Source organism: Acinetobacter sp. 22323 (assembly GCF_052044895.1).
In the GTDB taxonomy this organism is placed as follows: domain Bacteria; phylum Pseudomonadota; class Gammaproteobacteria; order Pseudomonadales; family Moraxellaceae; genus Acinetobacter; species Acinetobacter schindleri.
The window spans coordinates 1-41,526 of the sequence record NZ_JBQEOL010000022.1 but is presented as its reverse complement, the minus strand read 5'-3'; the positions used below and the strand labels follow the sequence as shown (position 1 = coordinate 41,526).

Sequence of the window (41,526 nt, the reverse complement as noted above, 5' to 3'; positions counted from 1 at the left end):
GTATTCTGATGTGACAAAACCTGAATCCTGGTCGTTAAAGTGTTTGTTTGCACTCATATTTTAACTGTTAGGACTCAGGTTTTTTTATTTAAAGCAAACTATGGGACAGCAGTGACATAAAGTGTCCTTTTTCTATATTCAGAATCTAATCAGAAATTAGAAACGGAATTTAGCATTCAAGCCCACAGTTTGGGTATCTGTTGCAACATCTTGATCCAGATTAGCATTTTTAGTTTCGTAGTTAGCATTAACGTAGCTAGCACCTACAGATACTGCTGGAGTAACGAAGTAGTTTACGTTCGCACCTAAAGCTTTATCTGGAGAACCTGCATAGCTAGATTCCATATAAGAAACGCCAACACTTAGTTTAGGGTTGAGGTAAAGCGTTGTACCTAGGTTATAAGCAGTGTCTTCACCGTAAACTAAACCAGATTCAAAACCGATCGACATAGTTGTACCATCGATTGCACCTACGTATTTAGTACGTGCAGTAATTGCATCTTGATCTTCATTGATAGTCATAGTCTCAAGAGCTGCTTTAGCAACACCATTAGAAACGATATTGAAAGCATCAAGAGAAGCTTGGTCAGCAACACTTGTATAACCTACAGTAACCAGGAAATTAGGAATAGGTAATACACCCACTTCTAATGCATAACGGTCACCATTGTCATCTTTTTCACCAGCTTTATTGTCAATAATAGTATGGTTATAAGAAGCGCTTGCATATGCTGGAACAAGTTTAGTTGGGATGTAGGCTTCACCTTTCACACCATAAGTATGGTAGACGGCACGGTCACCAAATTCTTGTCCATCTTCACCGTAGCTATAAGCCGCAGAAACATTAGAAGCTTGGTTTAGGAATGCTGCTTCAGCTAAAGGGCCTTTAGAAGCATCAACATCTTTCAGGTAGTAAGTACCTTGAACAGCACCAGCAAAATCTTTGTCATTGGCAGTATTGTCAATGTGTTCTGCTTGACCTTGAACTTCAAATTGATACGCTTGAGCACCGGTCATCGCTAATAATAAAGCAGTGGCTAAACCTAGTTTTTTCATGATTATTACCGTTTTTCAAAGGGGAGGTAAAACAGGGGGTAATTGTATTGTAACAATTTATTAAGTCAATAAACCTTTTAAAATCATATAAATATGAATTTTATAATTGTTATGTTTTTGTAAAGATTGTGAATTTATTATTCAACTGCTTAGTTCTAAAAAAAATACTGATAGAACAAATAATTACTTAAATAAAAAGAAATAATATAAAACACGTGAAAATTCACATTTATAATAGGTGGTTATTGTTTAATTTAATTCAAATGTATATAAGAATTGGAAAAACCAATTCTATAGAGTCAAACCTCTCCATATAAATGATTAAGAATGCCTAGATCACTTATTTAGTTGATTCAATAATTCTTTTCTAATTCATTAAATTTATTTTTTATTTAAATTAAATCTAATTTTGTGTAAAAAACAGACAAATATCAAATCCAACTAATTTAATATGCTTTACATTCTACATGAAAGTTACGATAATTAATTCATCAAGTTAGATGATGTATTTACTTAAATTCTTTATTTGACCTGATTCTCCACGAATTTTGTGTTTTATCGGCCCAGCTTTCCCCAAGGTTGGGCTTTTTTTTGCCTGAAACTTAAGTAGAGATGAGTGAGGGGATAAAGACCAATCAATAAGTATAAATATTAAACAAATCAAGATATATTTTAAAAGAAATTAAAGCACCATAATGGTGCACTACCTTTGGTAAGATATTATATAAAAAATGAAATAGATAAAAAAAACCCCAATTTTCATTGAAAATTGGGGTTTTTTAGCCAAAATTTGCGGGTAAATTAAAATATCTGCTGAGGAAAAATTTAATTCGCCCTAATGCGGTGCATTATGCACTTAATTGTTGCATGTGTAAACAGCAAACAATATGAATTTCAATTTTTTTTGAAACTATTTGATACATCCGCTGGTTATTTGCTGAAATTAAAAAATTTTATTTTAAATATAAGGACATAAATTAGGACCTATATGACTTTTGAGTTCAGTAAAGTTATATAAAAGCATTTAATATAAAGAATTTTTTCTTTCTGAAGAAATGGATTTTTTGTATAATAATTAAGATAAATCAAATACTTTATTAATTATTAGTCTGAGGGCGTACGCTAAGACAATGAATACTCTGCGCTCTGAACAAATCAGTAAACACCTTTATTGCGCAATGTCTGTCATTATTTTATGTCTGCTGTTCATTTGCATTCCTCTCATTGTGAATAGCACTCAAAGTTACCTTAAGGCTGTGCGTACTTCTGACGAATTACATGCCCTGCAAGAAGTTGCCATTCTGGCCAATAAGATTTCCAAGGAAAGAGCCCCTGCCAATAAAGTCCTTTCCAGTACGCCTGAAGAGATTCACCAACGACAACAAGAACTCGAAATTTACCGTAAAGAAGTAGATCAGCAGTTCGAACATACAGCAAAAGTATTACAGCAAGTGGGCTTCCCGCATTTAAGTCAACGTTTGGAAAGTGCGGTTCGACCAAGTCTGGAGCAGGGACGTTTACAGATCGATAGCTATGCAAAAATTCCTTGGGAACAGCGTAATGCTCAAGCACTTGATCAGGCGATTGCTGCAATGTTTAAGGCCTGGGACAGTTGTCGTATTATCCTAAAAGGAGTAGTAATTGCTTCTAATACTACCTCTACCTCACAAAATAATTTTATTTCTCAGATTTTATTTTTATCTGACTTGAGGGATCAGGCAGGGCGTGCCGCCTCTACAATCATGGCTTATGTGACTTTCGACCAACCGATTCCTGCTGCAAACCTAACCCGTGCTATGCAAGTCCAATATCGGATCCATTATCTTTGGGATTTAATCGGCACATTGCAGCCGGAAGAGGACAAGACTGAAGAATTCAACCGGTTGCATAATGCTGTCGATACGGTCTTTATCCAAAAAGGCTTACCGATCGTTTCAAGTCTGGTGGAAGAGAGCATTCAGCAGGTTCCTTATCATTTGACAGGAACAGAACTCACCAATGCGATGGTTGATAAATTTGCTACCGTTGTTGACCTGCAAAGCCATTTACTTGAGTACAGCAATCAGGTTGCAGAGCGGGAAAAATCTTCTCATTTGCAGCAATTGCTCTGGACAGTTTTACTTTCATTTGTGTCTTTAGGAGCAGCAATTGCAACGATGATTTTTGCACGTAAAAGTGTATTTCAGCCGCTGATAGAAGCGCGTCAAATTCTGTTTACGCTTTCGGAAAATGGTGATACCAAAGCTTTATCATCGAATGCCCATACTAAATCTGAATCCTTATTTACTGCCATTCAAAGGTTGCAACAGATGTTGCAGCAACGTGATGCCTTAGAATTCAGGCTTAAAAATATTGCTCATTCCGATCCTTTAACCGGACTGGCGAATCGGTTCGCCTTGGAGGAATACACTCGTTTTCTGGAATCACATCCTTCACAGTTTAGTCAGACGTGTTTGATGATTATTGATATTGATCACTTTAAGCAGGTGAACGATCAGTATGGACACATTATCGGAGATGAAGTCATTCAGTTTGTGGCGCAGTGCCTGAAGGACAATGTCCGTACTTCTGATTTACTGGTACGTTATGGCGGGGATGAATTTCTGGTTCTGATCGAAAATATTGACTTCGATAATGCCCGTAAGATTGCTGATAAGATTCGAAGCGAAGTAGAGGGTGCTTATATTTTAAGTGAAAATGGTGATCAGATTCAGGTCTCGGTCAGTGTGGGGGTGGCGATAGGTGCGCAGTCCTGGATCAGCCTGTTTACCAAAGCGGATAAAGCTTTGTTTGTGGCTAAAGGTCAAGGACGTAATGCAGTGGCTGAGGTTTAATTCATATATTTTTAACGTTTTTTACTTTATATATCCATGTTTTTAAAATGAAAAAAACGATGAATAAATCACTGTTTTAGCACAACATCTAATTCTTTAGAATCCGCCCTAACCCTCTTTTAAAAAGAGGGGCTAGGGGAGATTCCTTATTTCAATAACGGCTTTAAGAACCGCGCGGTATGCGAAGTCTTACTCTTTGCCACTTCTTCAGGTGTGCCTTCCGCGATAATCATACCGCCACCTGAACCCCCTTCAGGACCTAAGTCCACGATCCAGTCCGCAGTCTTAATCACATCCAGGTTATGCTCAATCACCACAATGGTATTGCCCTTGTCACGGAGCTGATGCAGGATATCTAGCAGCTTGGCAATATCATGGAAATGCAGGCCAGTCGTCGGTTCATCCAGAATATACAGGGTTTGGCCGGTATCACGTTTTGCCAGTTCACGTGCCAGTTTCACCCGCTGTGCTTCACCACCAGAAAGTGTTGTCGCAGACTGACCCAGACGGATATAACCTAAGCCAACCTGATGCAAGGTTTCCAATCGACGGTGAATCACTGGAATGGCATCGAAGAAATGCATGGCATCTTCAACAGTCATCTCCAGTACATCAGAAATGTTCTTGCCTTTGTAGTTTACTTCCAGCGTTTCACGGTTATAACGCTTGCCATGACATGCATCACACGGTACATACATATCCGGCAGGAAGTGCATTGCCACCTTGATCATACCGTCGCCTTCGCAGGCCTCACAGCGACCACCTTTCACGTTAAACGAGAAACGGCCGGCTGCATAACCACGTGCCTTGGCTTCCTGTGTTTGTGAAAACAGTTCACGAATCGGAGTAAACAGACCGGTATAAGTCGCTGGGTTGGAACGTGGTGTACGTCCAATCGGACTCTGATCAATATCTACAACTTTATCCAGGAATTGCAGACCATCGATCGAATCAAATTTCTCTGAGGTCTGAGTAGTCGCACCATTGAGCTGTGTTGCTGCTAGTGGCAACAAGGTGCGGTTAATTAACGTCGATTTACCTGAACCTGATACACCCGTGACACAGGTCATCACCCCTAATGGAATGGTCAGGTCGACATTTTTCAGATTATGGCCTGCTGCACCCATCAGCCTGATCTGTTCTTCCGGTTTTGGTGGTTGGGTCCGTTTTTTCGGTACTTCAATTTTCAGCTTGCCAGACAGATATTTACCAGTCAGGGAATCTTCATGTTCAGCAAGTTCTTGATAGGTTCCTTCGGCAATCACATGACCGCCATGTACGCCGGCACCTGGACCGATATCAATAATATGGTCGGCGGCACGAATCGCATCTTCATCATGTTCAACGACTAATACTGTATTACCAAGATCACGCAGACGTACCAAGGTTTGTAGCAGACGGTCGTTATCACGCTGGTGCAGGCCAATCGAGGGTTCATCCAGCACATACATGACACCCATCAGACCGGCGCCGATCTGAGAAGCCAGACGGATACGTTGTGCTTCACCACCAGATAAAGTTTCAGCTGAACGGGACAGACTCAGGTAATTTAAACCAACAGACACCAGGAAGTGCAGACGCTCACGGATTTCCTTAAAAATCTTATCGGCAATTTCACCGCGGGCACCTTCAAGATTCAGACCTTGATAGTAGCTTTCGGCGTCACCAATCGACATGCGGGTAATGTCAGCAATGGTCTTGTCCAGAATTTTGACATTACGTGAAATTTCATTCAGACGTGAACCATCGCAGGCATCACAGGCTGCATTGGACAAGTACTGTGCCAGATCATCACGGACATAATTACTTTCAGTTTCACGATAACGGCGTTCCAAATGCGGCAGTACACCTTCAAAAGCAATCACACGATTATGACGGCGACCGCGTTCGTCAATATAGCTCAGATCAATCTTTTCACGACCGGTACCATAGAGGAATTTCTTCTTAACATCGGCTTCGAGCTGATTCCACGGCGTATCCAGCGAATAGCCAAAGTGATTGGCGACCTTTTCGATCATGCTGTAATAATATGGACGCTGACGGTCCCAACCCCGGATTGCGCCTTGACTGATACTCAATTCAGGATTTGGAATCAGTTTATCTGCACTAAAATGGCTACGCGTACCGAGGCCATCACAAACCGGGCAGGCACCAAATGGATTATTGAACGAGAACAGACGTGGTTCCAGTTCTGCCACCGCACGATCACATTTCGGGCAGGAATGTTTGGCTGAGAAAACACGATCTGGTCGTTCGCCTTTCATCCGCGAGACAATGGCAATATCGCCACCCAGACGAAGTGCAGTTTCAAAGCTTTCGGCAATACGATTACCCAGATCATCACGCACTTTAAAGCGGTCAACCACCACTTCAATGGTATGCTTTTTCTTTTTATCCAGTTCTGGCGGAGGATCAATTTCCATGATCTCGCCATCCACGCGGGCGCGTACAAAACCCTGGCTCTGTAACTGTTCAAATAATGCGGAATATTCACCCTTACGTTCACGTACGACAGGCGCCAACAGCATCAGGCCAGTACCTTCTTCCAAGCCTTTTACCGCATCCACCATTTCACTCACGGTTTGCGCGACCATCGGCAGGTCATGTTCTGGACAATAAGGTGTACCGACGCGAGCATACAGCAGACGCAGATAGTCATAAATTTCAGTAATAGTCCCCACGGTTGAACGCGGGTTGTGGCTGGTCGACTTCTGCTCGATCGCAATGGCCGGACTTAAGCCTTCTATTGAATCGACTTCCGGTTTTTCCATCTGGGACAGGAACTGGCGTGCATAGGCAGACAATGACTCGACATAACGGCGCTGACCTTCGGCATACAGGGTATCGAATGCCAGTGAGGACTTACCTGAACCAGACAGTCCCGTAATCACCACAAACTTGTCGCGTGGTATATCAAGGTTCACATTTTTAAGGTTATGGGTACGTGCGCCTCGAATACGGATGTGGCTTTGGCTCATGCAATGATCCTAGAATATTCATCAAAAACCCTTATATGATACCGGATGAAAAATGTTCAAGTGCAAAAAAAAGTATTTTAAACGTCAAGTTATGTCGGTGATTGGTCAAAAGATCAGTACCAAAGCAATAAGTTAAAAATGTATGAGATATTTTTTCCGATTAAAATTTTGGTCCTGCTTTTAATCAAAGCATTTGAACATGGATTTAAACTCTGTAAAAAAACACAGAGTGCTTAGCATTGCGGAGCATCGATCCAAGATAAAAATTAGGATCATTGTGCCTATTTAGAATTTTGTAGAAAAAATAAAAAGCCCCGTATTGAACAGGGCTGAATTCAGCTTGTATCAATCCAGACCAGGCCACTGGCGTTGCTCAAATGCGCTGTCCCAGAACAACCATTCCAGACGCGCTGCATGGGTATAGGCTGTATGCATTTTTTCCAGGGTGTCGGCATCGACACGCGCTGCTACGCGATCCACAGTTGCAATCACATTGCGTACAGCAGTATGGAAATCTTCCCCGGCGTAAGTATCAATCCAGGCCTGATAAGGATTATTGGCTGCGGCCTTATCGACAATATCCTTGCCGACTTCTGCATAAATCCAGAAACATGGCAGCAGGGCTGCCAGCACCACCGGATAGCTTTCGGCCCAGGCAGTTGCCTGCAAATAGGAAGTATAGTGATGGCAGGCCAGCGTCAACGGCGTATTTTCGAACTGGGCTTTGCTGATACCGAAATCCTGCATAAAGCTATTATGCAGGCTGCGCTCGACCACAATCGCAATTTTAGCTGCTTCACTAAACTGGATCACATCATCAGCCTCAAAGGCTTTGGCGGCACAGACTGCCAGTGCACGGCCATAGGCCAGCAAATAATGCGCATCCTGAATCACATAATGACTGAAGGCATCACGGTTCAATGTGCCTTGTGCCAGCTGCTGGTTAAAAGGCAGTGCCAAGGTCTTTTGATAAAGTTCGAGGTTACGTTGCCATACGTCTTGAGAGAAACTCATACTGAAATCCTGAGCAGTTGAAGTCAAAGCATGCAGCACTATAGCAAAGATCGACCCGTTGAAAAGATCGACAGATTTGAAAAGCAGAAAATACGCAAAAATGGTTCAGGAAGTGCTTTGGTTTATGCGGCAAAAGTTTCATAATTGAGACAAGTTTTAGTCTTGGTATTTCCCTACAATTAAAGAAATACACTCAATGAAATTTATCTAAGGTCGATTTGTATGTTGAAACATTTTGGTTTCTCAATCGCATTTTCGATCGTGTGTCTTGGTTTGTCTGCTTATTGGGGTTATACCCATGGTCCGGAAGCGGGCCTGCAAACCATGTTCACAGCACTGACCATTACCGCCATTCTGGCGATTATGGAAGTGTCGTTGTCCTTCGATAACGCGGTTGTCAATGCCTCTGTTCTGCGTGGCTGGGATCATTTCTGGAAAATGCTTTTCCTGACTGTCGGGATTCTGGTTGCTGTTTTCGGGATGCGTTTAATCTTCCCGGTAGCCATCGTCGCGGTGACCGCAGACATGGGCTTTATGGAAGTGGTACGTCTGGCCCTGAATGATCCAAAAGAATATTCAGCGCGTTTGATGGCACATCATCCTGAAATTGCGGCATTTGGTGGTGCCTTCCTGTTGATGGTATTCCTGAATTTCTTTCTGGATGAAGAAAAGGATACGCACTGGTTCAGAAGAGTAGAACGCCGTTTATCCAACCTGGCTAGTGTTCCGGCAATGTCGGTCTTTATTGCGCTGGTGGCGCTGCTGATCATGGCGGCCAATGTGGTAGAGGCCAAACGTCTGGTCGTGACCATGGCGGGAATCTGGGGTATTGTGATTTACATCGGGGTGCAGGTACTCAGCCATCTGCTTGGTGGTGAACCGGAAGTCGATGAAAATGGCAATGCAGTTCGTCATGATGAAAATGGCGTACCGACCGGTGTAGTGAAAGCCGGTATTGGTGGTTTCCTCTATTTAGAAGTTCTGGATGCCTCGTTCAGTTTTGATGGCGTGATCGGTGCCTTTGCGATTACCTCAGACGTGGTGATCATCATGCTCGGTCTGGCAATTGGTGCGATCTTTGTCCGTTCAATGACGATTTATCTGGTGGAAAAAGGCACGCTGGATGCTTATATCTATCTGGAACATGGTGCGCATTACGCGATTGGCGCCTTGGCTTTCATCATGATTGCCAGCGGTACTGGTGTACATGTACCGGAAATAGTGACCGGCCTGATCGGGGTGGCCTTTATTGTCTGGGCCGTGATTGCCTCGATTCAGTACAAGAAACGTCAGGCTTTACATCACTAAGGCCTGTGATCCTGATGCAAAAGCGTAGCTCCGGCTGCGCTTTTTTATTTTTTAGATCAGCATCATCTTTATTTCAAATAAAATTCCTGCATCCATCCCGGCCGAATGTCCTATAATCTTCGCCTGAAGATCCATCAATTGAACTGCCATAATTTATGATGAATGCCCTAGAACGTCGCTCAACCTTTGCGCTTAGCAGCATTTTTGCACTGCGCATGCTGGGGTTGTTTATGATTATCCCTGTATTTTCGGTTGCAGGACAGTCATATGAATATGCTACGCCGGCACTGATTGGCCTGGCAGTAGGGGTTTATGGTCTGACTCAGGCCATTCTACAGATTCCGTTTAGCCTGATTGCAGACCGTTTCAGTCGCAAACCGCTGGTGGTCATCGGGTTATTGCTATTTGCATTGGGTGGTGCAATTGCCGCCATGTCGGACACAATCTATGGAGTGATTATTGGGCGTGCCATCGCGGGCGGCGGTGCGGTTTCGGCAGTGGTCATGGCATTGCTTGCCGATGTGACCCGTGAAGAAAACCGCATGAAAGCCATGGCAACCATGGGCATGAGTATCGGCTTATCTTTTGTGGTGGCATTTACCTTAGGTCCTTGGTTAACGGGTCTTGTGGGTATTTCAGGGCTGTTCTGGGTGACTACCATAATGGGGTTGGCGGCAATTGCGATGCTGCTGATGGTGCCAAAAGTGACCCGTCATCATCGTAATTTTCAGCAGGGGTATCTGATTCAGCTGAAACAAGTCCTAAAAATGGGTGACCTGAATCGCCTGCATGTTTCGGTGTTTAGCCTGCATCTGTTACTCACGGCAATGTTTATCTATGTGCCTTCGCAGCTGATTGAGTTCGCTAATATTCCTTTGGTCAGTCATGGCTGGGTGTATCTGCCCTTACTCGTGATTAGTCTGTTCTTTGCTTTTCCAAGCATTATTCTGGCGGAAAAATACCGCAAAATGCGTGGTATTTTCCTGACTGCAATTGCGGGAATTATCGTTGGCCTATTGGTACTGATTTTTGGCTTTGAATCGAAATATATCCTGCTCACTGGTTTAGGGATCTTCTTTATTGCCTTCAATGTAATGGAAGCCTTATTACCATCGTGGTTATCCAAGGTTGCGCCAATTCAGTCCAAGGCAACAGCGATGGGCGTGAATGCCAGCAGTCAGTTCCTCGGCGCCTTCTTTGGCGGTACGCTAGGCGGACAACTTTTGTTGCTGAATGATACTTCCATGGGTTGGAGTATTTTGACTGCGGTTGCTATAATTTGGCTGCTCATTAGTTTTGGTCTGGCTCAGCCGCGCTATCTTTCGTCCCTGGTGTTAAGCCTGCCTGAAAATCGACAAACAGATGAATGGACTTCACAGCTTTTATCTATTCATGGTATTGAAGAAGTCGTGGTGATGCCGGAACAGCAAGTGGCCTACGTCAAGGTTGATAAACAGCAGATTAATGATACTGCGCGACAACAATTAACGCACTTGTTGGGTAAAGAGGTAGCCATTTAAGCATAACTCTTATAAAGTAAAATATAGAAACAAATAGGAAGTATAGGTCTCATGCGTGGTGTAAATAAGGTTATTTTAGTAGGTACTTTAGGTCGAGATCCTGAAACAAAAACTTTCCCGAATGGGGGTTCTCTCACTCAATTCTCTATCGCGACCAGTGATTCGTGGACGGATAAGAACACTGGTGAGCGTAAAGAGCAAACAGAATGGCACCGCATTGTGCTGCATAACCGTTTAGGTGAAATTGCACAGCAGTATCTACGTAAAGGTTCTAAAGTCTATATCGAAGGTTCACTACGTACCCGTCAGTGGACAGACCAAAGTGGTCAAGAGCGTTACACTACAGAAATCCGTGGTGAGCAGATGCAAATGCTGGATTCTGGCCGTCCTCAAGGTGAACAGTCAGACAATGGCGGTTTTGCACAGCCACGTTTCAACAATAACCAGGGCGGCTATGGCAATAACAATGCTGGTCAACAAGGTTATAATGCACCACAGCAAGGTGGCTTCAATAATGCACCTGCGGGTGGTAATGGCTATGGCAATAATAACCCAAGCGGTTTTGCGCCAAAATCTGCACCAGCTCCAGTTGCAGCGCCTGCAGCAGACCTGGATGATGACTTACCATTTTGATTAAAATTTAAAGCAGAAAAGCATCCTTAAAAGCCCGTCATCCGACGGGTTTTTTTAAACACGTTTATTTGTTTTCTTCTTTTTAGGAGATACCCACATTGTGATGAGGGCACGGCATACGGTTTCTTGTGCCATATCCAGAACCTCAACATTAACCTAGTATTCAGCAATTTCATGCCATTCAACATTTAACTTTGCAGGTGTGGCAATGGCTCTTAAATCGGTCGTTGCTTTTTTAAGATATTCGACCTGCATACCTTTTAGAATCCAGGAATGGGTTTTGGGGACGCTGGCATCGGTCATGGTACCTGCTGCCAGTTCAGCCAGATTGCATATGGCAATCGCATGGATTGTATCTAGATGATTGAGTACAGCCGCATGTTTCTTCATGCTCACTTCGCAATAATACGGAGCAAGCGTTTCGAGCAATGGGGAAATACTGCTGAAATAAGGTATTTTGATGCAAAGTAATCTGGAAAATATGTATTTACCACCTGGTTTTTTGTGAAAGGTTTTCCATATTTTTAGAGCCTGGCTCATGATCGCGATCCTGCGTAAGAGGTGAATAATAATAAGATCCTCATACAGAATAATATTCTGTATTTGCAGGACTCACAAGAAAAGTGTTTAAAATAGATAAGTTAATGATTAACGGTGCCGAGCACATTAAGGAGAATGCAAGGTATGGATGTATTGGAAGGGAGTTATCCAGGCGGACGCTTGGCCTTAAAGCGTCAAATTCTGAATTGTGCGCTACAGGAATTTTTACAAAGTGGCATAGCTGCAACGACAATTGAAATGATTCGGGATCGGGCAGAAACCAGTGTTGGCGCAATTTATCATCATTTTCATCACAAGGATGGGATCGTAGCTGCGCTGTATCTAGCCGCTTTAAAGGATCAGTCCAGCCGACGTTTAGATGCCTTATCCCAAGCGAAAAGTGCTGAGCAGGGTATTCATGCCATTATCCGAAGTTATATTGATTGGGTCATCAGTTATCCAGATTTTGCCCGTTTTCTCTATGCAGCCCATCATGTGGTACATACCTCAGAGCTGCCTCAGGATCTGGAACAGCGCACCAGCCAGCGCAATCAGGATTTAAAGAAATGGCTGGCCCAGCAGTCAGATGCCGCTTGTCAGCAAGCTGTCCCACCTGCTTTACTGACCTCTTTAGTAATTGGCGCGACAGAAAGCTATTGCCGTGCCTGGCTGGCAGGTCGAGTCAAGGATTTTCCGCAAAAGCACGTATCTGCTTTGGCACAGTCAGTTTGGGATTCTTTACAGCATTTTTCTCGGTAGAGGTCAGGAGTTAAATTGGAATAAAAGATAATAAGTAAAAAATTAATAGAATTTATAAATCTAAAAAACCGATAGTTTTTATAAAAAGTTACGGTTTTATCTTTTATTAGTTTTTGCGTATTCTTAGTTCATCGAATGAATTCCCGCGAACTGATAGGAAAAATCACATGAGTTTAATCAATACTGAAGTTAAGCCATTTAACGCAACTGCTTATCACAATGGTCAATTTATTGAAGTATCTGAGCAGGACATGAAAGGCAAATGGTCTGTTGTATTCTTCTATCCTGCTGACTTCACTTTTGTTTGTCCAACAGAATTAGGCGATCTTGCTGATCAATATGCTGAATTCCAGAAATTAGGTGTAGAAATCTATGGTGTATCCACGGATACGCACTTCACCCATAAAGCTTGGCATGACACGTCTGACGTGATTGGTAAAATCCAGTATCCAATGATTGGCGATCCAACCTGGACTCTGGCGAAAAACTTTGAAGTGCTGATCGAAGCTGAAGGTCTGGCTGACCGCGGAACTTTTGTGATTGATCCGGATGGTAAAATCCAAATCATTGAAATCAACGCAGGTGGTATCGGTCGTGACGCGCAGGAACTGCTTCGTAAAGTAAAAGCAGCTCAGTATGTACATGCTCATCCAGGTGAAGTATGTCCTGCAAAATGGAAAGAAGGCGAAGCGACTCTTGCTCCTTCAATCGATCTGGTAGGTAAAATCTAATTCGACAAATCTTTATCAACCATAAGAAAATCCAGCCTTCAGCGCTGGATTTTTTTATGGTTATTCGAAAATGAAAGGACAATTAAATCATATAGCCTTGATGACTTTCGGCTGTGGCAAGCAAGCCTTCAACCAGATGCTCGATCAGTTTTTCATCACCCGACGCTGGCTTTTACATAAGGTATAAACCAGTTGTAGGGTACCAGTACTGACACCAGTATTGTCTTATATTTGGGATACTGCATTTCATTGGCCTAGTATCGATAGTTATCCGCAACGCATACAATGAATACATGTTTATCCTATTCAGATAGGAGTAAAAGATGAAAAAAGTCATAGGCGTTTACCGTAGTCAGCACATGCATTGGGTTGGTGATGGATTTCCGGTTAAAAACCTGTTTTCTTATGACCGTCTTGGTCAGGTCATCAGTCCGTTTCTGTTGCTGGATTATGCAGCGCCGTATCATTTTGATCCGACTACGGTGCAGCAGGGTGTCGGTTCACATCCACACCGTGGTTTTGAAACCGTGACGATCGCCTATCAGGGTGGAGTAACACATAAGGATTCTGGCGGTGGTGGCGGTACGATTCAGGCAGGTGATGTACAGTGGATGACTGCAGGTGCAGGCGTGGTGCATGAAGAATTCCATTCTCCAGACTTTGCCCGGAATGGTGGTCTGTTTGAAATGGTCCAGCTGTGGGTGAATTTACCTGCCAAAGACAAAATGACTACACCACGTTATCAGGCACTGACGGCAACTGATATTCCCCGGATTGAAATGGATGAAGGTGCAGGCCATATCCGGGTCATCGCTGGTGAACTTGATGGGCATCATGGTCCGGCGCATACCTTTAGTCCGGTCAATGTCTGGGATGGTGAACTCAAAGCAGATTATGAAACGATGCTGCAGATACCTGCCGGTCATAATGCTTTGCTGGTGCTATTGAGTGGAGAGCTGGTAGTGAATGCTGGCCAGAAAGTTCTGGACAGTTCTATTGTGATATTTGCTCAGGATAGCGATCCTATAATCCAGATTCAGGCTTATCAGGACAGCAAATTCGTAGTCTTGACTGGTGAACCCTTGAAGGAACCCACTCAAGGTTATGGTCCTTTTGTGATGAATACCAAGGAAGAAATTGTCCAAGCCTTCCAAGATTTTAATCAGGGTAAATTTGGAGAAATTCCGGTAGCTACTGAATAAAAATGTCAGTCCAGAAAGAAAGAAGCCTCTGCAGTGCAGAGGCTCTTAAATAGTTATGCGCTGTAAGTTCTTCTGATTATAAGATTTTTTAAATAACTTCAACACTGTGGAGGGCGATGGAGTTATCATTTTATTATGCAGAAAATTATAGCGCTTCTTGTATCTTTTGTAAAACGAAAGTTAAAAAATTGGTCAATTTAAATATATTGTTTTTAAAGGATAATTTTTTTAAAAATACAAAAAATATCAATAAAAGCATAAATTTAAACAGTGTTAACTTTTTATATTAAAAATGTAAAAAATTATGAATTTTCAAGCGCTTTAATCCATCTGAAAAAAATGCAATCTGGAAGATTTTAATAGCCTAATTACGGCAGGCTTGGTACATAATTTCTAAAAGTTTCTCAATGACGGATGATCAGTTTGGATATCGCAGTAATTGGTAGTGGCATGGCCGGACTGGCTACAGCCAGAATTCTTCAGGATGCAGGACATCACATCACTATTTTTGAAGCGCTGCAAGGGCGCGGCATGGACAGTCACAGCCTCGAGTTTGAAGGTGGACTAGTAGATGCTCCTTTGCGTGTGATGAACCCGTACTTGTGGAAAAATACGCTAAGTCTTGCGACTCATCTGGGGATCAAGACCTATCCGGTACGCACTTATATGGCATGCAGCTGGTTATTTGAGGACCGGACTGAAACCTGGCTGACGACTTCGCGTAGCCGGATTGGTAACTTTCCGATTATCAATAACCGTAAAGGCCTTCAGCAGTATGGCTGGCGTCTGGTTAAAGGTTTATTACAACTAAAAACAGCGTTGAACAAATTCTTTAAATCTAAAAATCAGGATATCAGCCTGGCAGAATTTATTAATCGCAATGATATTGAAGAAGTATTCTGGCATGGTGCGGTGATGCCAGTGCTGTATACCATCTGTACCTGTAACCCAAAAACCATTGGTGAATGGCCAGCCAAGCCCTTATTGATTTTCCTGCGTCAGCTGACAGATGGCGATGCATTATTGCGTATGCAGGGCGGTACACCAGCCTTGGTGGATAAACTGATTGAAGGCATCGACATTGTCAGTGGTGCAGCAACTACGCTGGTACAACAGCAGGGTGATCAGGTCCGTGTAGAAAATGCGGCGGGTTATTCCAAGTTATTTGACCGTGTCATCGTTGCTACACCCACCAACAAGATCGAGGAATTTCTTGATAAAGACCAGTTTGCAACAGATATTGAATTATTGAAAAAATTCCAGTTTGAGCAGGGGCAATTGGTGATTCATACCGATACCAGCGTGATGCCGCCGAAACGTAAAGACTGGGCAGTACTAAGCTATATGATGGACCGCAAGTTTACCCGTCAGCAGTTCACGGTATGGCTCAATGCGGTTGAACCAACATTGGTAGGTAAATCTCCGGTATTCCAGACCTGGCGCCCGGTGACTGATATCGATCCGAAGAAAATTATTTCTTCTGTGACACTGACTCGTGCAGTCGTTGATGCGCATACTGTAGCCTTGAACAAGGAATTACAGCAACGTCATCTGGATCAGGGCCGTAAAGTGTTTTACTGTGGTTCATGGTCATGTGATGGCTTGCCAATTCTAGAATCTGCAGTTACTTCAGCGATGAAGATTGCAGAAATCTTTGGTGCACCATTGCCATTCGAGGGATTAAAACCGAATATTGAGGTTGCACCACAACTCGGTTATTAAGCATGAAACTGTTCCAGGCCTTTCGGCAGCGTCTACCCGAGCATAAATATGCTATCAATACAGCATTGCTTGGAGATACTTCATTATTGCCCTGGAGCAATCTTGGTTACTGGCAGACAGGGCAGCAGGACTATGTTGCTGCTTGTCAGGCTTTGGCTGATCATCTGGCTGAAACCATTCATTTAAATTCAAAAGATAAATTACTGGATCTTGGCTGCGGTCAGGGTGCCAGTCTGCTGCATTGGCAGCAGCACTATCAGGTGCAATACCTGGCAGGTGTAGAGCTACAGAAAACTTGTGTTACCAGGATTCAGCAGCATTTACCTGAACTGAATGCAATTTATCATGCTTCTTTTCTTCGACTAAAAGATATCCATTTCCCACATAAATTTGACGCTGTGCTGTGTCTGGATGCGGCTTATCACAATAGCGTGCCAAGCTTGCTGGAACAGATAATCCCAGTTTTGAATTCAAAAGCGCGAATCGGTTTTCATCATCTGGTTTTGTCTGAGCGCTGGAAAACTTTAAATTCATTTCAAAAGCGTAAATACCAGCTTTTGCTGAAATCAGCAGATGTCAATTTAAGTGATTTAATGCCGCTGGGTGCGTTATATGAATGTCTGGATCAGTTTGAATTCATAGATGTTCAGGTTGAAGATCTGTCAGAATCAGTCTTTGCCGGTTTTGCCAGGTATGTACAGCAGGATTTAAATTCAAAAAAATTGGTTCAGTCTGTGAAGGCATCCAGACTAGATGAATTTAAAATTCAGATGACCGCAAAACTATGCCGAAAGCTTTTTGAAGAAGGTGTGGTGCGGTATGTGCAGATCAGCGCAAAAGCAAAGCACTAGAACAGTGCCTGAAAAGATCAAGCCCGAAGAAAATGCAGACTCCAGAAACATCAAAGCCTCACTAAAAAAGCGAGGCTAAGAAAATGGTGCCGGCACACGGATTCGAACTGTGGACCTACTGATTACAAGTCAGTTGCTCTACCAACTGAGCTATGCCGGCGTTGTGGTGTGCATTCTACAGATTTTTCGGGGTGATGCAAGCCAAAAAATAACCGTTTAAATGCTTTGGTGAAATTTTAAGTTTGATTGAATTCTGCATGATACGAAAAGCTGCAAAACTTGAAATACATCAGCTGGATTCATGAAAATCGCCCACATGCGAAAGTGTGGGCGAGGGTGGAAAATGTAAGCTGGTTTCAGAGATGAATAAAAACTAGGTTTATCGGCTTTTTAGGATACGATCCAGATCCTGAGCACATTCCTCCAAGGTAAAGGCCATGTCAAACTGCATTTGAGGTTTGAGTTCTTGAGCGAGGCTTCTCCACTGTTCGATGAGTCTGAGGGCTTTTTGAATCTTGTGTTTGTTGACGTCTTTGGCAATGGTCGGAGTGTAACCGCCACGTTTAGCATTTTTGATCTGTTTGGCATAGTTTGCGCTGTTATTCATGTTCGCTCCCGAATAGCAGTGTGTCTATCTTTTAGCTTTTAGTTTGAATCAAGATCAATGGCGTGGTTGGTTAGATCTACTGGTTTTTGTTCTCCTTTTATGTGCCCGCTAAGAGCAACATAACATAGCGATGATGACAATAAAATTAAGCTATTTTTATGCCAAGTTAGAATTCAGTAACTGAATTTTTTGTATAACTTTCATGAAGTATATATAGGAGAAAGAGGGCAATTCATTTGTTCATTAATTAAAAGACAAGTATTAGCAAACGACATTGTCCTTCTTCTTATAAAAATCCAGTGCCAGCTTCAGATCCTGTGCTAACTGTTCTTTTGTGTTTTCTGGCGCAATTTTTATAAAGGCAGGTACATATTCTTTGAAATACACCTCAGGATAATCTTCGCATATGATTTTCTTGCGAAGTTCCATAGGCGTAGCCGGGTTATCTAACTGGTCCAGAAAACCACTGATTTTCTGATCCGCCTGTTCAAACTGAATGACATCTACAGAGTTTTTATCTGTCGACATTGCGGCTTCTGCCTGCTCCGGCTGCTTTTGGCAACCAGCAATAACAAACATAACGAGCAGGGTAGTAAAGGTTAGTTTTTTCATCGTCTTTTCTAGTTGTTATCCGGGGCTGAATAATAAGAGTATAAGAGAATTCACCACTGTATAAGAACTGATTTTTTTTAAATAAAAAAATACCTCCATCATAAGGAAGGAGGTATTAAATTGGAAAAGAAACTACAGCGAGCTTCTGATTACACATTTTATATTAGATCACTTTTCAAACAATTGGCAGAATATTACAAGCTTGATAATGATTCATAAAATTAAAATTGCTGTAACTTCTAAAAATGGAATTTAGCCAACAACTTAATGAATTTTCCTTGATTAAGCCATAAAAATTAAAGAATCTGATTAAATATTTTTTCTTTTCTAAAAGCTAAAAAATGAAGGCATTGAGGAATAGTCAATAGTGAAATTGCAGCATGATATTTAATTACAGACAACAAAAAAGGTCTAAATCCTTCGGATTTAAACCTTTTGAGACATCATGTGGCTACATGATTATGAATCTTGGCGGTGAGAGAGGGATTCGAACCCTCGATACGCTATAAACGTATACACACTTTCCAGGCGTGCTCCTTCAGCCACTCGGACACCTCACCATGGCGGTGGATGATATAGAAAAAAAACCAGTCTGCCAAGCTTGAAACAATTGATTTGCAGAAAAAGTTTAAAGGCAGTGCTATGATTCGCAAAAATGCTTTCTAAAACGAAGACAATATATGCAAAGTACTGCACAAAAAGCAGCTTTACCAGTCATTACGCTGGCTGCGCTTGGGGTCGTTTTTGGTGATATTGGTACCAGTCCTCTCTACGCACTACGCCAATGTTTCCTGACCTCGCATCTTGCCATCAGCGAAGCCTCGGTACTGGGCATTCTCTCTCTGATCTTCTGGTGCATCATGCTGACGGTGAGTTTTAAATACGTCACCATCATCATGCGTGCTGACAACAATGGTGAGGGCGGCATCATGTCACTGCTGGCCCTCAACCTGCGAACTACACTAATCTCGGATAAGAAAAAGATTTACCTGATTGCTTTAGGCTTTATTGGTGCTTCATTGTTCTTTGGTGACGGGATTATCACACCTGCGATTTCTGTACTCTCTGCCATTGAAGGATTGAGTATTGCTACGCCGGTGTTTAATAAATGGCTGGAGCCCTTATCCATCGGAATCATTGCCGGCCTGTTTCTGGTACAGCGTCATGGCACCGGGACCATGGGTAAATTTTTTGGTCCACTGACTTTACTGTGGTTCCTGTCGATTGGTGGCTTTGGTCTATGGAGTATCATCCAGACGCCGACAGTCCTGCATATGATCAACCCTTATTGGGCTTATCATTTTGTGGTAGATCAACCTTATGTGGCTTTCCTGACCATGGGCGCAGTGATTCTGACCATGACCGGAGGCGAAGCGATTTATGCAGATATGGGACATTTTGGTCGCCTGCCAATTCGTCTGGCCTGGTTCATTATTGTCTTGCCATGTCTGTTACTCAATTATGCAGGGCAGGGTGCGCTTCTGCTACGCAGTCCAGAAGCTTTGGCTAATCCATTCTATATGCTGCTGCCAGAGTGGAGCCTGTATCCAATGATTGGTCTGGCAACGGCTGCTGCGGTCATTGCCTCACAAGCCGTGATTACCGGAGTATTCTCGATGGTCAATCAGGCAATTCAGCTACGTTATTTACCACGTTTGAGCGTGAAACACACTTCAGCTGAAGAACGTGGTCAGATTTATCTGCCATTTATTAACTGGATGCTGTTTATTTCAGTCGTGATTCTGATTTTGTTATTTGAGAACAGTGCGAGACTTGCCAGCGCCTATGGGGTGGCAGTAACCATGACTATGCTCTGTGGCACAATCTTGATCTCTATTTTGGCTTATGGTTTCTGGCGCTGGCCAATCTGGAAAGTGCTGCTGTTTGCCGCACCTTTTCTGGCGCTCGATCTGATTTTTGTCGCATCTACTTCACTGAAAATCTATTCCGGTGGCTGGGTGCCAATTATGCTGGGTGCCGTACTGTTTACGATACTCATGACCTGGAAAGATGGCCGCGAACTGTTACTCAAACGTATGCAGCAAAATACTTTGCCAATTGAGCTATTTATCAAGAGTGTGTCTACCGGTGGCGGGACCCAGTTTGTGCCGGGTGATGCCATTTTCCTGACCGGAACTCCGGATGTCGTGCCACATGCCATGCTGCATAACATCAAGCATAACAAAGTACTGCATCAACGTAATATTATGGTTACGGTGATTACCCGGGATATTCCCTTTGTGGGAGAGGAAGATCGGGTAGAAGTTGAAAAGCTGAATGAGCATTTTTACCGGATTTATGCCTACTTCGGCTTCAAGGATCAGCCTGATATTCCACGGGCGGTCAAACAAGCCTACACGGAATGGGGCTTTGATTATGATCTGATGCAGATCAGTTTCTTTATCTCTCGTGACCGGGTGATTCATGCAATCGGAGAAGGCATGTCACCATGGCGTGAAAAACTGTTTATCTCAATGCAACGGAATACCAGTCCGGTGAGTGATTTTTATCAGATTCCAACTAACCGGGTGGTGGAACTTGGTAGCCAGATCGAAATCTAGCAACAATATTCAAAATGAAAAAAACCAGAGTTCAGCTCTGGTTTTTTAATATCTGTTTCAGACCCGTTATGGAGTAGTTACACCTGGAGCAGTAGAGCCTGCTGGTGTCATCGGGGAATCTTGCTGCATCTCAGGCAGAGTACGGGGATCGTTGGGCTGCTGCATGTCTGGAGTTGCACCTTGTCGCATCATGGCAGGATCTTGAGAATGACGCATCATACCCGGAGCCTGAGACATGCCCGGCTGACCAGATTGCATGCCAGACGACGGATTACTTTGCATAGCAGGTGCCTGACTTGGCTGCACTAAACGAATCTGACCAGAATTGACCAGATTTTCCAGAGAAGCATTCTGACCGTTTACAGTGGTGCTAATTCGTGCCTTGGACAGGCTTTCTAATGTTTCGCCCGGCTGTACCCGTGGTTCAGCCAATGCACTAAGGCTCATTACACTGGTAAGTACACCTAGAGCCAGTAATTTTGAATAATGAGTTTTGCAAGTATGGGAGTTTTTCTTCAGCGATAACATCACAATGCTCCTTCGTATATTTCTTGGAAGAATTAGAAGTGCTTACAATTGCATAATTAAAGACTGGGCAGCAAGGAAAGCTACATAAATGGGTTGAAATCTAGTTCAAGTATTCGTAAAAAACCGACAGGCTGTTACATACTTAATGGATGTTTATTTACATATTGCTTATTTGTTAATCGATTAGAAAAGTCGTGATATACATGGCTTACAGGGCTTGTTAAGCTCGGCAACACCCGCTGTAAATGTTCTAAAGTAGCTGTAATCATGGCCAAGAAGCAACGTACCAAAAAAAATCCTGTCTTTCAGTTCCTTAACGAAAATACTGTAAAAATTATCCTGGGTGTGGTGGCATCGGGTAGTTTTGCGATTGCCTTTGGTCAAGAAAAAATCAGCCAGTGGGTATCGCTGTCTTCACCATCAAATTCTGCCTGTCTGGATCAGTTTTACCGGGATGTGCCACCTTACTTAATGAAGGACAGCTTAAAAAAGAACAGCTATGCACTGTGCTTTAACGGCTTTAATGTCATGTACTCTGGTGTCTCCAAAACACCATTATGGGTGGCAGAACTATTGACGCCATCTCGCCTGAGTCAAAAGATTCCGCGTGAAGACAGTTTCCATGAGGAAGAACGTGTCAGTTCGGCGCATCGCGCAACTCTGGCAGATTACCGCGGTACTGGCTATGACCGTGGACATATGGCACCAAATGCCGATATGCCAACCAAGCAGGCACAGTTTGACAGTTTCTCCTTAGCCAATATGGTACCGCAAGCCCCGAAGAACAATCAGCAGGCGTGGCGTGAACTGGAAGAAGCCACTCGTGCGGTGGTGACCAAACAGAAACAGGATGTCTACGTGGTTACGGGGCCGGTTTATAGCGCGAAAAAGCTGGAGACGATTGGCAAAGGTGTAATCGTACCGAATGCGACCTATAAAGCGGTATATATGCCGAAAACTGGTGCAGCCGGGGTGTATTATGTGGATAACAACCTGAAAAATCCGGCACCAAAAGTCCAGATCATCAGCGTCTGTGCCCTAGAGGAACTGGTTAATATCAACATCTTCCCGCAACTGACTGAAGAACAGAAACGTAATACTTATAAGCTGCCTTTGAAAGCCAGCGAGGTGAAGGCCAATAAGCCAATCACCTATGCAAACTGGGATGCAGAAAGCCAGTGCGCCGAAGATGTATCCAAAAGTGACCTGGAAGCATTACAAGAGGAATTCAAACGTTCTGGTGGCAGTCGTACGTCTGTGAGCGGGAATACTTCAACATCTGAGGGCTCCACTAGTGACGCAGCAGGCAATAATGATCCGCAAGGTGCATTTATCAAGCAGTTGCTGGAAGCAGTGCTACAGTTCATTTTACAGCTTTTGAAATAATTCTGTTGTGCCAGACAGGATTCAGGTAGCATAAATCTATCCGGTACAATTAAAAAACAACAAGGAAGCGACAGAAGAAAATGTTTAAACCTTATGAAAACGGCACCGAATCACATGCGATTCATGACCTGACCATTGAAAATGATGTGGACTGTGTCAGCCTCTATGGAAACTTGCAGTTAACCAAGGATCAGGCCGGACTGAAAGCAGCCAAGGCCTTGCAGGCGCTACTCAATGATGTGGTACAGCAACTGGAAAATACCCCGGATCTGCCTGACAAGATCCAGCGTGATGACGCTCAGGAAATTGATAATCCATTTTTATAATGGGTCATTTTTTAAAATTTCATGACTCTTCCATGCGAAACAGAAAAAGCTCAGGATAACTATGAGCTTTTTTTATTCAGGTTTAAAAGTTTATTTCTCTCGAATTATCTTTATTATTTTTATTCAAAAATCTAAATTTGATATTGGGTATTGAGATTGGCCTGCATCGGATAATCTAAAAATTTCTCCTGTGTTTTGTTTTTCAGATAGTCTGAGCGCCACTGTTGCGGCGTCTGGCGGGTCCACTGCTTAAAGGCACGCTGGAAGGCACTTTGTTCTGAATAACCCAATAACAGGGAAATCTCGTGCAGGCTTAGATTTTCATCGGTCAAATATTGCTGGGCCAGCATAAAACGGATTTCCTGCATTCGCTGCTGATAGGTCTTGCCCTGTTTTTGCAAATGACGCTGCAACTGCCGAACCGACCAGTGTAACTGACGGGCAATATGCTCAATCTGAAACATGTTTTTTTGCAGTCCGGTCAGGATCGCCTGCTGAATCCGATGATCTATCTGTGAAGTATTCGGCAGTTTTTCCAATAAGGCTTCTGCCTGTTGTTTTAACAGCTTCTGTAGCGTCTGGTCACCTTGACGTAATGGTTTTGCCAGTTCAGAAACATGCATAAAAATCACACTCTTTGGCTGATCAAAACGAACCTTGCAACGGAAGTACTGTTCATACAGATTGAGATGTTTGTTGGTCGGCTGGCGGAAATGGACTTCATGTAAGTGAATATCATCGGTAGCCATCAGCGAACGTACAAATTTCAGCATCAATGCCATGGCGACTTCATCAGTCAATTGAGTCGCCAGATTTAGAGGCACATCGACCCAGGCAATTGACAGGTAGTCATTTTCGACACGGACTTCTAAAGGACTGCCGTCATAGACCAGACGATGATAGTCATGATAGCGCATCATGGCTTCGCCCAAGGTTTCACAGGACAGCGCCAGATAGGCAATAATGCCCAGATGTCGGGGTTGTACGAAATTAGCAATTTCCAGGCCTAAGGCAGGAGTCTGCAGCTTTTGCTGTAATTGCATGAGCAACTCACGCCAGATGACAAATTCAAAGCGTTCAACGTCCTGTATAGCGAGCAGTTTTTCTGGAATGGGGAGTTGTTTGGATAGATAGAATTCCAGCAACAAATGTCCCAGACCTCCATAAACCGTGCCTGCATCGTCCTGTATGCTGTGCATTTTTTAATTCTTTTTTGTCGTGTTTTGTCAATCATATTGAATTTTGTGGTCAATATCTAGCCTTTTAGCTCACCTATAGTAAATAAAAAGGAGGGACAAACGATGCTAAAAGGTTTTCTGGCAGGACTGGTAATTGCCAATGGTTTTGAATGGTTTGCGCATAAATATATTCTGCATGGTATACCTCGCAAAGGGCAGGCTCGCTACAGTCCAGTACCGCAGAGCATGCGTTCACACTGGGAGCATCATCGGGAAGTGCGTAAGACGGCATTCTCTGATCATGGCTATGTAGAAGGCTGGCAGAACTGGCGTACCCGTAATGAAATTGGATCTCTGGTTGTTGTTGCCAGTGTATTTGGTCTGGCCTTTTATCCGGTTTCAAAAGGAATGTCGCTCGCAGTGCTTTATAGTGCCTGCAATTATTATTATGTGCATCGTCGGGCACATCTGGAACCAGAATGGGCCAAGCGAAAAATTCCCTGGCATTATGACCATCATATGAATAGTAATCAGGATGCCAACTGGTGTGTGACCCGACCATGGTTCGACTACGTTATGGGGACACGGGTGATTTCATCGCCTGAATTACAGGAACAAAATCCACTCGGCATCTATCTACCCAAACCGGTTTCTCAAGCCCTGAGCAGCAGTATTCAGCAGATCTTTCCAGCCAAATGGGTTGAGAAAAATAGAGCCTTAAATCCTTAAAAGAAACCTAGAAGTTTTAGATAAGGAAATAAAATGCATTTGCACGCTATTGTTGTCGTGATTTGTCAATAAATCCTGCTTAAATTGTCAATATTCGGGGTGTCTTTTGACCTATATTTACACCTGTCAGCGATATAGCCTAACGCTGACAGGTTGTTATGAATACTTGAGTTATGGTTAGATTTTACTGGTTATATTGACACCAAGCGCTGTAGTCTATTCTTGGTTTTATAGGGAGTCGCAAGACTCCTTTTTTTTGTCCCTAATTCATGTGCTTAAATTTTCAAGTAATAAAAAAGGCATGATTAACATGCCTTTTTCAGATCTTGTCTCTAAAAAGAATTAAAGACGCATTTCAATGCCTTGCGCTGCCAGATAGGCTTTTGCTTCTGGAATGGTATGTTGGCCGAAGTGGAAGATTGAGGCTGCAAGTACAGCATCTGCGCCCCCTTTTAAAATCCCGTCCGCCAGATGTTGCAGGTTACCGACACCACCAGAAGCAATTGTTGGAATGTTAACGCGGTCATTAATGGTACGCATGAGTGCCAGGTCATAGCCCGCTTTGGTACCATCAGCATCCATTGAGGTCACTAACAGTTCACCGGCGCCGTAGTCCGCCATTTTCATGGCCCATTCAATCGCATCAATACCCGTTTCCTTGCGGCCACCGTGAGTAAAGATTTCCCATTTATTCTCGCCGGTTTTCTTGGCATCAATAGCCACCACGATACATTGTGCACCAAAACGCTGAGAAGCCTCCTGGACGAATTCAGGATTATAAATCGCTGCTGAGTTAATGCTGACTTTATCCGCGCCAGCATTTAACAATAAACGGATATCTTCAACTTTACGGACACCACCACCTACAGTTAACGGTACGAATACAGATTCGGCCATACGCTCTACAGTACGATAAGTCGTGTCACGTCCATGATGTGTAGCGGTAATATCAAGGAAAGTAATTTCATCGGCACCTTGTTCATTATAGCGACGCGCCACTTCGACCGGGTCGCCCGCATCACGAATATCAAGGAACTGAACACCCTTGACCACACGACCATTATCAACGTCGAGGCAAGGAATAATACGTTTAGCTAGCATAAATTTTTCCAATTATTACAGCCGATTATGAAACTCACCCACGCAAGCGCTACACCTTGGCAGATGGAAACGGTATTCTAGCAAAAATATGTAAGTTTTTTCGCAGGTTTTCTATGTCGGTTTATACCACTTTGACTTTAAAGGAAGTTCAGGATTTTGCAGCACCTTATGGTCTCAAGGCGATTGATCTGATTCCCATTCAAGGAGGTATCCAGAACACCAACTACTTTCTGGTCTGTGAAGACCAGCAATATGTATTGACTGTGTTCGAGGACATGGATGAACAGGCTGCTGGTGAACTGGTTCCCGTACTTGAGCATCTGGGACAGGCAGGGGTGGCTGTGCCTGTCCCATTATCGCATTCAGGCAAGGCCATTCATAGCATTAAAGGAAAGCCAGCCCAGATTGCGCCACGGATGCTGGGCGAACATCCTATGCCAGCGACCAAGGCTCAGGCCGAAGCCATTGCCATTGCGCAGGCAAAAATGCATGTGGCACTAAAAGATTTTAAACTGGAACGCGAATTCGTACGTGATCATGCCTACTGGTACGCTGTGGCACAGGAGATCAAGCCGACCCTGAATGCTGCTGATAAAGTCCTGTTGGGTAAGTTGCTCGGCCTGTATGAGGCATTGACAGCCGTTTATACTGATCGCCCACGTGGCTTTATTCACTCAGATCTGTTCCGTGACAATACCCTGTTTGAGGGAGATCAGCTCAATGGCATTCTGGATTTTTATGAATTGAATAAAGATGAGCTGCTGTTTGATATTGCCATTACTTTGAATGACTTCTGCACCGATTATCCCGCGGTGACCTTGAATGAAGAACGTGCAGTTGCTTTTTTAAAGGCTTATGAAAGTATCCGTCCCTTAACTGAGGATGAAAAAGCCTGTCTACAGCTTTACCTGGCGATGGCAGCCGGTCGTTTCTGGATGATGCGTTTACAAGTGGCACAGAAAAATGCGGCTCAAGGCCGTACCGGAAACGATATCCTGCAAAAGAATCCGGAAGAAATGCGTAATATGTTGATCGAACGACTTAAGTTTGTCACCGCTTAACCAACAGGAACAATAATATGCGTGATCAAGGGCGTTTGGTGGAATGGTTTGATGAAAAAGGCTATGGTTTTATTCAGCCAAATGATGCCGGCAAGGAACGTGTGTTTCTGCACATTAAGGACTTTGCGCGCCCTGGTCCGCGCCCGATTGTTGGTTGTGCCTTGGATTATGCCGTGATTCTGGATGATCAGGGCCGTTATCGTGCTCAGCAGGTGACTTATCTCAAAGCTGCCCAAATCAAGGCGTTGACGGCTAAACAGAAAACTAGCATAAATAAAAAAGAAAAATTGCAGCCGATGCAAATCCTCTGTGTGGGATATATTCTGGCGCTTGTGGTATTCAGTTTCAGTGGCCTGTTAAGTGGGATGATAGTGTTGTTGATCAGCCTCATGAATGTGCTGAGTTACTGGCTTTATGTGCAAGACAAGGAAGCAGCCCAACTCGGTAATCGCCGTATTCCTGAAAATGCGCTACATCTGGTGGCTTTTCTTGGAGGTTGGCCGGCAGCTTGGCTGGCCCAACAAAAACTGAGACATAAAACACAAAAACAACCATTCCGTCAGATTTATTTTTGTACCATAGCCTTTAACATCATTTTGATTCTATGGCTTATTTCCCCTTTAAACGGCTTAAATATTTAAGGGAAATTGATAAAAAGGAGAGGGTATGAACTATTCGATTGACAAGGACCCTAACCGCACACTGACTCTTATTCTATATATTCTTTATATTGTGGCGATCTTTACCGGTGGCCTGCTTGCTGTCATTGCGCTGGTAATTAACTATGTGAAACGCAGTTCGGTTCGCGGCACAATTTTCGAGAGCCATTTTACCTGGCAGATCCGCACCTTCTGGTGGTATCTGATCTGGAATATCGTTGCCTTTGTTCCATTTTTCTTCCTGTTCTTTACCGGTGAAGATCCGGATCTGTTTGCAGGCGTCGCATTTGGTGCCACCACTTTCTGCCTGATTGTGATTGGCTTGGCCTGGATCTGGATTGTGTATCGTGCAATTCGCGGGATTATGCGTTTGAATGATAATCTGCCGATGTATCGATAAATCAAATTGGGATCTGGAAAGAGCAGCATATCGCTGCTCTTTTTTATAGCTCTATGATTTTTGGCAGCAGAATATCCGAATCAGGTAGGCACTATTCAGCATGTCTTCCCGCAGTTAAAACAGGTCGAACTGGATTTTGTCTGGAGTGGTACGACTGATCTGACCATGAATGGTGCAGCCGACAGCCGCAAGTTTGGTGATAAATTTCCAATCTATGCGGTACAAGGTTGGAGTGGTCATGGCGTGGCGAAAACTGTGCGTATTGGTAAAGCGATTGCAGATGACTTCTGTGGCAAATCCGATGACTTTAATATGTTAACCAGTATCCAGCATCAAGATATCCTATTTGGTCGAGTACTTGCACCGGTGGTGATTCTAATGGCGAAAACGGCCTATAATTTTAGTGCTTTGGTCAATCCGGGCAAAATGGTATCTTTCTAAAATTGAATATAAATATAAAAAAATCCCCCTTTTTTAAGGGGGATTTAGGGGGATTCATAAAGGGTTAGGGTGAGGGAAAAATTAAGAGAGATCTTCCTTCAATTCTTCCCTTTTTTCTGTTCTTAAAAACTTCGGTTTCCATTCACTGGCGATTACACCCAGTACCACCATTAATCCGCCCAATAAAGCCAGAGCAGGTAAACGTTCTCCAGCGAGTCGGCCAAACAGACTGGCCCAGATCGGCTCACCTGCATAGATAATGGCAGCCTGAGAAGGATCAACCATTTCCTGTGCCCAGTTCATGACCAGTTGAATCACTGCGCTGGCTATACCGAGGCCAACTAAAATGATGGCAAGGTGAGGATGGAACTCAGGTAGCAGAGGTTCGCCGAGCATTGCTGCCATAATAAAGCAGAACAGTGATGCGAAAATCAGCTGTAACACGGTCACGCGGCGCGTATTTACCTTCGGTGCAAAGTAACTGATAAAGATGATTTCAAGTGCAATTGCAATCGAACCCAAAATCGTCAGTAGCTGTCCAAAACTCAGTTGAATCGCACCAAAGCCATTTCCTGTTAAGAAGACCAGACCTAAAAAGGCGAGGGCTGCCCCAATCCATGTCATGACATGTGGTTTTTTACGAAACAGCAACCATAGCAAAATAGGCACAAGAGGCACATACAGTGCGGTTAAAAAAGCCGATTCACTACTGCTAATCGTTTGTAGTCCAACTGTTTGCGTGCCATAGCCCAGTGCAATGAGCAATCCGATGACCGCACCAGCAAAAACTTCGAAAGCGGTCATGCCTTTGAGATATTTCCAGGAAATGAGTGTCACAGCAATGGCAGCAGCCATAAAGCGCAAGGCCACAAACAGCACGGGACTGGCAAAGGTCAGTCCGTATTTCACCACCACAAAGGTTGTACCCCAAATGATGGTAATTAAAATCAGAGAAAGCTGAGGGAGCTTCGCTTTCCATATTGAGGATTCAGAGGATAAGGTAGACATGGGAGATCAGTATTCAGATAAAAACAAAAAGAGGCCCGAAGACCTCTTTTACAGCAACATCAATCTTTCAGATTAAGCGTCTAAAACCGCTTGTGCTTCACGAAGATTTAAAGTGCCTTCATAGATCGCACGACCAGTAATTGCGCCAAGAATGCCTGGTTGGCCTTTTAAGCCGTGAACATCATCGATATTAGTGACACCACCAGACGCAATCACTGGAAGACCTGAGTAAGTTGCCAGGTTCACAGTTTGCTCAATGTTTACACCCTGCATCATGCCGTCACGTGCGATGTCGGTATAGACAATACTGGACACGCCTGCATCGGCGAAACGTTTAGCCAGATCAGTCGCTTTCACGTCAGTCACATTGGCCCAACCATCCGTTGCGACCATGCCATTCATGGCATCAATCCCAACAATGATATGACCAGCGAACTTTTTACATGCTTCTTCAACAAACTCAGGCTCTTTCACTGCTTTTGTACCAATGATCACATAAGACACACCTGCATCTAGGTAATGCTCAATGGTTTCCAGTGAACGAATACCACCACCGATTTGAATCGGTAAGTTTGGTTGTGCTTTAGCAATCGCTTCTACGACTGGCTTATGAATCGGAGTACCTGCAAAAGCACCGTTCAGATCAACCAGATGGAGACGACGCGCACCTTCATTTACCCAATGCTGCGCAGTAGCCACTGGATCATCAGAAAATACAGTATCGTCTTCCATACGACCTTGTTTTAAACGGACACATTTGCCATCTTTCAGGTCAATTGCAGGGATGATCAGCATGCTTTCGCTCCTGGCCTAATCGTCGATTGAATTTGAATGGCTGCCATCTTAACAAATAAACGGCGGATTTATAAATCTAAATACTGAATCTCGCATATGAAAAAAACCTGTCATGGACAGGTTGGAGTGAGTGAGTACAGCTCATTGTTATTTTTATATCTGATCAGGCTGATCATTCAGCATGGATGAAATTCAATTAAACATATGCGAGTTGAAGTTCCAGATCCAGTGGACCTACTTTACCAAGCTGAGTACCCAGGTCATAAAGACCGTCATTGACTGCACCTGCTGTGGCGCCTACCGTTGTAACGATACCGCCGATAACTGGCAGATCCGCTGCAGTATCAGTAATCGGGGCAAGGTCATCCAGCAGTGCATCGACAGTGCCTGAGACATCTTGCAGGACACCACCCACACTCGCTACCGGATTACTGAGTACATCATTCACCAGATCTAGTGGCTGAATGCCAGCGACATAATCACCCGTTTCTGAAATCAGTCCACTCAGGTTAGAAGTAGTCTGCCCGACTGATGCAATCACATCACCGATAACTGGCAAAGAAAGCAGTGGAGCAGTCAGCGGCGCCGTAGTATCTAAAACGCTATCTAAGATATCAGAGACGCCATCTAAAGTTTGACCGACCAGGTCTGTAGTTCCATTTAGCAGCGTGTCTATACCACCAGATAAATCTCCCTGTAATAGCTGGTCTGATACGGCATGCACGCCTTGACTCACATCTGCTAACAGTCCTGTACTAGTATCCAGGACAGTTTTTAGCGTATCGCCAACTACAGGTAATTGTGTCAGTGCGTCCGTCAAAGGTGCCGTCAGAGTACTGACTGTTTCAACCACTTCATCAACTAAGGTAATAACCGCCTTAGTCAGGAAGCCTACAGCTTTGCTAATACCTTGCACTGCCAGTGTGAATACCCCATTGAACTTACCGCCGCCCAATAAACTTGCCATGATTTTTACCCTCTAGAAATTTGAATCACTTAACGATGGAGAATTGTTATGCACATCATGTTTTAGCAAAAATCTGCCAAATTTATAGAGTCTAGAACCATAATTTTGACCATAAGTCAGGAAAATTTTATGGAAAATTCATGTTTATCAAAGGATTGATATTAATTTTATATTTTGTGAAAAAATGTAATTAAAAACAATGATTTATATTGGTTATTTTGGTGCTTCAAAGGGAGGGTAGTGTTATTTTTGTGCATTTCTATCGTTTAGCTTAATGTTCAATTGAAAGAATAGTAAAAAAGTTGAGTAATTTACTCAGGTTTTTAGAAAAAGTGATTATTCATTTGCTAAATTTTGGTGCGTCATATGGTTTACATAATCTTACAATCGATCGGCGCTTAATTTCTCAAGTAACAGTGTTAAGCAACATCCAGAAGCAATGATTATTATCTTTAGGAAAGTTTCAATTCTCGGCTTAGGAGTTTCCGTTGCCAAAGTTCTTCCAGAATCAAAATACAGGCATAAGCATCCGCAGCCGCGTATTCAATTTGAGCCTGACTGAGTTTCCGTGCTGCCCAGTTAGAGGTACTGATCTTTTTGGACTTTGGGAAATTGACCTGGAACAGGAGTGCCATCGCATTTCTGACCCCAACAGCCTGTTTGAACCCAAAACTGCCAAAGCATTTGGATAGTTCTAGTACCCCATTTAATTCAATACCTTTTTTACGGAACAGATGTTTGTCATTTTTTAAGCCAAAGCCAGCTTTCATCTGATGGGGATTGGCAAATATCGGCTGTAAAAAATGCCATAGTTCCGTATTCATTTGAAATAAATACGCCCTTTCTCGGGTAGCTAATTGAATCAAATGCGGTCCTGTAGACTGTTCACCGGCTTTAAATATGGGCTTGGATTCTGAATCAAAGCCAAAGACTTGTACTTGTTCAAGTTCTTCACGTATTACTTCTGCCTGTTGAAGATTCTGAATCACAATAATTTTTTCAAAGGAGATATTTTGAAATCGTGGAAGTGTGGCGATCTCTTCTTTGGTGGGTAAAATTGGAGAATGAAGGGCATCCATGACGAGTCTGTGTGGGTCCGTGTATGAAGATGCAGCTTAAGACTTTTTCAATTCAGTCTAAAGCGCTTTTAAGAAAATTATTTTTAAATCAAAATGAAAAGCCAGACCCATTTTTAGATCTGGCTTCTGAATTGAGTTGACTGGATTAAACTTATTGCTGTTGCAAAGTTGTCTGTTTTGCACGATTGACATAGTCCTGATAAGACGGAACAGCTATCGCTGCTGCAATCCCCAAAACAATCAGAAGAATATAAAGAATCGCCAGTACATTTTCCCAGCCACGTGTGGTACGGGGGTGTCCAAACTGGTTGTGATTGCGGTTACCCGGAGCAAACAGGGCATACAAGGCAAATAAAATATTGGCGATAGGTACCAGCATCAGCAAAGACAGCCAGCCGCTATGGTTTCGGTCATGCAGGCGACGAATTAAAAAGATGATACTGAAATAAATTACTGCAATATAAATTAATCCCATGACTACCAGGGATAGCATAGGCAAGGAGCCATCTGGACTCAGAAATGGATTTGCGCCTGGTAGAATGACAGCAGCTAAAATACCGACAAGCATCAAACAAAAGCCCATCAGCATATTCCAGGCCAGATATGAACGACGCCCAAAACGTCCCCCTGCATTTAAAGCAGAATCATTTAAATTACTCATTGTTATTTCCTTGTTTTTATCATTAAGATTTTTATAAGTAAATGAATGATATAGTAATTTATTAAAAAATAAAAGATTAAATATTGGGCAATAAAAAACCCGCTTCAAGCGGGTTTTTTTTAAACATGGATAGGATTAGATATTCCATTCCACGAAGTTTTTCAGCAGTTGTAAACCTGCGGTATGGCTTTTTTCCGGGTGGAACTGGGTCGCAAACAGATTTTCTTTATGCAGTGCCGTACAGAATTCCAGTCCATAGTTGCATGTCGCAGCCACGATGCTTGGATCTTTTGGCTCTACATAGAAGCTGTGTACGAAATAAAAACGTGCATCCTGTTCAATATCTTTCCACATTGGATGACCTGGATCAGCCTGATGCACCTGATTCCAGCCCATATGCGGTACTTTTAAACCTTCCACATCCGGGAAGCGTTTCACTTCGCCTTCAAAAATACCCAGTGCATCTGCACCGCCATTTTCTTCAGAACGTTGCATCAGCGCCTGCATACCGACACAGATTGCCAGTACCGGCTTATTGAACACCGCATGACGTACCACATCATCAATACCCGCTTCATGCATACCGTGCATACAGTCACGCATTGCGCCTACACCCGGGAAAACAATCTTGTCTGCCTGAGCAATCAGCTTCGGATCATTGGTCACATCTACTGTAGCACCGACATGTTCTAATGCTTTGGCAGCGGAGTGAAGATTTCCCATGCCATAGTCAAGAAGGGCAATACGGGTCATTACAGGGTACCTTTGGTTGAAGCAACAGTATTGGCAGCACGTGGATCAACTTCACATGCCATACGCAATGCACGGGCAAACGCCTTAAATACGCTTTCAATCTGATGGTGACTGTTTTTACCTTTTAGGTTGTCAATATGTAAAGTCATCAGCGAGTGATTTACAAAGCCCTGGAAGAATTCAGAGAACAGGTCTACATCAAAACGGCCAATCATGGCACGGGTAAATGGAATATCCATAAACAGACCCGGACGACCAGACAGATCAACCACGACACGGCTCAAAGACTCATCCAGCGGGGCATAGAAGTGACCATAACGGCGTAAACCTTTCTTGTCACCCAATGCTTGTGCAAAGGCTTGACCCAAGGTAATACCACAGTCTTCTACAGTATGGTGATCGTCAATTTCCAGGTCGCCGTCACAATGAATATCAATATCAAACAGACCGTGTCGCTTGATTTGATCAATCATATGATCTAAAAATGGAATACCAGTATTTAAAGTGCCTTGACCAGACCCATCGAGATTCAAGCGAACTCGAATTTTGGTTTCGTTGGTATTTCTTACCACTTCACTGATACGATCTGTCATAGACACGTTCCTCAAATACGTCAAAATGATTGATGTAGAAAATATTTTCGCCGTGACGACGTCACCGCATATTAGATTGCTCAGGAGGGTTTATCAATGCCTATAACCGTACATGCCTATACTTCTTTGGAAAATGATGAAGTGCGCAGCCAGCTTGAGCGACTGTATGACACCAGCCCGGAGTTTAGTGATGGGGCTGATGCCATGGAACAACTAGAGCAAAACTTGCAACAGTATACCGTACTTTATACCGCAGAATTTAATACCCGTATTATTGGTGCGATCTGGTGCACGGGTCAAGGCGAAACCCGCCTGCTGGAGTATGTCGTTGTACATCCGGCCAATCGTGGACGTGGGGTTGCAGAAAGGCTGGTCAGTGAAGCGTGCCGAATGGAAGAAGAAAAAGGTGTGAAGGTGTTTGAACCTGGCTGTGGCGCGATTCATCGTTGTCTGGCACATATCGAAAAAATTTAAACTTTTCCTGTATCAAGGCAGCCTTAGGGCTGCTTTTTTATGCAAATTTTTGACTGAAAATGAATAATTTAGGCCGTTTTAATTAAAAATTAAGCAAGTGATAATTAAATCTGCTGCAAAAGTAGACGATTGATAAAAATTATACTTTTCATGCTTGACGGCATTGGGCTGAAACGGTTTAATACGCGTCATCGGCGTGATAGCTCAGTAGGTAGAGCAACGGATTGAAAATCCGTGTGTCCCCAGTTCGATCCTGGGTCTCGCCACCATATACAAAACGATTTAAAGTTTTCAATCCCTGATCCCATCAGGGATTTTTTTTTTGGGTCAAATTTTACACATTCAATCATTTTTTTTCTAATTTCGATTGACTAATGTGTGGAGATACGGCTTAATACACCGCATCGGCGTGATAGCTCAGTAGGTAGAGCAACGGATTGAAAATCCGTGTGTCCCCAGTTCGATCCTGGGTCTCGCCACCATATTCGAAAAAACCTCAAACCATGTTTGAGGTTTTTTTTCGCCTGTCATTTTGTTATTCAACAGAAAATGATCTTTGCTTATTATCCGGCTTTGAAACTGTGAGCGTCATATGCTTTTAGGTTTCGAGATCATTTTCCTGAGATGCCATTCATCCGAGCAGGCATGAGTTGTCCAAATAATCCAGGTAATCTAATAGATAAGAATATTAAAAATAGTTTATGACATCTGCAGTTATACAACTTGGGTAATAGAGAACTACGGGGAGGCAAGCCAGTGAATATTATGACAATGTCTGCATTTGGAATCATGCTGAGCGCATTCAGCATGGGAGCACTAGCTGACGATGATAAAGTAGCGGTAACGCTGCCGACCTTGACCGTGATGGCGGAACCTGAACTGAGCAATGAAACCGGTTATGTTCCTTTTGTCCAGGAAGAAAAGACTCAGCGTGCCTTACAGCATCAGGTGATGCGCAGTTCCAAGGAAGCCCAGAATTTTGTACTGAATGCACAGGTGATCGAAAATCTGGATTTTCAGCCACAGAGCCAGCCTGACTTTAGTTCGGTTTCTCCAATGCTGCAGCAATATGTCATGAGTATTGCCCAAGGCCTGCAATCCAGTGATCCAACTCAGGGTTTAAATATCATGCTACGGCCGCTGGGGATTGATCGTAGCAATAGCCAATCTGCCGAATATCGTTTTCAACTGCAAATTAATCCGAGCACGATCAAACTCGGTATGCAGGATTATTTTAACAAGCTTTCTTCTGCTATCCCTTAAGCTCAAAGCAATCAGTCTAACCCTAAGTCTTTGAATCCTCGTTAGTCGGGGATTTTTTATATCTGGAATTTTCGAGAGATTTATCTTTTATTCAAAAGCAATCTGCATAAAAACTGTTTACATCGAACACTAGTAATCATGCGGTATTAACCGTCTATCGACGCTCACAGTAATACTCAGCACCTTTACATAAGTTCAAGCAAGAATAAGGTTTCTCCCACTGAAATGACGATGCGGAGGTTTTCCTTATGCGTCCCCTCGATACAACTTTTCTGATGCTACTGAGTCTGTTTACTGCACTGCGTCTGGTTAATGCACATGCTGCACCCGATTCCGTCACCTTGCCGACACTGACTGTGATGGCCGATCGTGAACTGCGTGAAGAAACCGAGTTCATGCTTCCCCTGCAAGAACAATCCAGCCAGAAACAGGCCTTAAAGATGCGAATGATGAAGATTGAACGTGAACTGCAAGACTATACGGTTAATGCTGACTTCGCGGGTGATATTGAGATTCTGCCTACCACCAATCCGGCACGACTGGATAACCTGCCACCAGGGCTGCAACAGTATGTGCAGGCCATTGCCGATGGTTTGCGTTCTCCTGATCCACGTGACGGTATTTATCTGATGCTGGTGCCATTTGGTATTAACCGCGATGCCACTTCAGTTCAGGCGGCTCGGGAGCAGTTCAATCCGAATAATATTGACCGAACGCTGATTAATGAATGGTGTGCTACCAACGGTTGCTAGGCAGGATTAAACGATTCAGAGCTGGCTTAAACAGGAATTTTAATGAAATTTCCTCGTAGGATGAACTATGTCCCTGCATAGAGTTTTTGTATAGAACAATTGATTTGTGTCTAAAAAATCAGCATATTGGTTAAAAGGAAACCTATACATAACTTGCAGCAGGGGAGCATGTGCATGCCGCGTGTCTTTATGGTCCTGGCTGGTGCGACACTTGTTGTCTTTGCATGGCTATTTTATCAATACACTGCGCAACAGCAGGAAGAAGCCGAGCTGATCGAATATGAAACTGTTCTGAATGAAAAGACAGCTGAAATCTTTGAACAGGCACAGGACTGGAGCAAGCCGATTCAGTTAGACATTGAAGAAGACCGTCTGGATGGTGATTATGCGGTCATGGCGGAATATGTACTGGGACAGATGCGAGACCGCGCTGAAGAACGTAATCAGTATTTGCGAGATCTGAAAGCAGCGAACTGGGAGCATTTTCTGGATATTGATCGTCTGGAGAAAGATCAGGCTCAAGGTTATAAAGAAACTGAGACCATGCTCAAGCAGGTGCATCAGATTGTGCAGAACTATGAGCAGACCATTCAGCGCCGTGAAGAAAGCCAGATTGAACAGGTCAAGCGGCTCGATATCAAGCAGCGTTATCGTCAGCAGTTGGCACAGAACCTGAAAGCAACCCAGCAGGAAAGTGATGCCTATGCCATCTTTGCAATTGAAAAGCAGAGTCTGGCCAAGGCTGATCAGCTATTTGCCTTGCTCAAGAAATATAAATGGGAAAAACGCAACCGCATGTTTATGTTCCATGATGAAAAAGCGGTGCAGCCCTTTATCGCATTGTATAAAGATATTGAAAACCTCAATAAACAGATGCAGCAAATTAAGACCAAAAATCAGAAAATTGTCGAAGAAGCTTTGTAGCCTGAAAGCGTCATTTAGCTATAAATCATCCTGAGCATGGTGCCAAAAACAGAAGCATGCTATAGATAAACAGGAAATTATCAGTTGAATAAAATGGTGCGAGAACAGGAGCAATGCTGCATGACTCAGGACTTAGTTTGTTATAAGGAAATGCCGGTCTGGACACAGGAGCAGATTCCTCAGGGCTTTCAGCGTCCGCATAATACCAAGGCGGGTACTTGGGCCAAACTGACCGTCTTAAAAGGTAAGGTAAATTTTGCCATGCTGGACCAAGCAGGCGAGGTGCAATCTACTCATGTTTTTACACCTGAGCAGCAACCACCATTGATTGAACCGCAGCGCTGGCATCAGATTGTCTCTGCCAGTGCAGATGTGGAATGCCAGTTAAAATTCTATTGCGCCCCACAAGATTATTTTCATAAAAAATATGCGATTTCTCCAACACATTCTGAAATTGTGGCTGCTACGCCTTATTTAACGGGTAGTCGTGCCTTAGATGTCGGCTGCGGAGAAGGACGGAATTCGTTGTATTTAAACCAGATGGGCTATGAGGTTGATGCCTGGGATGTGAACTCCCAGAGTCTGGAAAAATTTCAGAAAATTGTTGATGCTGAAGATATTCAGCAGATTCATATTGCACAGCGGGATTTAAATGCCGACCCAAGTATTTCTGGCAGCTATGATTTTATCTGCTGCACTGTGGTGATGATGTTCCTGCAAGCTAAAACCGTTCCAGCACTGATTACTCAAATGCAGCAGGCGACCAAAGTGAATGGCTATAACCTGATTGTGTGTGCCATGGATACTGATGACATTCCAGCCCAGCCAGATTTTCCTTTTGCCTTTAAGCAAGGTGAATTAAGAGCCTTTTATAAAGACTGGAAGCTGATTAAATACAATGAGGATGTTGGTGAGCTATATCGCAGGGATGAGCAGGGTAATCGGATCAAACAACATTTTGCCACGATGCTGGCGCAGAAGGTTTCAGCTTAATTTTTTTAATATCTGAAAATACAAGCTGATTACTTAGTCGCAGGCCGTATTTAAAAATAGAAGATAATAAAAAGGGATGTCAGATGACATCCCTTTGCAGTTTAAATCGCAGGATTAAGCTGCTTTTTTAAACCAAGAGAACCAGCCTTTTTTCTCAGCTTTTACTGCTGCTTCAGCAGGTGCAGCTTTTGCAGCTTCTACTTGTTGAGCTGCTTCAGTTTTTACTTCTGCTGCGTTAGCCATTGCAGTTTCTTTTGCTTCTGTAGTTTTTACGACAGCTTCTGTTTTTACTGCTGCAACTTTGTCTTCAGCTGCTGCTTTTGCTGTATCTGCTTTTACCGCATTTTCAGTTTTTACTGATTCAACTTTTGTTTCTGCTGCTTGTTTTGCATTCGTTGCAGTCGCTTGAGCCGCTTCAACTTTCGCTTGAGCAGGTGCAGCTGCTTGTTGAGCAACAGTTTGAACTGCTGCTTGAGCTGTTGCAGGTGCTTCGGCTGCCATTGCAGATGCGGAAGTTGCTACGATTGCAGTCGCGATCACTGTTTTAAGCGTGTTCATATAAACCCCTTAAGGAAGTATGAAAAAAAGAGGCTTGATCATACATTTATAAGAATTTAAGTGATTCATATTTAAGGTTTTAATGGTTGAAAAATACACTAATTTTACAAAGATGTAACATTAGATGGAAGTAATGAAAATCAAATAACCATCAAAAAGTATCTATCAGAAAAACAAGATATTTTTATAAATAAGCAGGAGATTTACAGCTTACTCAATAAAAGAGATTTTAGGGCTTCTATCAAATAACCATCAAAAGGCAACATATTGATTTATATTAGTAAAAAAATTAATTAATGGTTTTTTACTGATTTTTATCAATAAAGAATCAGAATTTTTAGTAAATAAATCATGCCCAATGAGGAATGTATCGTGCATGTTTTCGTCCTTGTTCTGGATCAAAAGGTTTTATTAAACCTAAATCTAAAGTGTCTTTTATTATTCTAGAAGCTATAGCACTATTTTGAGCTTCAATTTTAAATCGCTCACGTAAGCTAGCATTAGTTAAGTAATCTCTTTGAACGTATTTTAGACATGCATGTAGATAGCAAGCACGAATTTTCTCTTGAGTATCCATTTCTTTAAATTCTTTATGTGCAAACAGAACAATTCGAGTTGCATTGTCAAAATTCTCAAAAAGTGGAGGAGGAAGTTGAAAAAATTCAGTTTCATGGACTACTTTATCTATACCACTCCCTCGTTCTTCACAAATACCAATTCTTCTCATTAATGATGCAATACTTTCATTTCTAGATTGTGGAGGGCTGTCTAGTAAGCGATCAATATTAACAAGAGGATTTCCTGGGTTAGTTATTTCAATACGGTCTGCAAAAATTTCAATAGTTGTACCCATGCCAGGAATAGTAAAGTCTTGATGAATGATTGCATTAGCGATTAGCTCTCGAATTGATAGCTCAGGGTACATACTGACGTCTCGCCTTAATGCTTTTCCTATAACTTCATTTTTAGGTAAAAGATTATCAACATATGAAATTAAACCTTCAAAGCCTATTGCGTATCCCTTATCACCGCTTTGTTCTTTAATTGTTCGAATACGATTATTTCCTTCATATTGTATAACTCGGATAGCTTTCCTTTTTAAATGAGAGAATTTATTTAAGGACTTTGCAAATAAGATTACTCCCAAATTTTTAATATCCCAATTTCCACTTTCATTTTTAACAATTAAACCTTCTGATTCTAAGTGACTTAAAATACTGGCGTGGTTAGTAGGTAATGGAAATGAAATTAAATCAAAAAAGCCCGCATAATCAATCAAACTAAATAATTCTAAAGGGGTTAGATTGTGAGCGGCAATTTGTTGTTCAAAAGGTGTCTTGTCAAAACATAACCATAGGTTTTTTTCATGTTCGGGGAATTGATCTAATTGCTTAACATTCGATGAAATACGGATGTATTGTTGACCATTAAAAGATGTTGGTTGATTTTGTGCTTGAGGAATTTCTAAAATCACTACATTTTTTTCAATAAAAACATCTTCATATGCAACAGAAATTTTACCTCATAAAATTTAAAATAGATTTTAGGGCTGCATTGTTGCATAAGCCAACTTTCTAAATCTTGATTACCCTTTTTGGCAAGATGAGGTTGAAATGAGGTACCGACTACATCGTGAGTTTCATCATTAATCCCCCAAATTAAATAACCATTACTTTTGTTTGCTAATGTAGCAGAGTTAGATAATGCGGAAATATATTTGCCAATTCGTTCGGGTTCAGAAATATTTTCTTTAAATTCTAACCAAGTAGTTTCACGAGGCATTTTTCTTAATTCATGCACTAAGCTGATTAAAAAATCATGCGATTTTTCCTTGTAAGTCATAGTAATTTTTTTAACTAGGGCGTGTCCTCATTTGAAGAATTGGTTTTAAATACTTAAAATCCTCCTTTGAGTTATTTTTATTTCTATATTTTCAATGGCACGTACTCTTCTTACCGATGATATCTGG

39 protein-coding genes, 4 tRNA genes and 2 pseudogenes are annotated in these 41,526 nt (G+C 42.8%); 24 read left to right on the top strand and 21 right to left on the bottom strand.

All coding sequences use genetic code 11. From position 1 onward, the window contains the following. Positions 1–156: 156 nt before the first annotated feature. The gene (gene omp33-36 / locus ACTJIX_RS13215; protein ID WP_286834448.1) at positions 157–1,056 is read right to left on the bottom strand and encodes a porin Omp33-36; all 900 of its coding nucleotides are present in this window, start codon (positions 1,054–1,056) and stop codon (positions 157–159) included. A 1,130-nt stretch (positions 1,057–2,186) separates the two neighbouring features. Here omp33-36 and ACTJIX_RS13210 point away from each other — a divergent pair. Beyond that, entirely contained in the window at positions 2,187–3,890 is a 1,704-nt protein-coding gene (locus ACTJIX_RS13210) for a GGDEF domain-containing protein (protein ID WP_440611524.1), read from the top strand. A 146-nt stretch (positions 3,891–4,036) separates the two neighbouring features. On the opposite strand, the gene uvrA is transcribed toward ACTJIX_RS13210, so the two are convergent. Together uvrA and tenA are read right to left on the bottom strand one after the other, a co-directional pair. Then, positions 4,037–6,868 carry an excinuclease ABC subunit UvrA gene (uvrA, locus tag ACTJIX_RS13205; RefSeq protein WP_005220621.1) on the bottom strand — a complete coding sequence of 944 codons (2,832 nt, stop codon included), beginning with the start codon at positions 6,866–6,868 and terminating at the stop codon, positions 4,037–4,039. Between the two features lie 345 nt (positions 6,869–7,213). Then, positions 7,214–7,882: a thiaminase II gene (tenA, locus tag ACTJIX_RS13200; RefSeq protein WP_440611523.1), complete on the bottom strand. Its 669-nt coding sequence runs from the start codon at positions 7,880–7,882 to the stop codon at positions 7,214–7,216. A gap of 222 nt (positions 7,883–8,104) precedes the next feature. Here tenA and ACTJIX_RS13195 point away from each other — a divergent pair, with 222 nt between their 5' ends. The 3 genes from ACTJIX_RS13195 (at position 8,105) to ssb (ending at position 11,343) form a co-directional block, all read left to right on the top strand. Beyond that, a complete protein-coding gene (locus ACTJIX_RS13195) occupies positions 8,105–9,190 on the top strand; it encodes a DUF475 domain-containing protein (protein ID WP_333838676.1) in 1,086 nt (361 codons plus the stop codon). Positions 9,191–9,345: 155 nt separating this feature from the next. Next, positions 9,346–10,710, top strand: a complete 1,365-nt coding sequence (locus ACTJIX_RS13190; RefSeq protein ID WP_440611522.1) for an MFS transporter — start codon at positions 9,346–9,348, stop codon at positions 10,708–10,710. A 51-nt stretch (positions 10,711–10,761) separates the two neighbouring features. Next, positions 10,762–11,343, top strand: a complete 582-nt coding sequence (gene ssb / locus ACTJIX_RS13185; RefSeq protein WP_071320869.1) for a single-stranded DNA-binding protein — start codon at positions 10,762–10,764, stop codon at positions 11,341–11,343. A gap of 54 nt (positions 11,344–11,397) precedes the next feature. Here the strand turns inward: ssb and ACTJIX_RS13180 are convergent. Next, positions 11,398–11,883 (bottom strand): annotated as a pseudogene (locus ACTJIX_RS13180) (hotdog fold domain-containing protein). A gap of 144 nt (positions 11,884–12,027) precedes the next feature. Here ACTJIX_RS13180 and ACTJIX_RS13175 point away from each other — a divergent pair. From ACTJIX_RS13175 to ACTJIX_RS13155, 5 genes are all read left to right on the top strand, one after another. After that, complete coding sequence (locus tag ACTJIX_RS13175) at positions 12,028–12,642, top strand: TetR/AcrR family transcriptional regulator (RefSeq protein ID WP_440611521.1); 615 nt, start codon at positions 12,028–12,030, stop codon at positions 12,640–12,642. A gap of 167 nt (positions 12,643–12,809) precedes the next feature. Next, entirely contained in the window at positions 12,810–13,373 is a 564-nt protein-coding gene (ahpC, locus tag ACTJIX_RS13170; RefSeq protein WP_103800193.1) for an alkyl hydroperoxide reductase subunit C, read from the top strand. Positions 13,374–13,696: 323 nt separating this feature from the next. After that, positions 13,697–14,575 (top strand): pirin family protein, encoded by an 879-nt coding sequence (locus tag ACTJIX_RS13165; RefSeq protein WP_440611520.1) that lies wholly within the window; start codon positions 13,697–13,699, stop codon positions 14,573–14,575. A 414-nt stretch (positions 14,576–14,989) separates the two neighbouring features. Continuing rightward, positions 14,990–16,297, top strand: a complete 1,308-nt coding sequence (locus ACTJIX_RS13160) for an FAD-dependent oxidoreductase (protein WP_005220638.1) — start codon at positions 14,990–14,992, stop codon at positions 16,295–16,297. 2 nt (positions 16,298–16,299) lie between these two features. Further along, positions 16,300–17,148, top strand: coding sequence for an SAM-dependent methyltransferase (locus ACTJIX_RS13155; RefSeq protein WP_440611519.1), 849 nt, complete (start codon positions 16,300–16,302; stop codon positions 17,146–17,148). An 84-nt stretch (positions 17,149–17,232) separates the two neighbouring features. On the opposite strand, the gene ACTJIX_RS13150 is transcribed toward ACTJIX_RS13155, so the two are convergent. From ACTJIX_RS13150 to ACTJIX_RS13135, 4 genes are all read right to left on the bottom strand, one after another. After that, positions 17,233–17,308, bottom strand: a tRNA-Thr gene (locus ACTJIX_RS13150). A 219-nt stretch (positions 17,309–17,527) separates the two neighbouring features. Continuing rightward, a complete protein-coding gene (locus ACTJIX_RS13145) occupies positions 17,528–17,755 on the bottom strand; it encodes a hypothetical protein (protein WP_004813658.1) in 228 nt (75 codons plus the stop codon). Positions 17,756–18,016: 261 nt separating this feature from the next. Then, positions 18,017–18,367 (bottom strand): hypothetical protein, encoded by a 351-nt coding sequence (locus tag ACTJIX_RS13140; RefSeq protein WP_004813657.1) that lies wholly within the window; start codon positions 18,365–18,367, stop codon positions 18,017–18,019. Positions 18,368–18,836: 469 nt separating this feature from the next. Further along, positions 18,837–18,927: transfer RNA gene (locus ACTJIX_RS13135), tRNA-Ser, on the bottom strand. 120 nt (positions 18,928–19,047) lie between these two features. Between ACTJIX_RS13135 and ACTJIX_RS13130 the strand changes: the two genes are divergently transcribed. Further along, on the top strand, positions 19,048–20,928 hold the full coding sequence (locus ACTJIX_RS13130; RefSeq protein ID WP_005220646.1) for a potassium transporter Kup: 1,881 nt from the start codon (positions 19,048–19,050) through the stop codon (positions 20,926–20,928). 66 nt (positions 20,929–20,994) lie between these two features. Here the strand turns inward: ACTJIX_RS13130 and ACTJIX_RS13125 are convergent, their stop codons facing one another. Beyond that, entirely contained in the window at positions 20,995–21,456 is a 462-nt protein-coding gene (locus ACTJIX_RS13125) for a hypothetical protein (protein WP_163172771.1), read from the bottom strand. 267 nt (positions 21,457–21,723) lie between these two features. Here ACTJIX_RS13125 and ACTJIX_RS13120 point away from each other — a divergent pair, with 267 nt between their 5' ends. Beyond that, entirely contained in the window at positions 21,724–22,842 is a 1,119-nt protein-coding gene (locus ACTJIX_RS13120; RefSeq protein WP_440611518.1) for a DNA/RNA non-specific endonuclease, read from the top strand. 80 nt (positions 22,843–22,922) lie between these two features. Continuing rightward, entirely contained in the window at positions 22,923–23,168 is a 246-nt protein-coding gene (locus tag ACTJIX_RS13115) for a hypothetical protein (protein ID WP_004813651.1), read from the top strand. Between the two features lie 131 nt (positions 23,169–23,299). On the opposite strand, the gene ACTJIX_RS13110 is transcribed toward ACTJIX_RS13115, so the two are convergent. Further along, positions 23,300–24,367: an AraC family transcriptional regulator gene (locus ACTJIX_RS13110; protein ID WP_048882211.1), complete on the bottom strand. Its 1,068-nt coding sequence runs from the start codon at positions 24,365–24,367 to the stop codon at positions 23,300–23,302. A 102-nt stretch (positions 24,368–24,469) separates the two neighbouring features. On the opposite strand from ACTJIX_RS13110, the gene ACTJIX_RS13105 reads away from it, so the two are divergent. After that, positions 24,470–25,075, top strand: a complete 606-nt coding sequence (locus ACTJIX_RS13105) for a hypothetical protein (protein WP_278363411.1) — start codon at positions 24,470–24,472, stop codon at positions 25,073–25,075. A gap of 342 nt (positions 25,076–25,417) precedes the next feature. Here ACTJIX_RS13105 and hisF read toward each other — a convergent pair whose 3' ends face one another. Further along, positions 25,418–26,176 (bottom strand): imidazole glycerol phosphate synthase subunit HisF, encoded by a 759-nt coding sequence (gene hisF / locus ACTJIX_RS13100; RefSeq protein WP_163168816.1) that lies wholly within the window; start codon positions 26,174–26,176, stop codon positions 25,418–25,420. A gap of 113 nt (positions 26,177–26,289) precedes the next feature. On the opposite strand from hisF, the gene ACTJIX_RS13095 reads away from it, so the two are divergent. The 4 genes and pseudogenes from ACTJIX_RS13095 to ACTJIX_RS13080 all read left to right on the top strand — a co-directional run. After that, the gene (locus ACTJIX_RS13095) at positions 26,290–27,237 is read left to right on the top strand and encodes a homoserine kinase (protein ID WP_103800185.1); all 948 of its coding nucleotides are present in this window, start codon (positions 26,290–26,292) and stop codon (positions 27,235–27,237) included. A 17-nt stretch (positions 27,238–27,254) separates the two neighbouring features. Beyond that, positions 27,255–27,878, top strand: coding sequence for a DUF1294 domain-containing protein (locus ACTJIX_RS13090; protein ID WP_248603795.1), 624 nt, complete (start codon positions 27,255–27,257; stop codon positions 27,876–27,878). A gap of 25 nt (positions 27,879–27,903) precedes the next feature. Then, entirely contained in the window at positions 27,904–28,296 is a 393-nt protein-coding gene (locus tag ACTJIX_RS13085) for a DUF4870 family protein (RefSeq protein ID WP_005220665.1), read from the top strand. Between the two features lie 93 nt (positions 28,297–28,389). Beyond that, positions 28,390–28,737: pseudogene (locus tag ACTJIX_RS13080) on the top strand (FAD-binding oxidoreductase); the annotation flags it as partial. Positions 28,738–28,818: 81 nt separating this feature from the next. Here ACTJIX_RS13080 and ACTJIX_RS13075 read toward each other — a convergent pair. The 7 genes from ACTJIX_RS13075 to hisB form a co-directional block, all read right to left on the bottom strand. Beyond that, a complete protein-coding gene (locus ACTJIX_RS13075; RefSeq protein ID WP_071320863.1) occupies positions 28,819–29,745 on the bottom strand; it encodes a DMT family transporter in 927 nt (308 codons plus the stop codon). Positions 29,746–29,817: 72 nt separating this feature from the next. Further along, positions 29,818–30,540, bottom strand: a complete 723-nt coding sequence (gene hisA / locus ACTJIX_RS13070) for a 1-(5-phosphoribosyl)-5-[(5-phosphoribosylamino)methylideneamino]imidazole-4-carboxamide isomerase (RefSeq protein ID WP_163168812.1) — start codon at positions 30,538–30,540, stop codon at positions 29,818–29,820. Positions 30,541–30,736: 196 nt separating this feature from the next. Continuing rightward, a complete protein-coding gene (locus ACTJIX_RS13065) occupies positions 30,737–31,507 on the bottom strand; it encodes a hypothetical protein (RefSeq protein WP_348905717.1) in 771 nt (256 codons plus the stop codon). A gap of 452 nt (positions 31,508–31,959) precedes the next feature. After that, a complete protein-coding gene (locus ACTJIX_RS13060) occupies positions 31,960–32,586 on the bottom strand; it encodes a 3'-5' exonuclease (RefSeq protein ID WP_004813639.1) in 627 nt (208 codons plus the stop codon). A 151-nt stretch (positions 32,587–32,737) separates the two neighbouring features. Next, positions 32,738–33,247, bottom strand: coding sequence for a DUF805 domain-containing protein (locus ACTJIX_RS13055; RefSeq protein ID WP_005220677.1), 510 nt, complete (start codon positions 33,245–33,247; stop codon positions 32,738–32,740). A gap of 135 nt (positions 33,248–33,382) precedes the next feature. Next, complete coding sequence (gene hisH, locus ACTJIX_RS13050) at positions 33,383–34,000, bottom strand: imidazole glycerol phosphate synthase subunit HisH (RefSeq protein ID WP_004813637.1); 618 nt, start codon at positions 33,998–34,000, stop codon at positions 33,383–33,385. After that, the gene (gene hisB, locus ACTJIX_RS13045; protein WP_004813636.1) at positions 34,000–34,593 is read right to left on the bottom strand and encodes an imidazoleglycerol-phosphate dehydratase HisB; all 594 of its coding nucleotides are present in this window, start codon (positions 34,591–34,593) and stop codon (positions 34,000–34,002) included. Before hisB ends, hisH begins: the two co-directional genes overlap by 1 nt. 96 nt (positions 34,594–34,689) lie before the next feature. Between hisB and ACTJIX_RS13040 the strand changes: the two genes are divergently transcribed. The 7 genes from ACTJIX_RS13040 (at position 34,690) to tehB (ending at position 38,999) form a co-directional block, all read left to right on the top strand. Next, the gene (locus ACTJIX_RS13040; RefSeq protein WP_004813635.1) at positions 34,690–35,067 is read left to right on the top strand and encodes a GNAT family N-acetyltransferase; all 378 of its coding nucleotides are present in this window, start codon (positions 34,690–34,692) and stop codon (positions 35,065–35,067) included. A 193-nt stretch (positions 35,068–35,260) separates the two neighbouring features. Continuing rightward, positions 35,261–35,336 (top strand) — tRNA-Phe (locus ACTJIX_RS13035). Positions 35,337–35,473: 137 nt separating this feature from the next. Beyond that, positions 35,474–35,549 (top strand) — tRNA-Phe (locus tag ACTJIX_RS13030). Positions 35,550–35,832: 283 nt separating this feature from the next. Then, the gene (locus ACTJIX_RS13025) at positions 35,833–36,330 is read left to right on the top strand and encodes a hypothetical protein (RefSeq protein WP_440611525.1); all 498 of its coding nucleotides are present in this window, start codon (positions 35,833–35,835) and stop codon (positions 36,328–36,330) included. Positions 36,331–36,578: 248 nt separating this feature from the next. Then, the gene (locus ACTJIX_RS13020) at positions 36,579–37,082 is read left to right on the top strand and encodes a hypothetical protein (RefSeq protein WP_004813633.1); all 504 of its coding nucleotides are present in this window, start codon (positions 36,579–36,581) and stop codon (positions 37,080–37,082) included. 174 nt (positions 37,083–37,256) lie between these two features. Beyond that, positions 37,257–38,006 (top strand): hypothetical protein, encoded by a 750-nt coding sequence (locus ACTJIX_RS13015; protein WP_103800175.1) that lies wholly within the window; start codon positions 37,257–37,259, stop codon positions 38,004–38,006. Between the two features lie 120 nt (positions 38,007–38,126). Continuing rightward, entirely contained in the window at positions 38,127–38,999 is an 873-nt protein-coding gene (gene tehB / locus ACTJIX_RS13010; RefSeq protein ID WP_440611517.1) for an SAM-dependent methyltransferase TehB, read from the top strand. 114 nt (positions 39,000–39,113) lie between these two features. Here the strand turns inward: tehB and ACTJIX_RS13005 are convergent, their stop codons facing one another. From ACTJIX_RS13005 to ACTJIX_RS12995, 3 genes are all read right to left on the bottom strand, one after another. Continuing rightward, on the bottom strand, positions 39,114–39,557 hold the full coding sequence (locus ACTJIX_RS13005) for a hypothetical protein (protein ID WP_004890630.1): 444 nt from the start codon (positions 39,555–39,557) through the stop codon (positions 39,114–39,116). 349 nt (positions 39,558–39,906) lie between these two features. After that, positions 39,907–41,031: an ATP-binding protein gene (locus ACTJIX_RS13000; RefSeq protein WP_440611516.1), complete on the bottom strand. Its 1,125-nt coding sequence runs from the start codon at positions 41,029–41,031 to the stop codon at positions 39,907–39,909. Continuing rightward, complete coding sequence (locus tag ACTJIX_RS12995; RefSeq protein ID WP_440611515.1) at positions 41,031–41,399, bottom strand: AlbA family DNA-binding domain-containing protein; 369 nt, start codon at positions 41,397–41,399, stop codon at positions 41,031–41,033. Before ACTJIX_RS12995 ends, ACTJIX_RS13000 begins: the two co-directional genes overlap by 1 nt. Between the last annotated feature and the right edge of the window lie 127 nt (positions 41,400–41,526).

Coding starts and splice junctions, on each gene's coding strand:
- omp33-36 (WP_286834448.1), bottom strand. CDS start 1,056: ATGAAAAAACTAGGTTTAGCCACTGCTTTATTATTAGCGATGACCGGT.
- ACTJIX_RS13210 (WP_440611524.1), top strand. CDS start 2,187: ATGAATACTCTGCGCTCTGAACAAATCAGTAAACACCTTTATTGCGCA.
- uvrA (WP_005220621.1), bottom strand. CDS start 6,868: ATGAGCCAAAGCCACATCCGTATTCGAGGCGCACGTACCCATAACCTT.
- tenA (WP_440611523.1), bottom strand. CDS start 7,882: ATGAGTTTCTCTCAAGACGTATGGCAACGTAACCTCGAACTTTATCAA.
- ACTJIX_RS13195 (WP_333838676.1), top strand. CDS start 8,105: ATGTTGAAACATTTTGGTTTCTCAATCGCATTTTCGATCGTGTGTCTT.
- ACTJIX_RS13190 (WP_440611522.1), top strand. CDS start 9,346: ATGATGAATGCCCTAGAACGTCGCTCAACCTTTGCGCTTAGCAGCATT.
- ssb (WP_071320869.1), top strand. CDS start 10,762: ATGCGTGGTGTAAATAAGGTTATTTTAGTAGGTACTTTAGGTCGAGAT.
- ACTJIX_RS13175 (WP_440611521.1), top strand. CDS start 12,028: ATGGATGTATTGGAAGGGAGTTATCCAGGCGGACGCTTGGCCTTAAAG.
- ahpC (WP_103800193.1), top strand. CDS start 12,810: ATGAGTTTAATCAATACTGAAGTTAAGCCATTTAACGCAACTGCTTAT.
- ACTJIX_RS13165 (WP_440611520.1), top strand. CDS start 13,697: ATGAAAAAAGTCATAGGCGTTTACCGTAGTCAGCACATGCATTGGGTT.
- ACTJIX_RS13160 (WP_005220638.1), top strand. CDS start 14,990: ATGATCAGTTTGGATATCGCAGTAATTGGTAGTGGCATGGCCGGACTG.
- ACTJIX_RS13155 (WP_440611519.1), top strand. CDS start 16,300: ATGAAACTGTTCCAGGCCTTTCGGCAGCGTCTACCCGAGCATAAATAT.
- ACTJIX_RS13145 (WP_004813658.1), bottom strand. CDS start 17,755: ATGAATAACAGCGCAAACTATGCCAAACAGATCAAAAATGCTAAACGT.
- ACTJIX_RS13140 (WP_004813657.1), bottom strand. CDS start 18,367: ATGAAAAAACTAACCTTTACTACCCTGCTCGTTATGTTTGTTATTGCT.
- ACTJIX_RS13130 (WP_005220646.1), top strand. CDS start 19,048: ATGCAAAGTACTGCACAAAAAGCAGCTTTACCAGTCATTACGCTGGCT.
- ACTJIX_RS13125 (WP_163172771.1), bottom strand. CDS start 21,456: ATGTTATCGCTGAAGAAAAACTCCCATACTTGCAAAACTCATTATTCA.
- ACTJIX_RS13120 (WP_440611518.1), top strand. CDS start 21,724: ATGGCCAAGAAGCAACGTACCAAAAAAAATCCTGTCTTTCAGTTCCTT.
- ACTJIX_RS13115 (WP_004813651.1), top strand. CDS start 22,923: ATGTTTAAACCTTATGAAAACGGCACCGAATCACATGCGATTCATGAC.
- ACTJIX_RS13110 (WP_048882211.1), bottom strand. CDS start 24,367: ATGCACAGCATACAGGACGATGCAGGCACGGTTTATGGAGGTCTGGGA.
- ACTJIX_RS13105 (WP_278363411.1), top strand. CDS start 24,470: ATGCTAAAAGGTTTTCTGGCAGGACTGGTAATTGCCAATGGTTTTGAA.
- hisF (WP_163168816.1), bottom strand. CDS start 26,176: ATGCTAGCTAAACGTATTATTCCTTGCCTCGACGTTGATAATGGTCGT.
- ACTJIX_RS13095 (WP_103800185.1), top strand. CDS start 26,290: ATGTCGGTTTATACCACTTTGACTTTAAAGGAAGTTCAGGATTTTGCA.
- ACTJIX_RS13090 (WP_248603795.1), top strand. CDS start 27,255: ATGCGTGATCAAGGGCGTTTGGTGGAATGGTTTGATGAAAAAGGCTAT.
- ACTJIX_RS13085 (WP_005220665.1), top strand. CDS start 27,904: ATGAACTATTCGATTGACAAGGACCCTAACCGCACACTGACTCTTATT.
- ACTJIX_RS13075 (WP_071320863.1), bottom strand. CDS start 29,745: ATGTCTACCTTATCCTCTGAATCCTCAATATGGAAAGCGAAGCTCCCT.
- hisA (WP_163168812.1), bottom strand. CDS start 30,540: ATGCTGATCATCCCTGCAATTGACCTGAAAGATGGCAAATGTGTCCGT.
- ACTJIX_RS13065 (WP_348905717.1), bottom strand. CDS start 31,507: ATGGCAAGTTTATTGGGCGGCGGTAAGTTCAATGGGGTATTCACACTG.
- ACTJIX_RS13060 (WP_004813639.1), bottom strand. CDS start 32,586: ATGGATGCCCTTCATTCTCCAATTTTACCCACCAAAGAAGAGATCGCC.
- ACTJIX_RS13055 (WP_005220677.1), bottom strand. CDS start 33,247: ATGAGTAATTTAAATGATTCTGCTTTAAATGCAGGGGGACGTTTTGGG.
- hisH (WP_004813637.1), bottom strand. CDS start 34,000: ATGACCCGTATTGCCCTTCTTGACTATGGCATGGGAAATCTTCACTCC.
- hisB (WP_004813636.1), bottom strand. CDS start 34,593: ATGACAGATCGTATCAGTGAAGTGGTAAGAAATACCAACGAAACCAAA.
- ACTJIX_RS13040 (WP_004813635.1), top strand. CDS start 34,690: ATGCCTATAACCGTACATGCCTATACTTCTTTGGAAAATGATGAAGTG.
- ACTJIX_RS13025 (WP_440611525.1), top strand. CDS start 35,833: ATGACAATGTCTGCATTTGGAATCATGCTGAGCGCATTCAGCATGGGA.
- ACTJIX_RS13020 (WP_004813633.1), top strand. CDS start 36,579: ATGCGTCCCCTCGATACAACTTTTCTGATGCTACTGAGTCTGTTTACT.
- ACTJIX_RS13015 (WP_103800175.1), top strand. CDS start 37,257: ATGCCGCGTGTCTTTATGGTCCTGGCTGGTGCGACACTTGTTGTCTTT.
- tehB (WP_440611517.1), top strand. CDS start 38,127: ATGACTCAGGACTTAGTTTGTTATAAGGAAATGCCGGTCTGGACACAG.
- ACTJIX_RS13005 (WP_004890630.1), bottom strand. CDS start 39,557: ATGAACACGCTTAAAACAGTGATCGCGACTGCAATCGTAGCAACTTCC.
- ACTJIX_RS12995 (WP_440611515.1), bottom strand. CDS start 41,399: ATGACTTACAAGGAAAAATCGCATGATTTTTTAATCAGCTTAGTGCAT.